General features: G+C 43.5%; 43 protein-coding genes, 6 tRNA genes and 1 rRNA gene. 12 read left to right on the plus strand and 38 right to left on the minus strand.

Annotation, left to right across the window (positions count from 1 at the left end; translation table 11 throughout):
- Positions 1–301: 301 nt before the first annotated feature.
- The 5 genes from MLE17_RS16715 to MLE17_RS16735 all read left to right on the plus strand — a co-directional run bounded on the left by MLE17_RS16715 (position 302) and on the right by MLE17_RS16735 (position 8,714).
- On the plus strand, positions 302–1,234 hold the full coding sequence (locus MLE17_RS16715) for an RluA family pseudouridine synthase (RefSeq protein WP_243349868.1): 933 nt from the start codon (positions 302–304) through the stop codon (positions 1,232–1,234).
- A 505-nt stretch (positions 1,235–1,739) separates the two neighbouring features.
- The gene (locus tag MLE17_RS16720) at positions 1,740–2,807 is read left to right on the plus strand and encodes an efflux RND transporter periplasmic adaptor subunit (protein ID WP_243349869.1); all 1,068 of its coding nucleotides are present in this window, start codon (positions 1,740–1,742) and stop codon (positions 2,805–2,807) included.
- On the plus strand, positions 2,804–5,863 hold the full coding sequence (locus MLE17_RS16725) for an efflux RND transporter permease subunit (RefSeq protein WP_243349870.1): 3,060 nt from the start codon (positions 2,804–2,806) through the stop codon (positions 5,861–5,863). Before MLE17_RS16720 ends, MLE17_RS16725 begins: the two co-directional genes overlap by 4 nt.
- A 21-nt stretch (positions 5,864–5,884) precedes the next feature.
- The gene (locus MLE17_RS16730; RefSeq protein ID WP_243349871.1) at positions 5,885–7,429 is read left to right on the plus strand and encodes a TolC family protein; all 1,545 of its coding nucleotides are present in this window, start codon (positions 5,885–5,887) and stop codon (positions 7,427–7,429) included.
- Positions 7,430–7,724: 295 nt separating this feature from the next.
- Positions 7,725–8,714 (plus strand): DUF1848 domain-containing protein, encoded by a 990-nt coding sequence (locus MLE17_RS16735; RefSeq protein ID WP_243349872.1) that lies wholly within the window; start codon positions 7,725–7,727, stop codon positions 8,712–8,714.
- A 455-nt stretch (positions 8,715–9,169) separates the two neighbouring features.
- On the opposite strand, the gene MLE17_RS16740 is transcribed toward MLE17_RS16735, so the two are convergent.
- Positions 9,170–10,498, minus strand: coding sequence for a deoxyguanosinetriphosphate triphosphohydrolase (locus MLE17_RS16740; RefSeq protein WP_243349906.1), 1,329 nt, complete (start codon positions 10,496–10,498; stop codon positions 9,170–9,172).
- Positions 10,499–10,905: 407 nt separating this feature from the next.
- On the opposite strand from MLE17_RS16740, the gene dut reads away from it, so the two are divergent.
- The 7 genes from dut to MLE17_RS16775 all read left to right on the plus strand — a co-directional run bounded on the left by dut (position 10,906) and on the right by MLE17_RS16775 (position 18,799).
- Complete coding sequence (dut, locus tag MLE17_RS16745) at positions 10,906–11,340, plus strand: dUTP diphosphatase (protein ID WP_243349873.1); 435 nt, start codon at positions 10,906–10,908, stop codon at positions 11,338–11,340.
- Positions 11,341–11,347: 7 nt separating this feature from the next.
- The gene (locus tag MLE17_RS16750; RefSeq protein WP_243349874.1) at positions 11,348–13,105 is read left to right on the plus strand and encodes a tetratricopeptide repeat protein; all 1,758 of its coding nucleotides are present in this window, start codon (positions 11,348–11,350) and stop codon (positions 13,103–13,105) included.
- A gap of 100 nt (positions 13,106–13,205) precedes the next feature.
- Positions 13,206–13,997: a DUF4292 domain-containing protein gene (locus MLE17_RS16755; RefSeq protein ID WP_243349875.1), complete on the plus strand. Its 792-nt coding sequence runs from the start codon at positions 13,206–13,208 to the stop codon at positions 13,995–13,997.
- Positions 13,994–15,493 carry a murein hydrolase activator EnvC family protein gene (locus MLE17_RS16760; RefSeq protein ID WP_243349876.1) on the plus strand — a complete coding sequence of 500 codons (1,500 nt, stop codon included), beginning with the start codon at positions 13,994–13,996 and terminating at the stop codon, positions 15,491–15,493. The genes MLE17_RS16755 and MLE17_RS16760 overlap by 4 nt, the downstream gene beginning before the upstream one ends.
- A 350-nt stretch (positions 15,494–15,843) precedes the next feature.
- Entirely contained in the window at positions 15,844–17,418 is a 1,575-nt protein-coding gene (locus MLE17_RS16765) for a peptide MFS transporter (protein ID WP_243349877.1), read from the plus strand.
- Between the two features lie 356 nt (positions 17,419–17,774).
- Positions 17,775–17,996 carry a hypothetical protein gene (locus MLE17_RS16770; protein WP_243349878.1) on the plus strand — a complete coding sequence of 74 codons (222 nt, stop codon included), beginning with the start codon at positions 17,775–17,777 and terminating at the stop codon, positions 17,994–17,996.
- A gap of 83 nt (positions 17,997–18,079) precedes the next feature.
- Entirely contained in the window at positions 18,080–18,799 is a 720-nt protein-coding gene (locus MLE17_RS16775; protein WP_243349879.1) for a hypothetical protein, read from the plus strand.
- Positions 18,800–18,978: 179 nt separating this feature from the next.
- Here the strand turns inward: MLE17_RS16775 and MLE17_RS16780 are convergent.
- From MLE17_RS16780 to rrf, 37 genes are all read right to left on the minus strand, one after another.
- Positions 18,979–19,052 (minus strand) — tRNA-Gln (locus MLE17_RS16780).
- Between the two features lie 76 nt (positions 19,053–19,128).
- Complete coding sequence (tyrS, locus tag MLE17_RS16785; protein WP_243349880.1) at positions 19,129–20,421, minus strand: tyrosine--tRNA ligase; 1,293 nt, start codon at positions 20,419–20,421, stop codon at positions 19,129–19,131.
- Complete coding sequence (locus MLE17_RS16790) at positions 20,418–21,056, minus strand: TatD family hydrolase (protein WP_243349881.1); 639 nt, start codon at positions 21,054–21,056, stop codon at positions 20,418–20,420. Before MLE17_RS16790 ends, tyrS begins: the two co-directional genes overlap by 4 nt.
- A 37-nt stretch (positions 21,057–21,093) precedes the next feature.
- The gene (gene yidD / locus MLE17_RS16795) at positions 21,094–21,318 is read right to left on the minus strand and encodes a membrane protein insertion efficiency factor YidD (RefSeq protein ID WP_243349882.1); all 225 of its coding nucleotides are present in this window, start codon (positions 21,316–21,318) and stop codon (positions 21,094–21,096) included.
- The gene (gene rnpA, locus MLE17_RS16800; protein ID WP_243349883.1) at positions 21,300–21,695 is read right to left on the minus strand and encodes a ribonuclease P protein component; all 396 of its coding nucleotides are present in this window, start codon (positions 21,693–21,695) and stop codon (positions 21,300–21,302) included. Before rnpA ends, yidD begins: the two co-directional genes overlap by 19 nt.
- Before the next feature lie 90 nt (positions 21,696–21,785).
- Positions 21,786–22,544 (minus strand): uroporphyrinogen-III synthase, encoded by a 759-nt coding sequence (locus MLE17_RS16805; RefSeq protein ID WP_243349884.1) that lies wholly within the window; start codon positions 22,542–22,544, stop codon positions 21,786–21,788.
- A 19-nt stretch (positions 22,545–22,563) separates the two neighbouring features.
- A complete protein-coding gene (locus MLE17_RS16810) occupies positions 22,564–23,505 on the minus strand; it encodes a DUF4271 domain-containing protein (RefSeq protein WP_243349885.1) in 942 nt (313 codons plus the stop codon).
- A 9-nt stretch (positions 23,506–23,514) separates the two neighbouring features.
- Positions 23,515–24,102 (minus strand): TIGR00730 family Rossman fold protein, encoded by a 588-nt coding sequence (locus tag MLE17_RS16815; RefSeq protein WP_243349907.1) that lies wholly within the window; start codon positions 24,100–24,102, stop codon positions 23,515–23,517.
- Between the two features lie 102 nt (positions 24,103–24,204).
- Positions 24,205–25,497, minus strand: coding sequence for a methionine adenosyltransferase (gene metK / locus MLE17_RS16820; protein WP_243349908.1), 1,293 nt, complete (start codon positions 25,495–25,497; stop codon positions 24,205–24,207).
- Between the two features lie 216 nt (positions 25,498–25,713).
- Positions 25,714–26,187 (minus strand): 2-amino-4-hydroxy-6-hydroxymethyldihydropteridine diphosphokinase, encoded by a 474-nt coding sequence (gene folK, locus MLE17_RS16825; protein ID WP_243349886.1) that lies wholly within the window; start codon positions 26,185–26,187, stop codon positions 25,714–25,716.
- 14 nt (positions 26,188–26,201) lie between these two features.
- Positions 26,202–27,251, minus strand: coding sequence for a tRNA preQ1(34) S-adenosylmethionine ribosyltransferase-isomerase QueA (gene queA, locus MLE17_RS16830; protein WP_243349887.1), 1,050 nt, complete (start codon positions 27,249–27,251; stop codon positions 26,202–26,204).
- The gene (truB, locus tag MLE17_RS16835; protein WP_243349888.1) at positions 27,248–27,976 is read right to left on the minus strand and encodes a tRNA pseudouridine(55) synthase TruB; all 729 of its coding nucleotides are present in this window, start codon (positions 27,974–27,976) and stop codon (positions 27,248–27,250) included. The genes queA and truB overlap by 4 nt, the downstream gene beginning before the upstream one ends.
- A 9-nt stretch (positions 27,977–27,985) precedes the next feature.
- Positions 27,986–28,780: an undecaprenyl-diphosphate phosphatase gene (locus MLE17_RS16840; RefSeq protein ID WP_243349889.1), complete on the minus strand. Its 795-nt coding sequence runs from the start codon at positions 28,778–28,780 to the stop codon at positions 27,986–27,988.
- Entirely contained in the window at positions 28,780–29,010 is a 231-nt protein-coding gene (locus MLE17_RS16845) for a DUF3098 domain-containing protein (protein WP_243349890.1), read from the minus strand. The genes MLE17_RS16840 and MLE17_RS16845 overlap by 1 nt, the downstream gene beginning before the upstream one ends.
- 39 nt (positions 29,011–29,049) lie before the next feature.
- Entirely contained in the window at positions 29,050–29,928 is an 879-nt protein-coding gene (locus MLE17_RS16850; protein WP_243349891.1) for a cell division protein FtsX, read from the minus strand.
- Positions 29,929–29,932: 4 nt separating this feature from the next.
- Positions 29,933–30,826 (minus strand): class I SAM-dependent methyltransferase, encoded by an 894-nt coding sequence (locus MLE17_RS16855; RefSeq protein WP_243349892.1) that lies wholly within the window; start codon positions 30,824–30,826, stop codon positions 29,933–29,935.
- Positions 30,827–30,968: 142 nt separating this feature from the next.
- Complete coding sequence (rpoC, locus tag MLE17_RS16860) at positions 30,969–35,243, minus strand: DNA-directed RNA polymerase subunit beta' (RefSeq protein ID WP_243349893.1); 4,275 nt, start codon at positions 35,241–35,243, stop codon at positions 30,969–30,971.
- An 89-nt stretch (positions 35,244–35,332) separates the two neighbouring features.
- Entirely contained in the window at positions 35,333–39,145 is a 3,813-nt protein-coding gene (gene rpoB / locus MLE17_RS16865) for a DNA-directed RNA polymerase subunit beta (protein WP_243349894.1), read from the minus strand.
- A gap of 102 nt (positions 39,146–39,247) precedes the next feature.
- Positions 39,248–39,619, minus strand: a complete 372-nt coding sequence (rplL, locus tag MLE17_RS16870) for a 50S ribosomal protein L7/L12 (RefSeq protein ID WP_243349895.1) — start codon at positions 39,617–39,619, stop codon at positions 39,248–39,250.
- Positions 39,620–39,666: 47 nt separating this feature from the next.
- The gene (gene rplJ, locus MLE17_RS16875) at positions 39,667–40,185 is read right to left on the minus strand and encodes a 50S ribosomal protein L10 (protein WP_243349896.1); all 519 of its coding nucleotides are present in this window, start codon (positions 40,183–40,185) and stop codon (positions 39,667–39,669) included.
- Between the two features lie 14 nt (positions 40,186–40,199).
- Positions 40,200–40,898, minus strand: coding sequence for a 50S ribosomal protein L1 (rplA, locus tag MLE17_RS16880; RefSeq protein WP_243349897.1), 699 nt, complete (start codon positions 40,896–40,898; stop codon positions 40,200–40,202).
- A 15-nt stretch (positions 40,899–40,913) separates the two neighbouring features.
- Positions 40,914–41,357: a 50S ribosomal protein L11 gene (gene rplK, locus MLE17_RS16885; RefSeq protein ID WP_243349898.1), complete on the minus strand. Its 444-nt coding sequence runs from the start codon at positions 41,355–41,357 to the stop codon at positions 40,914–40,916.
- Between the two features lie 60 nt (positions 41,358–41,417).
- Positions 41,418–41,960 carry a transcription termination/antitermination protein NusG gene (nusG, locus tag MLE17_RS16890; RefSeq protein ID WP_243349899.1) on the minus strand — a complete coding sequence of 181 codons (543 nt, stop codon included), beginning with the start codon at positions 41,958–41,960 and terminating at the stop codon, positions 41,418–41,420.
- A gap of 19 nt (positions 41,961–41,979) precedes the next feature.
- A complete protein-coding gene (secE, locus tag MLE17_RS16895; RefSeq protein ID WP_243349900.1) occupies positions 41,980–42,174 on the minus strand; it encodes a preprotein translocase subunit SecE in 195 nt (64 codons plus the stop codon).
- Positions 42,175–42,190: 16 nt separating this feature from the next.
- Positions 42,191–42,263, minus strand: a tRNA-Trp gene (locus MLE17_RS16900).
- Positions 42,264–42,311: 48 nt separating this feature from the next.
- A complete protein-coding gene (gene tuf, locus MLE17_RS16905; RefSeq protein ID WP_243349901.1) occupies positions 42,312–43,499 on the minus strand; it encodes an elongation factor Tu in 1,188 nt (395 codons plus the stop codon).
- Positions 43,500–43,545: 46 nt separating this feature from the next.
- Positions 43,546–43,617, minus strand: a tRNA-Thr gene (locus tag MLE17_RS16910).
- A 10-nt stretch (positions 43,618–43,627) separates the two neighbouring features.
- Positions 43,628–43,700, minus strand: a tRNA-Gly gene (locus MLE17_RS16915).
- 32 nt (positions 43,701–43,732) lie between these two features.
- Positions 43,733–43,815, minus strand: a tRNA-Tyr gene (locus tag MLE17_RS16920).
- A 30-nt stretch (positions 43,816–43,845) separates the two neighbouring features.
- Positions 43,846–43,919, minus strand: a tRNA-Thr gene (locus tag MLE17_RS16925).
- 90 nt (positions 43,920–44,009) lie between these two features.
- Complete coding sequence (gene hpf / locus MLE17_RS16930) at positions 44,010–44,312, minus strand: ribosome hibernation-promoting factor, HPF/YfiA family (RefSeq protein WP_243349902.1); 303 nt, start codon at positions 44,310–44,312, stop codon at positions 44,010–44,012.
- Between the two features lies 1 nt (position 44,313).
- Positions 44,314–45,216, minus strand: a complete 903-nt coding sequence (locus tag MLE17_RS16935) for a tyrosine-type recombinase/integrase (protein WP_243349909.1) — start codon at positions 45,214–45,216, stop codon at positions 44,314–44,316.
- 71 nt (positions 45,217–45,287) lie between these two features.
- The gene (gene rpsU / locus MLE17_RS16940; protein ID WP_243349903.1) at positions 45,288–45,479 is read right to left on the minus strand and encodes a 30S ribosomal protein S21; all 192 of its coding nucleotides are present in this window, start codon (positions 45,477–45,479) and stop codon (positions 45,288–45,290) included.
- A 155-nt stretch (positions 45,480–45,634) separates the two neighbouring features.
- Positions 45,635–47,272, minus strand: a complete 1,638-nt coding sequence (locus MLE17_RS16945; protein WP_262920352.1) for a fumarate hydratase — start codon at positions 47,270–47,272, stop codon at positions 45,635–45,637.
- A 42-nt stretch (positions 47,273–47,314) separates the two neighbouring features.
- Positions 47,315–48,061 (minus strand): shikimate dehydrogenase family protein, encoded by a 747-nt coding sequence (locus tag MLE17_RS16950; protein WP_243349904.1) that lies wholly within the window; start codon positions 48,059–48,061, stop codon positions 47,315–47,317.
- A gap of 105 nt (positions 48,062–48,166) precedes the next feature.
- Complete coding sequence (locus tag MLE17_RS16955; protein ID WP_243349905.1) at positions 48,167–49,117, minus strand: phosphoribosylaminoimidazolesuccinocarboxamide synthase; 951 nt, start codon at positions 49,115–49,117, stop codon at positions 48,167–48,169.
- 749 nt (positions 49,118–49,866) lie between these two features.
- Positions 49,867–49,975, minus strand: a 5S ribosomal RNA gene (rrf, locus tag MLE17_RS16960).
- Positions 49,976–50,001 lie beyond the last annotated feature (26 nt).

Genomic DNA, 50,001 nt, shown 5'->3' on the forward strand with positions numbered 1-50,001 from the left:
TCATTTACATCATATTATCACAAATACACCACATATCCTTTCAAACTGAAAGACATTATTACGAACACCAACCTCAACCAGACAAAACCAAATTACCAGATAGTATTTTACAACAATATACTATTCAATCATTCGGATTAAGCGCCGATATTGGGATGTTCTCCAACACCCAATTGAAACTCGCCACACACCGCCCGGCATTAGGATTTACAGCCATTTATCGCTACCTTTGTAAAAAATATAGATTCACAACAAACTAAATGACAAGGAACTAGTTTCCTGTATCATCGCATTTACGCCTATGAAGCAACCGCCTAAAAAAGAAAATAAAGACCTGACCTTCCAGGTTACACAACCGACTGAACTGCTCAACTTTCTGATCGAGAAAATCCATGGCAAAAGCCGCAACTCCATCAAATCGTTGCTGACCCACAAACAGATCAAGGTGGGCAACAAAGTGGTATCACAATACAACCACCCACTCAATCAGGGTGATATCGTGAAGGTGACAACTGTTCGCCACGAAGAGAAGAAGCTGATCGGATTACGTATCGTTTACGAAGACAAGTACGTGATCGTGATTGACAAGGATCCGGGCGTACTCTCCATCGCTACTGAAACTGAAAAACGCGGTACGGCGTATAGCATCCTGAGCGAATATGTGAAGGAGAAACATTCGCAGAACCGCATCTTTGTGCTTCACCGTCTTGACCGCGAAACTTCCGGTCTGATGATGTTTGCCAAAGACCAGGAGACCCAGGGCATGCTGCAACATCACTGGGACCGTTCGGTGCGTGCCCGTTCGTATGTGGCATTGGTAGAAGGACAAGTCAACCAGCCGCAGGACACCATCGTGTCGTGGCTTAAAGAGGGAAAAACCTTCGTGGTTCACTCCTCTCCGATCGACAATGGCGGACAGAAGGCCGTCACGAACTACCGCGTACTCAAAAATAACCGATACTATTCCCTGCTTGCACTTGACCTGGAGACCGGTCGTAAAAACCAGATCCGTGTACACATGCAAAGCATTGGCCACCCGGTAGTAGGTGACAAGAAATATGGCGCTACGCATAATCCAATCCGCCGCGTAGGACTTCACGCGATGGAGCTATCGTTTATCCACCCGATAACCAATCAGTTACTGGAGTTTTCAACACCAATTCCGAAAAAGTTCACAGCGGTATTTGGTGCTGAGAAAAGCGATGTGAATATTCGCCGAGTGAATAAGAAATAAAGCAACCCCACCCAGCCTCCCCAAAGGGAAGGAGACGATGCTACACTTTGAACTTTACCTCAGAGAACCACAGAGTTATGATACACGTACTCTGTGGTTCTTTGCGTTTAATCTATCTTAGGTCTCTGGTTTTTACGCGTCAAGCGGCCTGAAGCCGCTGAACGCTTGCGCTCAACACCGGGCAGCGGCTCTAAGGCGCTTGCCGGATTGGCCTATTGGAAGAGAACCACAGAATGGATATCCCCACTCTGTGAATCTCTGTGATACCCTCCTCCCCTTTCATCGTGAAACATAAATAAACACCAATCCTAAAGAGCCCTAAATACCGTTTTGGGGGTTAAACTTTCATATTTGCGGGCCGTCCTAAAAAAGCTTTGCGCAAAATAGCACAGAATCGCAAAGAGTCGTGCAGATTTATTCTGGTTGTCAACTCTTTGCGATTCTTTATGTTTTATCTTTGCCGAACGTAGCATTTACAGGTTATTACTCCAAAATATTTTCCACAATGAAGAAAGGTATAACGGCAATTATTTCTATCGCAGCCGTGGGCGGTATCATCGCCCTGGGGCTTCACAACAATAAATCGGAAGAGAAGAAGAAAGACGAAAAGAAGAAAGGCAAATCCACGAAGGTGGATGCTTACGTGGTTTCTCCGACCCGGCTAATCAACGACATCTCAGTTTCAGGTTCGCTGGTGGCGATGGAAGAGGTGGAACTCAAAAACGAAACCGCCGGTCGGGTAGTGAAACTCAATCTGCCCGAAGGTAAATTCGTGAAGGCCGGCACCCTGCTGGTAAAACTTTACGATGATGACCTGCAGGCCGGTCTCAAAAAACTGCAATCACAACTCGCCCTCCAGAAACAAATCTACAACCGCCAATCGCAACTCTTAAAAATAAGCGGTATCAGTCAGAATGACTTCGACCAGACCGTGCTGCAAATTGATGCCCTCAAAGCTGAAATCGAAGTACAAAAAGTGTTGATTCGGAAAACGGAAGTGCGGGCACCCTTCGACGGTGTAATCGGGTTACGCCAGATTAGCATCGGAGCTCAGATTACCCCCTCAACGTCATTGGCAACCATTCGCCGTGAAGATAAAATCAAGCTCGACTTTAGCGTCCCTGAAAAATACAGCAGCACCATCCATCCGGGCATGAATGTGAAGTTCAGTCTCTATAACAGCGACCATCTCTACGATGCGTCGGTCATCGCCTCTGAACGGGAAATTGACATGAACACCCGCAACATGAAGGTGCGCGCCGTGGTCAACAGCAAATCCGACGAACTGATTCCCGGTGCATTTGCCAATGTAAAACTGACCATGGGTAAAAACGACGAAGCCCTGCTCATTCCTACCCAAGCCATCATTCCCAAAGAAAGAAACAAAAGCATAATTATCGCACAGGGCGGCAAAGCCCATTTCGTTACGGTAAAAACCGGAATTCGTCAGGTTTCTTCCATCGAAATCACGGAAGGCATTCAGCCGGGCGATACGGTGATTACCAACGGTATCCTGTTCCTGAAAGAGGGTGACGATATCAAATTCGCTAATGTAAAAACCGGTGCGCTATGATGCTTTCTGACCTCGCGCTTAAGCGCCCGATTGGCTCTATCGTAATGAGCCTGATCATTATATTGCTCGGGATAGTGGGATACAACTTTCTGGGTGTACGCCAATATCCCAATATCGACCCGCCCATTATTACCGTACAGACCTCCTACACCGGGGCCAATGCTGAAATCATCGAGTCCCAAATCACCGAACCGATTGAGAAGGCTATTAACGGGATCGAAGGGGTAAAATCTGTAACCTCATCGTCCTCAGTAGGAAGCAGTACCATCACTGTGGAATTTGACCTCGGTGCGGACCTGGAAAAGGCAGCCAATGACGTTCGTGATAAAACCTCCCAGGCCATGCGAAACCTGCCGGTTGACATCGATGCACCTCCGGTAGTAACCAAGGCTGATGCCAACAGCGACCCGATCATTATGCTCGTCGCTCAAAGCAGCACTATGAATGCGGTACAACTGAGCGAATATGCGGAAAATATCTTGCAGGAAAGATTCCAAACCATTCCCGGGATTAGCTCCGTAAACATTTACGGACAACAGCGTCCGGCCATGCGTCTGTGGCTTAATCCCGGTAAACTCGCTGCATATAACCTGATTGCCGGCGACGTAAAAACGGCATTGCAGAAAGAAAATGTAGAATCGCCAGGAGGGAAAATCAGGGGAAATACAACTGAACTCACAGTCAAAACCAAAGGCAGACTTACCAGCGAAGACGACTTCAACAATCTGATTATCAAACAGACAAACAATCAGGTTATACGTTTAAGGGATGTCGGCGAAGCGATACTCGGGCCACAGGATGAGGAGTCCGGAGCAACCATTAATGGAAAAACAGGCGTGGTATTGGCTATTCTTCCTCTTCCGGGAGCCAATGCAATCCAAATTGCAGATGAGTTTTATAAACGTCTGGACCAAATCAATCACAATCTACCCAAAGGGGTAAGTTTGTATATCGGCCGTGACAAGACGAAGTTTATCCGCCAATCGGTAGACGATGTGGTCGAGACTTTGCTTATTGCGATTTCTCTGGTGGTTATCATTATCTTCCTCTTTTTCCGCAACTGGGTAATTGCGCTACGCCCCCTGATTGACATTCCTGTCTCACTGATCGGGACTTTCTTCATCATGTATATCTTCGGATTTTCCATCAATGTACTGACTCTACTCGGGATTGTCCTCGCGACCGGCCTGGTGGTGGATGACGGTATAGTAGTGACCGAAAACATCTATAAACGCATTGAACGGGGGATGGACAAATGGAAGGCTGCATTCGAAGGAACCCGTGAGATTTTCTTTGCCGTAGTTTCCACCTCGCTAACACTGGCCATTGTATTTATACCGGTTATTTTCCTAGAGGGTTTTACCGGTCGTCTATTCCGGGAATTCGGGATCGTAGTGGCTTTTGCGGTGTTGATTTCCGCCTTTGTTTCGCTTACTCTCACACCTGTACTTAACGTGAAGCTGGGTGGTTCGGCATCACATCACAACCGTTTTTATCTTTCAACGGAAAAATATTTCGTTGCACTTGAGAATGGCTACCGCCGCAGGTTGAGCTATTTCATTTCCAACAAATGGATTTCCATTATAATATTACTGGTCTGTATCGCTCTGATTGTCATTTTTGCTAAAACATTAAAATCGGAACTGGCACCTCTCGAAGACCATAGCTTTATAAGGACCGCAATTACTTCTCCTGAAGGAACACAGTTTGATGCGAATAAATTCATTACGGATAGGGTTGCCCGCATGCTTCAGGATTCTGTTCCGGAAGCAAACTATGTACTTGCCCGTTACGGAACCGGATCCAGTGCAAACAGCAGCTTTATTTTGAATTTCCTATCTGACCCCAAAGAAAGAAAACGGTCGCAGCAGGAAATATTTGACAAGATTTCAAACGTTTACAAGAAAGTACCTGATGCACGTATCATAGCCAGCCAGGAACCTACCATTGCCACTTCATTTTCAAGAGGCCTTCCGGTGCAGTTTGTGATCCAGAATCTGGATTTTGACAAATTGCATGAAGTGTTGCCGAAGTTTCTGGAAGAGGCTCAAAACAGTCCGGTATTTAGCAATGTGGATGTTGATTTGAAATTCAACAAACCGGAATTGAACCTTACCGTTGACAGGCTCAAAGCCACCAGCATGGGAGTAAACGAAAAAGATGTCACCGATGCACTTAATAACGCTTTCAGTGGTAGCCGCTACGGCTATTTCCTGCGCAACAATAAACAGTATTATGTGATCGGCCAGATTGACCGCGAGGACCGCAACCAACCGACAGACATCTCTAAACTTTATGTTCGTAATATCAACGGTGATATGGTGCAACTGGATAATCTTATCAAGATGGATGAAAACAGTACCCCTCCTACTCTTTACCATTACAACCGCTACAAATCGGCGACCATATCGGCCAACCCGGCCAAAGGGAAGACGTTGGGTGAAGGTATCGAAGAGATGCAGCGCATTGCTAATAAGTTACTGGATAGCTCATTCAATACGGCATTAAGTGGACCGTCAAGAGACTTTGCCGAAAGTAGTTCGAATATTTCATTCGCTCTGATTCTGGCCTTGTTACTGATTTACCTCATTTTGGCGGCACAGTTTGAGAGTTTCCGCGATCCGCTTATCATCATGCTTACCGTGCCGATGGCGATTGCCGGTGCAATGCTTTCCCTCTGGGTGTGCGGACAAACTTTGAATATCTTCTCCGAAATCGGAATGATTCTGCTAATCGGTATCGTGACCAAAAACGGTATCCTGATTGTGGAGTTTGCCAACCAGAAACGCAAAGCAGGTATGACCAAAAAGATAGCCGCATTTGAAGCGGCTGTTGCCCGTCTTCGTCCTATCCTTATGACCTCACTGGCTACCATTTTCGGAGCATTGCCGATTGCCTTCGCACTGGGAGCCGGAGCTCAGAGCCGCATGCCTTTGGGAACAGTCGTCGTAGGCGGATTGATGCTGTCGTTAATCCTGACCCTGTTTGTCATTCCGGTGATGTATATTTTGATGTCAGGAAAAAAGGTGGCCCATCAGGAGGTTATTAGCGAATAATAAATCTAACGAAAAGAAGCTATGAGCAAATCATATAATATTACACCCTATTCCCTGTTTGCTACCCCTAATTGGCTTCGCCGATCTATCGATTCCTCTAAAGGGGACTTTTGCAGCAGCAGAAAATATGAGTTAAGCAGCGAAAACAGGAGGTTTGATTACGGGACTATTTCTATTTTTAGCACTCTCTTTAAGTCCCCTTTAGGGGATTTAGGGGCGGTTGTTAAAAGCTTATCAAACTATTTCAGGGGAATTTATAAACCAACAAAAACATTTAAGTACGCGTTTCTTCTTATCATACTTTTCATAAACTCTACCCTCTCCGCCCAGCAACTCCTGACCATCGACGATGCCATCAGCCGGGCGTTGAAGAATAACTACAACATTCAGATTGCCCGCAACAACGAAGAGGCGGGTAGAATTAACAACACATTGGGCAACGCGGGTATGCTTCCTAATGTATCCCTCAACGGCACCGGCGGAATCCAGTTTAATGATGTGAACCAGAAGAGTGCCACTTCAGGTGAAACCCACTACCCGTCACTCACCGCCCAAAGCCTCTCCACCAATGTGGAGCTGAACTGGAAACTCTTTGACGGTGGCAAGATGTTTGTCACCCACAAGAAGCTCAACGAAATCGAAGCGATGGGTAAAATCCGCTTTCAGGAGCAAGTGCAGCAGACCGTTTACAATATCATTGCTGCCTATTACGACGTGGTGCGCCAAAAGCAACAGCTCAAGGCCATCAACGAGGCCATCAACTTCAACCGGGAGCGGGTGAAGATTGCACAAACGGCTTTCACCTCCGGCGCTTCAGCTAAGACCGATTTGCTTCAGGCAAAGATTGACCTGAATGTTTACACGGAAAATGCGGTGAACCAACAGATTGTCATTGACGCCACCAAACGGACCTTGAAAGTTTTATTGGGTGAGAATGCAGAAATCGCTTATGAGGTAGAGGAAAATATCCCGCAAAACTACCAGCCTGAACGGGATAAGCTGGCTCAACGGATTTTCGAAATCAACCCTTCCGTCCTGGGAAATCAGAAGCAGATTGAAATCTCCAGGCTGGCCCTGAAGGAAAACAAAAGCGCCGTGCTTCCACAGTTTAACCTGCGTACCGGCTATTACTTTTCCCTGACCGATAACTCAGCCGGAAGTATTCTGAAAAACCGCACCTTTGGTCCGCAAATCGGAGGTACGCTCTCTGTGCCCTTATTTACCGGAGGGGAGAACAAGCGTAAAATCAATCAGGCAAAACTGGATATCGAATCGGCTAAATACACGCTTGAAGATTCCAAAAGACAAGTCGAAGCCGATTTATTGAATGCGCTGAATGAGTTTGACCGGCAGAAAGAGTTGCTGCAAATCGAACAGGAAAATAACCTGCTGACCAAAGAGAATCTCGATATTAGTTTGGAACGCCTTCGTCTGGGACAAACCACCTCGCTCGAAGTACATCAGGCGCAGGAGAGTTACGTGCAATCGAGCACCCGCCTGACCAACTTCCAGTACAGCCTCAAAATCGCTGAAGCTAAGTTGAAACAGTTGCTGGCGGAGCTCTAGCATTAGATTGGTGGCTTTTTCAAAATTCCTACTTAATCTTTCAGAAGCACAGTTAAAGCCTTCAGAATGTCCATTGTAGTTTTCAGAATGCCGACTAAAGCCTTCAGAACGATCATTGAGCCTTTCAGAATATCTACTGAAGCCTTCAGAATATTCACTTAGTTCTTCAGAATGTCTAATCTATCTTTCAGAATGACCACTGAAACCGTTCGAATAGCAACAGATTGAGACTGTTTATGGAACTGTCTCAGCGAACATAAAGCCTCACAATCCTTTCTTTTTACACTTCAGGTAAATGCAACACGCTAAGATTAACATAACTCTACCATCTGGCGAAACAGTCCCAGCTCAGGCTCCCTTGATTATTTCCGCCAGCCGGGCGACCGACATTCCGGCCTTTTACGCCGATTGGTTGGTGAAGCGTCTGGAGCAAGGATATACGGCGTGGCGCAATCCTTTCAACAACAAGGAAAGTTACGTCTCCTTTACCCAAAGCAGGCTGATTGTGTTCTGGACAAAGAATCCCAAACCGTTGATTCCGCTGCTTGATAGGATTGAAGCTGTTATCCCCAACTTCTATTTCCAGTTTACCCTGAATGATTACGAAAACGACGGACTGGAACTGAATGTACCGCCACTCTCTGAGAGGATAGATACCTTCATTCAGTTATCCAAACGAATCGGGAAAGAGAAGGTCATCTGGCGTTTTGACCCATTGATATTGACCGATAAGATTGGTGTGAATGAGTTGCTGCGGAAGGTAGAAAACGTCGGCAACCGCATTTTCCCTTATACAGAAAGGCTGGTCTTCAGCTTTGCCGACATTGAGATTTACAGAAAGGTAAAGTCTAATCTGCAACGAAATCAGATAAACTACCGCGATTTTGACGAACCGTTGATGCGGGAATTTGCACAGGGACTGGCACAACTCAATCAGAAGTGGAATCTCCAACTGTTCACTTGTTCCGAACCCATTGCTCTCGAATCGTACGGCATCAGCCACAACAGTTGTATAGACCCGCAACTGATTGCCCGCCTGTTCAGCCATGACCGGGCACTGATGGATTTTATCGGTGTTGCTCCAACCGGAAATATTTTCCAACAGATGAATGATAATCCGGCAACCATCACGATTGACTTTGCCCGGCTAAAGGATAAGGGTCAGCGTTCTTCCTGTGGATGCATTCTGAGCAAAGACATCGGGGCGTATGATACATGCCCGCACAATTGTGTGTATTGCTATGCGAACAGCAGGTTTATCAAAATCCCACAAAACCTATTGTAAAATAACTCTCTTCTTCGTAACGCTAATCTATCTGCTTATTTCAATATCTAACAAAAAACGGATGCGCAGAAAAAAATATTCCCTGCGCATCCGTTTTATTTTTCTGCGCAGGAAAATAATTTCTTTGCGCAGGAAATTTCAAAGATTATGAATGTCTGTTATTGAGCCTTTCTCTATGAGAGACTATGTAAAAACTAACACCCGACCCCACCCGACCTCCCCAAAGTGGGGAGGTCGGGTGCAAACAAGACCATATTCTGGATAAATCAGTCAATAAATGTGCTGATTTACCTGTTTTTGCTACTGCAAAGCCCCCATTTTGGGGGTTGGGGGTCGAACAGGCAAGAAGACTTGAGATTTTTGAGTGTTTTTACACAATTTCTATGAGCTAAAGCTCAAATCGAGACTCGACCGACTCGTTCATAGAGAGTCGGTCGTTATAATAATATCCTGAATTACAACACCGGCAGACTCATACCATTAATCTTCCGGTAAAGGTCAAGCGCATACACATCCGTCATTCCGGAAATATAATCAAGTACAGCCTGAATTTTTCCATAAGCGGTTTCGGCACCCATATCGTACTGCATGGGCACGCGATTCAGGAAGAGTTTCGAGTAAGCTTCGTTGGGATTGAATACGGCGTAAAGCAGTTTGTCAAGCAACGTGGAAATAATCTGGTAACCGGCGAGCTCGATATCCAGCACATCCGAAGAGCGGTAGATACGGGCAAAAGCCAGTTCGCTGCAATCCTGATAGGCTTTGGAAGAATGGTCCGATATGTTGTCAATCAATTCTCCGACCAGCTTTCCCTGCAGAATCGTCTCCTCGTGCTCGATAAAGAAGCGGGAACATTCGTCCACCAGCAGCCCAATCACACAGGAACGCAGGTAAGCCACCTGTTCGTTAACGTCATCCACCATACTCATCGTCTTGTGAATGCTGTCGAGGCGTTTGCCGGAGAAGAATCCGGTCAGCAGATCAATGGTTTCGCGGGTAGTCAGGATTTTGAGCTTGTGCGCATCTTCAATATCCATCACCTGATAGCAGATATCATCAGCCGCCTCCACCAGATAAACCAGCGGGTGACGGCAATATTTCAGGTTTTGGCCTTCTCTTTTCAACAGCCCAAGTTGTTCGGCGATGGATTGAAAAGACTCTTTTTCACTTTGGAAAAATCCGAATTTACCTTTTTCGCCGGAAAGCGACGATGGGTACGGGTATTTGATAATCGAAGCCAATGTGGCGTAGGTCAATGCAAATCCCCCTTTGCGACGGCCGACAAACTGGTGTGCCAACAACCTGAAAGAGTTGGCATTCCCTTCGAAATGGATAAAATCCTGCCATTCGTCATCACTCACAATATCTTCAAATTTACGCCCGTTGCCTTCTGAGAAGTAAGTGCCGATGGCTTTCTCGCCCGAATGTCCGAAAGGCGGATTTCCCAGATCGTGCGCCAGACAGGCAGCGGCCACGATGGAACCACATTCGTAGAACATCTTCCGCCACTCCTCATCTTTGTATTTATCCTTCAATACCTTCCCGACATTTGCGCCCAAAGAGCGCCCCACACTGGAAACCTCCAGGCTATGGGTAAGGCGGTTGTGAACAAATACGCTTCCCGGCAGGGGAAATACCTGAGTCTTATTTTGCAGACGACGGAAAGGCGCCGAGAAAATCAGGCGGTCAAAATCTCGCTGAAACTCGGTGCGGTCGTGCTTTTTATTTTCGCTTAATGCTTCTAATCCAAAGCGTTTGGAGGAAAGCAGATTCCCCCAGTTCATTTTATCCATAGGCTGTATGGTTATAGTTTGCAGGTTTAAGAGCCTGTTTAAATTTTATTGCTCATCTTTTTTAGGACTATTTCGGAGTAGATTTTTTGCTTTTATCCAGCTGATTTAGCGGGCTAAATCAAGGGGGAAAAGTGAAAAATATGCCCGTAAGAGACTAAAAAAGGTGCAAAGAAAGGAGACTCTTCTCCTTTATGAAATTGTTTCGGTAAAATTTAAACAGGCTCTAAAGTTACGCAAAAGATATTCAGCCGTAAAACACCGGCCCGAAATTTACGACAGTGGGCTATATTGCAATATTTTATCGTATCGGTTTGTCATTTTGTGCTATCTTTGCGCAACTGGAACAGACTCCTTTTAAAAGCGGTTTCCTCTTTGTTTACTACCAATTTTAATTCATTATGCAAGTAAAAATCATCAATAAATCGAAACACGAACTCCCTGAATATGCAACCGCACATGCTGCCGGAATGGACTTGCGCGCCAATCTGGACGAACCGGTTTCACTGAAGCCTCTTGAACGTAAACTTATCCCTACCGGACTTTTCATTGAGTTGCCTATCGGCTATGAAGCACAGATTCGCCCACGCAGTGGTCTGGCATTGAAAAAAGGCATTACTGTCCTCAACTCTCCGGGCACGATTGACGCCGATTATCGCGGTGAAATCGGGGTTATCCTGATTAACCTTTCCCAGGAAGAGTTTATCATCAATGACGGGGAGCGCATCTGCCAGATGGTGGTGGCTGCTCACGAACAGGTAGAATGGATGGAAACCGAATTGCTGCAGGAGAGTGCCCGAGGCGAAGGTGGCTTTGGACATACCGGCAGAAAATAAGTTGATTATGCATAGAAAAATCTCCCGCGTCGCATTTTGGTTACTGGTCGTTACCGCGTTACCGGTGAGCGCTGCACGCAAAAATAAAAATCTGCTTCAGGCAGAACCGGCTCAGGCTTCCCTGAGCGTTGAGCAACAGCGGAAGTTCCAATACTTTTTCCTGGAAGCCGAAAAGCAGAAGTACCTGCAACATATTGATGCGGCTTTCGACCTCTTCAAGCATTGCTACGAAATAGATAGCACCAGCGCCATCGTTTGTTACGAACTGGCTGACGGTTATCTGAAGATGAATAATCCGGCTGAGGCGGTGGACCTGGTTCGGAAGGCTTCGCAACTGGCTCCTGACAACTATTGGTACCTTTTCTCGTTTGCCAACCTGGCGCAAAACCTGAACATGAACGAGGAGTCCATCAAGGCGTTTACCAAACTGGTAAATACCTACAAAGACAAGCCGGAGCTGAATTATTCCCTGTCGGAGATTTACGCACAGAATAAGCAATACCGCCAGGCCATCGAGGTGCTTGACAATCTGGAAAAGAAAGAAGGGTTGAGTGAAGAACTCAGCATCGAGAAATTCCGCTTGTATGCCACTCTGAAGGAAAATAAGAAAGCCTTTGCCGAAATCGAAAAGCTGATTGCCGGTTTCCCCAAGGACGTTCGCTACAAAATATTGCTGGGAGACATGTATCTGGAAAATAACCAGACGCAGGAAGCTTTCAAGCAGTACCAACTGGCCAAAACACAGGATCCCGATAATGGATATATTTCCGTTTCACTGGCCAACTACTACGAAAAAACAGGAAATAAAACCGAAGCAGACCGTTTGATCCGGGATGCACTGGTTAATCCCTCAACCGACATCGAAACAAAGAACCGAATCCTGACCGGATACCTTTCCACCCGTTTGGAAAAGCCGGAAGAGGCAGAAAATATCAAATCACTCTTCAATGCCCTCATCGAGGAACACCCGCAGGAGGATAGCTTCTACCAACTTTATGCCGAATATCTGCTTTCCCAGAAGAAACCGGAAGAGGCGCGTGAAAAACTTCAGTTTGCAGTTGGACTGGCTCCGACCAATGCCAACATCTGGAAGCAATTACTGAATATAAACCTGCAACTGAACGATTACAAATCAGTCGTTGAAGTCTGTACAAAAGCAATTACCTACTTCCCCGAGGCTTCAGAGTTTTATTATTACAAAGGCATCGGAAACTATCTGGCTGATAAGTTCGATGAAGCAATCGAAAACTTCAATCAGGGAATCAAGGTGACAGATCCTAAAAATGTGAACCTGCTTTCTGATTTTTACGGACAATTGGGAGACATTTACCAGCGCCTGGAGAAGAAGCAAGCTGCCTATGAAGCATACGAAACCGCACTTAAATACAATGAAAAAAATGTAGTGGTGCTCAACAACTACGCTTACTACCTTTCCCTCGACAAAAAAGAGCTGGACAAAGCCGAAAAAATGAGTGGTAAAAGCATAGAGCTGGAACCAAACAATAGCACCTACCTGGATACCTACGCCTGGATTTACTTTGTCAAGGAAAACTATACTTTGGCCAAATTCTACATCGAAAAGGCGCTCAAATCCGGTGGGGATAAAAGCGATGTAATCGTTGAACACTACGGCGACATTCTCTACAAGGGAGGTGAAAAAGATAAGGCGCTCGAACAATGGCTTATGTCGCAATCCATGGGCAACAAATCGGAAACTCTCCGCAAAAAGGTAGAGTCAGGCACTTATATTGAAGAGGGGAAATAACCTTCGGACATAGAAGAGCGGTTCCGCTTCAGACAAATTGAGAAACAGCCGGAAAAGCTTTAGCCGGCACATTTTATTTACAGACTTATTTTTCAGTAAAATGAAAGCAATAAAAATAATATCGGTTCTGCTTCTGATCGTGGCATTTACCTCCTGTAAAACAAAAAAGATGGCGGGTAAACCCGTCCTTGCTCAAGAAACGATGTCCGAACTTCTGGACAAAGATTATCCGGCGCAGACCCTGTCATCGCAGTTAAATCTGGATGCCGGAGGATTTTCCCTCAATGGAGACCTGCGCATTGTCAAAGACCAGGCCATTTACATTCAAATGAAGGCTTTTCTGGGAATAGAAGTGGCTCGTGTCAGAATTACCCCCGACAGTCTGATTGCTGTTGACCGCATCAACCGCCGTTATTTTGCCGATTCATTTTCCCGGATAAAAGACTGGAAAGAAAAGGGACTCAATTTCTACACCCTTCAGTCGTTGCTGACCAACCGCATTTTCCTGAATACCAAAGAAAAAATTAGCCACAAAAACCTGGATGATTTCACGTTGAAAGCGAATGGTAAAAATACGCAACTCATTCAGCGGGACGACCCGGAATGCTTCTTTGAAATAAACAACGACAGTCAACTGAGCCAAACGGTGTTGGGGGACAGAAGCGGCAAATTCAAATTAAACTGGGTTTATTCCTCGTTTGACGCCGTAAATGACTACAGCTTCCCGCATGAAATGGGAATCACGATATCGACTCCCAAGCGAAAAATAAACAGCACCATGCAATTCTCCCGTGTTGAATTTGGCAAAAAACTTAACGTTGATCTGAATATCCCGTCACGATACAACCGCGTGGATATTGATGATATTCTTAAATTGTTTACCAACTTATGAAGTATATTCTCTCAGTACTGATCGCCCTGCTTTCATTCTCCTTCGCCTATTCGCAAAACAGCCCGAAAGTCAAAGAGCTGCAGAACCAGCGGAAGGCGTTGATACAACAAATTGCAGGAATCAACAAGCAGTTGAAAACAATAGCCAAAACCTCTGCCCAATCGGAACAGAAACTGCACTTGATCGAATCACAGATTGCTTCCAGAAAGAAACTGATTGATTTGCTGACGACTGAGGTGGCTGAACTTGACAATCAGATAAAGACTCTTCAGGGCGAAATCGCTGCACTTGAAAAGGAATTGAACCTTAAAAAGGGCGAATACAGTAAATCTGTGCAGTTGATGTACATGAAGCGTTCTTCCAATGAGAAGATAATGTTCGTACTTTCAGCAAACTCCTTTTCACAGGCTTATCGTCGTGCCCGATACCTGAAAGAGTACGCCTTATGGAGCCGTCTCAAAGGTGAAGAGATTAAAACTAAACAAACCGAGCTCAACCAGAAGAAGATAGAACTTCAGAATAATAAAAGTGAAAAAGGAACCGTGCTGGCCATGAGACAGCAGGAAACCCAGAATCTGCAACAGGAAGAGAGCAAACAGCAAGTGGTGGTCAGTGACCTGCAAAAGGAGCAGAAAAAACTGCAAACGACCCTTGCAAAGCAGAAAAAGGCTGCTGCTGCCCTGGACCGTCAAATTCAGAGCATCATCCAGGAAGAGATTCGCAAAGCTCAGGAGGAAGCCCGTCGTGCTGCCCGTGCCGAAGCAGAAAGGAAGAAACGTCTGGCAGCTGAAGAAGCCTTGCGTAAAGCGAAAGCAGAAGAAGAGGCCCGTCGAAAAGCTTTTGCAGCTGAATCGGCCCGTATCGCAGCCGCAGAAAAATTGGCAGAAGACCGTAAAGCCCGCGAAGCCCTGAAGGCTGAGAAAAAAGCGCTGGAGAAAAAGCGGGTCGAAGAGGAAAAGAAACAGAAGAAAGAGCTGGAAGCTGCCAAAGCTGCCGCCGCAGCGCAACCTGCTTCACAGGAACGTACAGCCGAAACTGCAGGAGGTTACGCGATGACTAAAGAAGAAAAAGCGCTTTCCAGCAATTTCGCGCAAAACCGGGGTTCATTGCCCGTTCCGGTTACCGGACGTTACACGGTTGTCGGTCATTTCGGTCAGCAGCAACATGAGAATCTTGTGCATGTAGTGACCAACAATAACGGTGTGGATATTCGTTCCGAAGCTGGCGCTGACGCCCGTTGTGTATTCAAAGGAGTGGTGACCAAGGTCTTTGTGGTTCCTGGATACAATAGTTCGGTGATTGTTCGTCACGGTAATTATCTGACGGTCTATTCCAACCTGAGCCGTGTATATGTAAAAGCCGGAGATCAGGTGGGAACCAAACAGGCCATCGGTAAAATATACTTTGATGCCGAAGAAGGAAATCAGGCCATCCTTCATTTCCAGGTATGGAAAGAGATGACCAAACAAAACCCTGAAGGCTGGGTGAACTTCTGATTCGCTCCCAAACTAATAAAAACACCCCGTAGTTCGATCCTAAACTTCGGGGTGTTTTCATTTATCGTCTAATCTTACTGTACATCTCTTCACTCCGTTTTCTTGTCTTTTTATCCTGAATCCCCTTGATTTCTATACAAATATCCAAAAACGAAGACTGTTTTCGCAATTTGTTTTACAAACAACCCGCTAATCCGGCTTTTATGCTAAATTTGCGTAAGGAAAAAACCATCCGCCCGTCAGGCTTTAACCTCACAGCAGGACAGGACTTTCACACAAAAAATATCATTTGCGAAGCTTATTTATAAGCACGCTAAACATCAAGGGAATTAACTACTAAAAGACATTATATGGCATCATTAATCAGGCATCCGAAAGGACTTTATCTTCTGTTTTTTACAGAAATGTGGGAACGCTTCAGTTATTACGGCATGCGTGCCCTTTTTATCCTGTACATCACCCAGGCTTTGATGTTTGACAAGCAGTATGCCTCCCAGATCTATGGAAGTTATACCGGATTGGTTTATCTGACGCCACTGTTGGGCGGATATATCGCCGACCGCTACTGGGGAAACCGGCGCTCGATTTTTTGGGGCGGGGTGATGATGGCTATCGGACAGTTCCTGATGTTTGTCAGCGCAATCTATTTCAAAGAGGTTGCCTTTGCCAAGATGATGATGTTCCTGGGACTGGGCTCCCTCATCCTGGGCAATGGATTCTTCAAACCCAATATCTCTACCATGGTGGGAGATCTCTACGAACCACATGATCGCCGGAAAGATTCGGCCTTTACCATCTTTTATATGGGAATCAACCTGGGAGCCGCTATCGCGCCTTTGTGGTGTGGCTTTGTGGGAAATACAGGAAACCCGCAGGACTTCAAATGGGGTTTCTTCTCTGCCGGTATGGGAATGCTGATCAGTATTACCATTTTCCAGCTCCTGAAAAACAGATTCCTGTGCACTCCTGAAGGCGAACACATCGGCCTGAAACCGGAGAAGGCCAAAGCCGAACCTATAGAAGAAGGCGCTCCAGCCAAAGGACTTGTTGACAAAGGATTACTCACCCAGATATTCCTGTCGATTGCCGGTATGTTTATCATCATATTCCTGCTATCGGTCAACTGGAGTTCGTTTGGTAATCCGACAGTGAAACTCTTCGATGATGCGGACTGGATCGGTTCCATCATTTACGGAATCAGTATCGTGATGCCCCTCTTTATCATTGCTGACTCCTCATTGACAAAGATCGAGCGCTCACGTATTCTGGTCATTTACATCATCGCCTTCTTCGTGATCTTCTTCTGGGCCGCGTTTGAGCAGGCTGGCGCTTCGCTGACCTTCTTTGCCGATGAGCAGACCAACCGGAATATCTTCGGATGGGAAATGCCTGCAGCCTATTTCCAGTCCTTCAACGCTGTTTTTGTGGTCACTTTGGCCCCCCTGTTTGCCATGTTATGGACATTCCTCAACCGGCGCAACATGGAGCCCAGCTCTCCGACCAAACAAGCGGTTGGCCTTTTCCTGCTCTCGATGGGTTACCTTGTTATTGCGTTGGGAGTACGCGGGGTGGACAATCATACCAAGGTAAGCATGATGTGGCTCACCAGCCTCTACCTGATTCACACGATGGGTGAGCTTTGCCTCTCTCCTATCGGGCTTTCGATGGTGAACAAGTTGGCTCCTGCCCGCTTTGCATCGCTGCTGATGGGGGTATGGTTTATGAGTAATGCTACAGCCAACAAGTTTGCCGGAGTATTGAGCGGACTCTATCCCGAGGATGGCAAGATCAAGCACATCCTGGGCTTCCAGATTACCAATCTTTTTGACTTCTTCATGGTGTTTGTCGTCATGTCAGGTATTGCTTCTGTAATCCTATTTGCCTTGATAAAGGTATTAAAACGATTATCACACGGGGTGAAGTAAGCCATTTCTTTATCTATAAAACAGAAACTGAAGAGACGCCGTAAATGGCGTCTCTTTTTTTGTATGTCATAGTAAGACTTCTCATGCTCTCTCCAATTTCCTTATCTATTTGGCTACTTCGTTCGCTTGACATCACATTGTCAAATTATTTCGCATTTTAACTTTTTCCGGAGTTTGTTTGTATTGATATTTTTATAATTTTGGAGGATGAAACAATTTTGCAGAAGAACGTAGCGCTGATTATCACCACACCCTGAACCATCAATGAACAATTGCAGCTTGCCGGTGTAATTAACCTGTTTTCTAAAGCAGCGCATTTCCACAAGATCAAGAATAACCCTTTATTTTAAATGACTATGAATTCAAATGTATTATTTAAAAGCCGCATCATCAATGAGTTTTCCGGCTGGGTAGCCAATACCTGGTTTGTCTTTGAAAATGGCCAGGTATGGAAGAAGATGGATTACGATATCTATTACACCAATAAGAGCTTCCCTATCGGCTCTGTAATTGACGACGATGGATACACATATCTGGAAGTTGATGGACACAGAACGTTGGTACGGAGAATCAAATAAACCTTTGCTCCTATTTTCATACAGCAACATTATCCCGCACATTTAATGCGGGATATTTTTTTCTTATAAAAACCAATTACACCATGGAAATCTACATTAACCGGATCGTTACCTCATTGCTGCTTATAACGCTGGCAACATTCATCCTCTTTGGCTTCCCTTCCACCTACATGTTATTTGACTATATACACTGTAAGATGACGCTTCCTGACTATGAGTTGGGGAAAATGATTTTGTCCAACATTTACCTGAACTACACCTTTATTTATGGTATAATCTCCGGACTCTGGCTATTTCAAAATGCAGAGAAATACGGAGAAGATAAATGGATCTGGCTGCTTTTAGGCCTGACCTTTAATTATTATGCCCTGGCACTGTTTATCTGCATCCTGATTTGCGGGAAAAAGTTCCAACGGAATGAGCTATTCCATTCAATGGAATTATTATTTATTCTTTTCGCCTTAGCCTTTTTACTTCATATCTTCTTTGTTCCCAAATTAGGTTATCAATACGCCTCAACAGTGATGAGAACCGATATTTTATTTACCGGCACCTATATGAAGATCTATTCCTTTATACCGACGGGAATTAAAGTTATCGTTAATCTGCTGTTGGTTATCAATGTGTATCAATGGATAGAAAAGAAAGATCCGGCAAACCGCGTCCTATGGATGATTGCAACATTGATATTTGGCATAATTCCTGTCATTTTACTGGTGCTTTTGCAGATATTGACTGGAGATGAGGAGATCAATAAAGAAGCAGAAAGAATAGCGATTCCCAAAGAAGAGAATATAAGCTAAAAGCGCAATCGTTGAAAATGAATATCCACATTCTCTATTGAAGAAAGATTTAATCCGTAGGGATTGAGGCCGTATAAATCATAATAGCCGGGAAGTTTTTTCCGGCTATTATTTTTGGCGGCTTAATAAAAGAGGATAACAAAAAAGTCTGACTATCTTGCGATAATCAGACTCTTAAGTGGTTGTCCCACAAGGATTCGAACCCAGACTAACAGAACCAAAATCTGCTGTGCTACCATTACACAATGGGACAATCATTTGCTTTGTTTCTCAAAAGCGATGCAAAGATACGGCTTATTTTTTAATTTGCAAACCTATCCGCAGAAAAATCACTTTGCAAGCAGCAAAAAGTAGTTTTTCTTGCCTTTTTGCACCAAAATATACTTGTCGTTAAGCAGTGCACTCTCATCAATGACCTGATCGAAGGCTGCAAGCTTCTCTTTATTTACCGAAACGCCACCGCCCTGGGCAGTCTTGCGCATTTCACCTTTTGACGGGAAAACAGCACATTTCTCACCGAGCAAATCCACCGCTTTGATTCCGGCTGCCAGCTCCGCACGGTCAAACTCAAACTGAGGAACACCATCGAATACCTGCAGGAAAGTCTCTTCGTCCAGACGTTTCAAAGCCTCTGACGTTGAATTTCCGAATAAGATACCGGATGCCTCCACCGCTGCATTGTAATCCTCTTCAGAGTGAACCATTATGGTCACCTCTTTAGCCAGGCGCTTCTGCAATGGACGGAGGTGTGGAGCCTCTGTCTGCTCTGCTACCAATACTTCAATTTCCTCTTTGGAAATGGCAGTAAAGATCTTGATGTATTTCTCCGCATCGGCATCACTTACGTTCAACCAGAACTGGTAGAATTTATATGGGCTGGTGTAGCGACGATCCAACCAAACGTTACCTGATTCTGTCTTACCAAATTTGCCACCATCGGCTTTGGTGATCAGCGGACAGGTCAATGCGAAAGCCTCACCACCCGATTTGCGACGAATCAGCTCGGTTCCGGTTGTGATATTTCCCCATTGGTCAGAACCACCCATCTGTAGTTTACATCCGTATTCGTTGTAAAGGTGCAGGAAGTCATATCCCTGTACCAACTGGTAAGTAAATTCTGTGAATGACAATCCGGTGCTTGATTCTGATCCCAGGCGTTTTTTTACCGAATCTTTGGCCATCATGTAGTTCACGGTGATGTGCTTTCCGATGTCACGGATAAACGCAAGGAAAGAGAATTCCTTCATCCAGTCGTAGTTATTGACCAGAATCGCAGCATTAGGCGCATCTGACGTAAAGTCAAGAAATTTCGCCAACTGATTTTTGATGCTATTCTGGTTGTGGCGAAGGATATCTTCGGTCAACAGGTTACGCTCCTGCGATTTGCCTGACGGGTCACCGATCATACCGGTTGCACCTCCCACGAGAGCAATCGGACGGTGTCCGGCACGCTGAAAATGCTTCAGCATCATCACCCCTACCAGGTGACCGATATGTAGTGAATCAGCCGTCGGGTCAATACCCACGTAAGCTGAAGTCATCTCTTTTTGTAGTTGTTCTTCCGTTCCGGGCATCATGTCATGAATCATGCCCCTCCATTTTAATTCTTCTACGAAGTTCATATAGCTAATTTCAAATATTTTATCGCGTTATTTCGGATGTTTCCGGCTAATTCTTCAACGGAAATATTTAGTTCAGAGGCAACTAAACGGTAAACCTCATCTATTGAACAATCACTGTCATCCGTCTCCGTGAAAACAGCCCACAAAGGTACATTTTTTATTGTTTCGATGTTGTGTTTCGGTCCAAACGAAAGGCAAAAACCTTGTTGGATAAGCTGTTTGGCCTGTATCGGGTTCCCTCTGAATCCGTGGATAACCCAGGGCTGTTTCGGCAGATATTCTTTCTTCAGGGAAATAAGCTCGTCAAATGCTTTTACACAATGGATAATCAGCGGCTTTTCGTATTGCTCCGATAGCTCAATCATTTGGCGAAAAGTCCTGGTTTGCAAATCAAAAGATGTCTCGCAGAGTTTATCCAATCCGCATTCGCCAATGGCGATGAAGTTTTTATCTGAATGATTTTGGAAAATAAAATCGACTGCCTGATCCAGCTTTTCAGGTGATAACATCCAGGGGTGAAGACTCACAGAATAAAACGATGATGGCAAATCTTTTCCTGAGGGACAATCCAGGACAGCAACTTCAGCCGGATGCTCTCCGTTTTGATGGGTATGTAAGTTGAAAAATGTATGCACAGGGATATGTGATGATTGGCAGTTATCGAATCTTCAATCAGGGAACCGGGTCGTAACCGCTTCCTCCCCAGGGGTGGCAACGCAGGATGCGTTTAATCGCTAAGTAAAGCCCTTTAAAGGGGCCGTGTTTTTTCAATGCTTCGATAGCGTATTCGGAACAGGTTGGAGTAAACCGGCAACTGGGCGGTTTCAGCGGAGAGATGCAATACCGGTAAAAGTAAACCGGAATCAGCAGTAGCCAGGTTAAGAGTTTTCGGAGCATAGCTTTTCGTTGAGTTGAAGCATGATCTCTTCCATTTTCTGATTGAGTGAATCGAAGCTTTTAAACCCTCCGCTCAGATAGATAAAAGCAATTGAAATATTACCAACACTTTCCGGAATCTGCAATAGATGCTTATTCAGACGATAAGCCTCCTTGACACGACGTTTGATATAGTTGCGCTTTACCGCTCGCTTAAACTTCTTCTTGGAAACGCTGACCATCATAGCCGCCTGAGCCTCCTGTTCCTCTGTTGAGGTGACATAAACCACCCTGATGGGATACACGACAAAGGACGTTCCTTTGGTGAAAAGCTTGTCGATAACCAGTTTGCGGGAAATGCGTTCCGCTTTTGAGAGGGTGAAGTCTGATGTGCTCATATAAAAAATCCCTGAAAGTCCGTTTTGGCGTTGAAAAACAGGATTGTTTTCACAAACAAACTTTCAGGGAAATATTTGGATTGAAATAAATTATTTCTTGCTCTTTTTGGTGTATTCTTTCAGGTAAAGCTCTAGAGCCGCCGCCATAGAAGGAGCTTCTGGACGAGGAGCTTCGAAGTCCACACGAAGACCGGCATCTTTTGCCGCTTTAGTAGTATTTACACCGAAAGTACCGACTTTGATATCTCCCTGTTGGAATTCAGGGAAGTTTTTATGCAATGCAGCAATACCATTCGGGCTGAAGAACATCAGCATATCGTAGTCAAATGCTTCATCCGGACCGAAATCGTTACTAACCGTACGGAACATTACCGCTTTGGCGTAAGAGATATTCACTTTATCCAATGCCTGAGTCGCCTCATCGATGTGCGTTTCATTTACCGGAACGATGAATTTCTCCTGAGAATGTTTTTGGATAAATGGAAGTAAATCATCCACCTTGCCCGACTTACCAAAGAAGATTTTGCGTTTGCGGTAAACAATATATTTCTGAAGGTAAAGAGCAATAGCCTCTGTGGTACAGAAGTATTTGAATGTTTCAGGAATAGTAACCCGAAGCTCTTTACACATTTCAAAGAAGTGGTCAATTGCCGTTTTGGCAGTAAAAACTGCGGCAGTATATTCTGGCAACGAAATCTTTTGTTGTCTGAATTCTTTAGAAGAGATTCCCTCTACCTTAAAAAATTGACGGAACACCAATTCTACCCCGTATTTTTCGGCAATATCGTAATAGGGCGATTTTTCTGTCGCCGGTTTGGGTTGCGATATAAGTATCTTCTTGATATTCAAGGCTTAAATTGTTTTGTGGTTAATAGATAGTATACACTGCCAGAAGTGCTTGATACAACGCAACTAAAGGCAGTATTTCAAGGGCGCAAAGGTACAAAAATATGTAAAATAAACCACCTTTATTCCTGAAAAAAATATTAACCCCTTTCAGGAAAGTCATAATTCGAACAAATCCCCCGGGAACGACTAACAACGCGATTAATACCACCGGTTTTAACGGATAAAGAACAATAAGTAATGCCATAGGAAACAGCCAGGTTCCCCAAAGGCTCATTATTGTGAAATACTCCGAAATAAAGACCCGGGAAACGCTTTTTGTGGTAAAAATATTTCCCAGAAAGGTAAATAACAGACTTCTGAATAGATGATATATCAAGATTACCCCCAAAAACAAACCTAGCCTGGATAGGTAATTAGGGGTAATGTCTTCGCCAAAAACATATTTCCGAATCAGATCAAATGCAATAAGCCCCTCCAACAGGATTGTCTGGATAAACAGGCAGGTTTTGAATCGAAGCCCGGAAAGAGTCTTTTCCATAAAAAAGTCCGGATTCCCTTTTTTGCTGAAAAGGCTTTTCAGAATACGGCTGAAATAGTCCGATGGGAGGCTATAAGCACAAGTGGTTAGCAATAGGGAAAAAACAAGAATGGCACTGAATCCGGGAGAGGTCGCACTGTTAATCGAACGAAGGTTTCCCGGAAGCCCGAGAGTATGAGATTTCAGATACATCACTGTATCCCCGGGATTCAATACCCGCTTCTCTTTCAATAGAGAATCCGTGTTGAGTGTAAATCCGGGCAAAGTCACCGTATCCTTCTTAACTACAACGGATTTGACATTAATCGAATAGGGCACAGAGTCCTGCACCGGCTGAACCACGGCGGTATCCTGCTTGACAGGTTCCGGATGAAGGACAACCAGATTCTGCGGCTGATAATGTTGTTGTTGATTTTGAGCCATACTTTTCGATTAAAGTGCTGCGATAGATCTAGGATTGTTTATCCACGTCTCGGCAGCTCTGATGGCTTCAACAACCTCTTCGGGAGTATTAACAATAGTCCAGATTGACGAATGCTTTTCGTGCATAAAGTTTTCTTCAACCGCACGGTCAAGCATCGCGATCAGGTGATCGTAATAGCCATCTGTATTTAAAATGACAATCGGTTTTGAAAAAAGGCCGAGTTGCTTCCAGGTGATGATTTCGAGCAGCTCTTCCAGCGTGCCGCATCCTCCGGGAAGGGCAATGGCCGCATCGACATTTTCAACCATCATCTGTTTGCGGATGTGCATGGATTCGACAATGTACAACTCAGTGAGTCCGGTGTGATTCCACCCTTCATCGTACATAAACTGAGGAATAATTCCCAAAACTTCTCCTCCGTGAGAGAGAACAGCATCCGCCAATTTCCCCATAAGCCCCTGATTACCGGCTCCGTAAACGCATTTCACCTGATGACGGGCAAGTTCTTTCCCCAGTCGTTGCGCAGCATCAAAGAATTTCGGATCAACCTTTGAGCTGGAGGCACAATAAACGCAAACGGATTTGAGACTCATAATTAAATGATTTACGGCGCAAAATTAGTCATTTCTAACGGAAATGAAAAATGCCGCTGGTCCGGCTTTCCGGTAGCGGCATTTTAGGATTTATCTTTTTTAGATTCAGATTCCGAATGATTTACGGATTTCTTCTACATGATCCAACTTTTCCCAGGTAAACAGTTCTACTTCTTTGATGATTGGTTTATCCAGATATCTTGAAGTAAACACTTTGGTTACGATTTCAGGAGTACGTCCCATGTGTCCGTAAGCCGCTGTTTCCTGATACATCGGGTTACGCAGTTTAAGGCGTTCCTCGATCGCTTTCGGGCGCATGTCGAAGATGTCAGCAACCTTTTGGGCGATTTCAGCATCGGTCATTTTTACTTTTGCAGTTCCATAAGTATCCACAAAAATACTTACTGGTTTAGCCACACCGATAGCGTAAGAAACCTGCACCAGCATTTCTTCTGCTACACCAGCCGCTACCATGTTTTTAGCAATGTGACGTGATGCATAAGCAGCCGAACGGTCTACTTTTGAAGGGTCTTTTCCAGAAAATGCACCACCACCGTGAGCGCCTTTACCACCGTAAGTATCCACGATGATTTTGCGGCCTGTCAATCCGGTATCGCCGTGAGGTCCTCCGATTACGAATTTACCAGTTGGGTTTACGTGAAGGATCAGTTTATCGTCAAACAAAGCCTGAACACGTTCCGGCAATTGGTCAATTACACGTGGTAACAACAGGTTTTTCACATCTTCTTTAATCATGCCCAACATTTGAGTATCAGCATCAATTTGTGCCTGAACTGATTTATCCACCGGAGTGATAAAATCATCGTGTTGAGTAGAGATTACGATAGTGTGGACACGTACAGGCTTGTTGTCCTGTGAATATTCAATAGTCACCTGAGATTTTGAATCAGGACGCAGGTAGGTCATCACCTCGCCTTCACGACGGATATTTGCAAGCTCCTGAAGCAACAGGTGTGATAGGTCAAGTGACAATGGCATGTAGTTGTCCGTCTCGGTACTTGCGTAACCGAACATCATTCCTTGGTCACCGGCACCCTGGTTCATCGGATCTTCTCGTTCTACACCACGATTGATATCTTGTGATTGCTCGTGAATAGCCGAGAATACACCACATGAGTCTCCATCGAATTTGTAATCGCTTTTGGTATAACCGATACGGTTGATCACGTTACGTGCCACTTCGGGAAGATCGATATAAGCTTGAGATTTAACTTCACCGGCAAGGATTACTTGCCCTGTTGTCACAAGGGTTTCGCAAGCTACTTTAGATGTAGCATCCTGAGCCAGAAACTCGTCAAGAATAGCGTCTGAAATTTGGTCGGCTACTTTATCAGGATGTCCTTCAGAAACCGACTCGGAAGTAAATAGATAATTCATCTTCTTTTGAAATTGATTTTCCATTAAACAAAGTTTGGTCGGAGAAGATGAAAGCGGATAGTATTTTTACGAAGAAAAAGCGCGAAGTACCGCGATTTTAGCATTTTTTCAAGTGGTTGCAAGCAGCCAAATTTATCCACCTTTCAATTCTCGGCTGCAAAGATAGATATTTTCCTGAAGAAAAAGCAGCGCTTCTTGTTTTTCAACAGAAGCGACTTATTTTGAAGAGTTTTTTAACTCAGAGAGCATTTGCTCAGTTGTCTTCTGAAAGATCGGGTGTAAAAAAAGAGGTGCGATTTCATTAAGTGGAGCCAGCACGAATTCACGCAAATGGAGCAGTGGGTGTGGAATGATCAGCCGGGGAGTTTCGACAATTAGCTGGTCATAATATAAAATATCAATATCAATCATCCGGTCGGAATAACTTCCGTTTGATTTCTTAGTCCGGCCCAGTTCGATTTCGATAAATTGGGTTTCCTGAAGCAAAGATTCTGGTGAGAGTTTAGTTTCACAAGCTAAAACTAGATTGAGAAAGTCATTCTCACTCTCAAATCCCCAAGGGGCCGTTTGGTAAAAAGCGGATACGGAAGATAAACTTCCGATCCGCTTTTCTATCATTGCAACAGCTTCGTTGAGGTTTGCTTCCCGATTGCCAAGATTAGTTCCTAAACTTAAATATACAGAAGCCACTTTTATTCTTAAAATCAGATAATCAGCATTGCATCACCGTAAGCGCCGAAACGATACTGCTCTTTCACGGCAATCTCATACGCATCCATAATCAGGTCATGTCCACCAAATGCACAAGTCATCATCAACAGGGTTGACAAAGGCATATGGAAATTGGTTACCATAGAGGTTGCCACGGTAAATTCATATGGAGGGAAAATAAACTTGTTAGTCCATCCGTCGTAAGGTTTCAGGTGACCATCGGTGCTTACTGCCGTTTCGATAGCACGCATCACAGAAGTACCCACAGCACAAACTTTACGCTGCTCGTCTTTTGCCTTGTTTACGATACGCACCAATTCTTCATTGACCAGCATTTGCTCTGAATCCATTTTATGTTTGGTCAAATCTTCCACATCAATATCACGGAAGTTTCCCAAACCAGAGTGCACAGTAGCAAACGCAATGTCGATTCCTTTAATTTCCATGCGTTTCAGCAATTCACGGCTGAAGTGAAGTCCTGCAGCCGGAGCAACTACTGCCCCTTCGTGTTTTGCAAAAATAGTCTGGTAGCGCATTGGGTCATCTTTCTGCACTTCGCGGTCGATATATTTAGGAAGTGGAGTTTCCCCCAAATCATAAAGCGCTTTTTTGAATTCATCGTGCGGACCATCGTATAAGAAACGAAGCGTTCTACCACGAGAAGTTGTATTATCAATAACTTCAGCCACCATTGAGTCATCTTCGCCAAAGTAAAGTTTGTTTCCAATACGGATTTTACGGGCCGGATCAACCAATACATCCCATAAACGCAGTTCCGAATTTAATTCACGAAGCAGAAACACCTCGATTTTAGCCCCTGTTTTTTCCTTGTTTCCATACAAACGGGCAGGAAAAACCATGGTGTTATTGAAAATAAAAACATCCTTGTCATCGAAATGATCCAAAATACTTTTGAATGTTTCGTGCTCGATTTTACCGGTTTGACGGTCAATGATCATCAGACGTGACTCATCACGGTTCTTGGCCGGAGTCACAGCGATTAGCTCATCAGGAAGTTTGAATTTAAATTGTGATAACTTCATAGTTGTATCTCACTTAGTTGTTTATTATCCTTTTCTCTATTTTCTTCAGCCGGAAGTATCTGATCAATCTGATCCACTTCCAGGCATTTATCCAAAGTTATCTCGCCTATACGGGTACGTTGCAGGGAGATCAGGTGCGCTCCGCTGTTCAGCGCAAGACCGATATCGCGGGCCAGCGCACGAATGTAAGTCCCTTTGCTGCAAACTACCCTGATTTTGATGTTGGGTAAAGCGTAATTCAAAAGCTCAATCTCATCAATCACAAGCACTTTGGCCTTTAACTCAATCTCTTCACCTTTACGGGCATATTCATAAGCGCGAACTCCATCAATTTTATTAGCAGAATAAGCAGGAGGCACCTGTTCTATTCTTCCGATAAAACCTTTGAGAGCTTCTTCAACTGCTTCCTTGGAAATGTGCTCAAACGGGAAGCGGGCATCAACCTCTGTTTCAAGGTCAAATGAGGGAGTTGTAGCACCGAGTTCCAGTCCGGCAATGTATTCTTTGGTTTGATACTGAAAACTCTCGATCAGTTTTGTCGCTTTTCCTGTGCAGATAATCATCACTCCGGTTGCCAATGGATCGAGGGTGCCGGCATGACCGACTTTGAGTTTCTTAACGTGTAATGCTCTGCAAATCCTGGAACGAATCCGCTTTACCAAATCAAACGAAGTCCATTCCAACGGTTTATTGAAATAAATTACTTCTCCTTTCTGAAAATCCATTCTATTTATCTATATACTTAATTCATGACCGAGCATCAGCAAGATAAGAATGCTTGCCCCCACCACAATGCGGTAGTATCCAAATGCTTTGAAACCGTATTTTGAAACAAATTCTATAAAGAATTTAATCGCCAACACGGCTATAATGAATGCGACAACATTACCTACAAGAAGAACATCCCAGTGCATTTTTAGATTTGCAAACTCTTTAGGGTCTTTAACCAGCTTTAATAACTTGTATGCCGAAGCAGCAAACATGGTTGGTACGGCGAGAAAGAATGAAAACTCAGCGGCATTCTTACGATCCAGTTTCTGTGACATACCGCCAACTATAGTTGCCATAGAACGGGAAACACCGGGTATCATGGCTATACATTGAAAAAATCCGATAACAACTGCTTTCTTAGGAGTAATTTCCTGGTCTTTAGCCGGCTTGTTAAGCCATTTATCGACAAATAACATCAGGATACCACCTAATATGAGCATTATCGCCACGACCTCTACGCTTTCCAGTAATTCATCAATCTTCTTGCTGAATAAGAATCCAATAACCGCCGCCGGAATAAATGCAATCAAAAGCGTTTTGTAAAACTCCAGGCTTTGCAGGAAACGTTTCCAGTATAGAACGATCACTGAAAGTATTGCCCCAAACTGAATGATAACGGTAAACGCTTTGATAAACTCTGAACTGGGAACATTCAGGATCTTCTGGGCAATAATCATGTGACCGGTAGATGAAACCGGTAGGTACTCGGTCAGACCTTCGACAATCGCAATAATGATCGTCTGTAAAATACTGATCATTATTCCTTATCTTTCGCTTTATATAAAATACCAACAATTACCAACAAAAAGCCGATAAAGCAGATTCCGGGAGCAATAACGATTCTTGTTTTGCTGAAAATATCCGGATTGAAGGTTGATTCTGTTGAACCACTTCCACCCATAAGGAAAAATCCGAGGATAATCAGAGCTATAGAAACCCCGATTAGAATGAAGTTTGTTTTACCGAATGCGAAATTTTTATTTTCCATATCTTTTCTAATTATAAATGTCAATGTATGCCTGATTTATCAGATAGCGTAGAGGTTTTCTGATTTCATTCTGAGATAACGGTTCACTGAGAAAAATGCACAAATAACAGAGAGTAGCAAGCCTAAAACCAATACCGCACCAAATGAAATCAGCAGAGAATCAGCACTCACCAAGGTGCTTAGTCCTTCTATCTCATTTGACATGTAATAGAGCAAACCGCTTAACATGCCAATCGCCAACACCGAAGCCAATAGACCGTTAAGCATATTACTTAAGATAAATGGTTTACGAATAAAACCATGAGTGGCTCCTACCAGTTTCATTGTATTCAGCAAGAATCGCTTTGAGTAAATGGTCAAGCGAATCGTATTATTGAGTAACGCAATTGAAATCAGCATCAATACTGCCGCAACAGATAGAAGAACCAATCCGATACGCTTCATATTATCATTAACCATTTGAACCAAATCCTTCCTGTAAATAATATCATGAACATAGGGTTGATTGCGAAGCACTTTTTCAATGCGCGCAATGCTGTCGTTATTGGCATATTCTGATTTGAGCTTGATCTCGACAGAAGCCATCAATGGTACTGAGCCCAGAAAATCCTGAGGATTCTCGCCCAATTCTTCAGTAAGCTCTTTCAATGCTTTTTCTTTAGAGTAAAGCTCGCTTGATCTGACGTAAGGCGCTGTATCAAAACGCTTTTGAATACGGGTAAGTTCATTGTCAGTAATGTTATCTTTTATAATAACAGAAAAACCGATATTTTCCTTTACATAACTGGAAAGCTCTTTGGTAATCAAAGACATAATCACCAAAATCCCCAACAAAAACAACACCAGAGAACTACTGATAATCGCCGTAATCCGTGCTCCGTAAAAGGATGATGTGGTTAAATATTTCTTTTTCGCCATACGACTATTTTTTGAGAATGTAAATAAGGGAACTATTGAGCGAAACATCTTTCATTGATGCAAAAAGCCCTTTAATACCAACCCACAACCCACTAACAAAAGCAAGCTTGTTCTTTTTGTACTTTTCACTAATCATCGAAATGTAAAAGCCGTCGAGAGGCATACCTTTTTTGTCTAGCAAAGTCAGGCCATTATTTTGGGCAAAAGTAAAAAGGGTACGGGGCGTAAAGTGCCATAAATGTCGGGGAACGTCATAAGCGGCCCAATATTCCTTATAGTGCAATGCATCATAGGACCCCGAGTTAGGAAGAGCCAGGATTAACCGACCATTCGGTTTAAGTATCCGTTTAAACTCTCCGATGATTCCCTGCAGGTCTTCGATATGCTCCAGCACGTGCCAAAGCGTAATAATGTCACAACTTTCTGATTGAACCGATTGTAACGCAGATGGGGCAAGAATTTCAAGTCCGAACTCTTTTTGGGCAAAAGCTCTGGCAGACGGACTCTTTTCAATACCCGTGATTTCCCATCCTTTACTTTTGATAGCATTCAGGAAGAAACCGGTACCAGTCCCGTAATCAAGAATCTTTCCGGGTTTTACTTCCGATATTGACTCAATCATTTTGCATTTACGGTTAAGCATAAAGCTCCGTGCATAATGATAGAGGAAATTCACAATCCCTTTTTTGGTATTGGTATGGGAAATATAATCCGGTGTTTCGTAATAGCTGCCGATAAAGGCCTCAGAAGGAAAGTCCTGGGTGAAAACAAATCCACATTTAGAGCATTTCTGAAGTTTAAAAACTTCTTGTGTCGCGTAATGGTCTGTACAGGTAAGAAAATCAGAAAAAGAGGAGTTATCACAAATGGGACAAGACTTAACGCTACTAATATTCATACCTTATTGACAATTAAACATGGAATACCCAAATTGGCTGCAAAAAAACGAATTATTCAGCAGAAAAACAGCCGAAAGACAATATTTAACAAAAAAGAGGATGCCAAATGGACATCCTCTTTTAAGATATGATTTTGAATAATTATTCGAAATCCAATACAGATTTGCGGGCAGCGAAGACTTTTTCAAATTCTTCTTTTGAACCGACAATCAATTTGTCAAATTCACGCTGACCTGTACCGGCAGGGATCAGGTGTCCGCAAATAACGTTTTCTTTCAAACCTTCCAGACGGTCAATTTTACCGTTGATCGCAGCTTCGTTAAGTACTTTCGTTGTTTCCTGGAAGGAAGCAGCCGACATGAAGCTTTGAGTTTGCAGAGCTGCACGTGTGATACCCTGAAGGATCTGGTTAGAAGTAGCAGGAACTGCTTCACGCACTTCAATCGGTTTCAAATCACGACGCTTCAGCATACTGTTCTCGTCACGAAGTTTACGTGGAGTAACGATCTGACCTGGTTTCAATGTCTGTGAATCGCCAGAATCGACAACCACTTTTTTGCCCCAGATACGGTCGTTTTCTTCCATGATATCGTGTTTATCAACGATTTGTTGCTCAAGGAAGCGGGTATCACCCGGATCGACGATTTCTACTTTGCGCATCATCTGACGAACGATAACCTCAAAGTGTTTGTCATTGATTTTTACCCCTTGCAGACGGTATACGTCCTGAACTTCGTTTACGATATACTCCTGAACGGCGGTTGGACCTTTAATTGCAAGGATATCCGATGGAGTGGTAGCTCCGTCTGACAGTGGAGTTCCGGCACGAACGTAGTCGTTTTCCTGAACCAGAATCTGTTTTGAAAGGGGCACCATGTATTTCTTAAGTTCACCGGTTTTAGAAGTAACGGAGATCTCACGGTTACCGCGTTTGATCTTACCGAAGTTAACTTCACCGTCTATTTCCGAAACAACAGCAGGGTTAGATGGGTTACGTGCTTCGAAAAGCTCGGTAACACGTGGAAGACCACCGGTGATGTCACCCGCTTTACCAACGGCACGAGGAATTTTCACAAATACTTCACCCGACTTGATAACGTCGTTTTCATCTTTCATCAAGTGAGCCCCCACCGGAAGGTTGTAAGTACGGATGATTTCACCGTTTTCATCAAGGATGTTTGCCGCAGGAACTTTTGTTTTCTCCTTAGACTCGATGATGATTTTCTCACGCAGACCGGTTTGTTCGTCAGATTCTACTTTGTAAGTAACATTTTCGATTACGTTTTCAAGCTCAATGCGACCTGAAACCTCTGAAACGATTACGGCGTTGAATGGGTCCCATTCACAGATTACATCGCCTTTCTTAACGTTGTCTCCATTGTTGAAATACAATTTCGAACCGTAAGGGATATTTTGTGTAGTAAGGATAATCTTCGTGTTCGGGTCGATGATACGCATTTCAGCAAGACGACCTACAACAACCTGGATTTCTTTACCGTTTTCATCAGCTGCATCTACAGTACGGAGCTCCTCAATTTCGAGAATACCGTCGTAACGTGACGTTGCACTTGAAACGGCAGCGATGTTCGATGCGATACCCCCTACGTGGAACGTACGAAGTGTAAGCTGAGTACCCGGCTCACCGATTGACTGAGCAGCGATAACCCCAACGGCTTCCCCCTTCTGAACCATTTTGTTTGTAGCAAGGTTACGACCGTAACATTTCGCACAAACACCTTTACGTGATTCACAGGTCAATACCGAACGGATTTCAACGCGTTCGATCGGAGAATCCTGAATTTTCTTAGCTGCATCTTCGGTAATTTCCTCACCTGACTCAACGATGATTTCACCAGTAAGCGGGTGTTGGATATCGTGTACAGATACACGACCGAGGATTCTTTCGTATAGAGAAGCGATAACCTCTTCGTTGTTTTTCAACTCCATACAAGTCAAACCACGAAGTGTACCACAGTCTTCTTCATGAATAATAACGTCTTGGGAAACGTCAACCAGACGACGGGTCAGGTATCCTGCATCCGCAGTTTTCAACGCGGTATCCGCAAGACCTTTACGAGCACCGTGGGTTGAGATAAAGTACTCAAGTACCGACAGCCCCTCTTTAAAGTTTGACAAGATCGGGTTCTCGATAATCTGACCACCTTCTGCACCTGATTTCTGCGGTTTAGCCATAAGACCACGCATACCGGACAGCTGGCGAATCTGTTCTTTAGAACCACGGGCACCTGAGTCAAGCATCATGTACACAGAGTTAAATCCCTGGTTGTCTGATGCAAGCTGTTTCATCAGAATGTTAGACAACTTCGAGTTAACGTGTGTCCAGGTATCAATAATCTGGTTGTAACGCTCGTTGTTGGTGATGAATCCCATGTTATAGTTGTCCATAATCTGCTGAACTTCATCATAACCTTCCTGTACGAGTTTATCTTTTTCCTCAGGAATAATAACGTCTGCCAAGTTGAACGAAAGTCCGCCACGGAACGCCATTTTGTAACCTAAGTCTTTGATATCATCAAGGAATTGAGCCGTACGGGCAACTCCACAGATTTTGATCACGTTACCGATGATATCACGAAGAGACTTCTTAGAAAGGATTTCGTTGATGAATCCTACTTCTTTCGGAGTAAACTCGTTTACCATGACACGGCCAACTGATGTTTCGCGCATCATTTTCACAACGTTTCCATTCTCATCCAAGTCGTCAACAATCACCTGAATAGGAGCCTGAAGAGTAACTTTACCCTCGTTGTATGCGATGATCGCTTCTTCTGGTCCGTAGAATTTCAAACCAGATCCTTTTGCGCCAGGACGTAGTTTTGAAATATAATAAAGACCCAAAACCATGTCCTGAGAAGGTACGGTAATAGGAGCACCGTTCGCAGGGTTAAGGATGTTGTGTGAAGCAAGCATCAACATTTGAGCTTCCAGAACAGCTTCATTGCTCAATGGCAAGTGAACCGCCATCTGGTCACCGTCAAAGTCCGCGTTGAACGCCGTACATGAAAGCGGGTGAAGCTGGATAGCTTTTCCTTCAATCATTTTAGGCTGGAACGCCTGGATACCAAGTCGGTGAAGGGTCGGGGCACGGTTAAGGAGGACAGGGTGTCCTTTCATCACGTGTTCCAAAATATCCCAAACAACAGGATCTTTTCGGTCAACTATTTTTTTCGCTGATTTTACGGTTTTTACGATTCCGCGTTCAATCAGTTTACGAATTACGAATGGTTTGAACAGCTCGGCAGCCATAGTTTTTGGCAAACCGCACTCATGCATTTTCAACTCAGGACCAACAACGATTACCGAACGTGCAGAGTAGTCAACACGTTTACCCAACAAGTTTTGACGGAAACGACCTTGTTTTCCTTTCAAACTGTCTGAAAGAGATTTCAAAGGACGGTTTGCATCCGTTTTAACAGCACTAGATTTACGTGAGTTATCAAGCAATGAGTCAACCGCTTCCTGAAGCATACGTTTTTCGTTACGCAGGATTACTTCCGGAGCTTTGATCTCGATCAGACGTTTCAGACGGTTGTTACGAATGATAACACGACGATAAAGGTCATTCAAGTCAGAAGTTGCGAAACGTCCACCATCGAGAGGCACAAGAGGACGAAGTTCTGGTGGTATTACAGGGATAATTCTCATCACCATCCACTCAGGACGGTTACGGCCTTTAGACGCACGGAACGATTCAACAACCTGAAGACGTTTCAACGCTTCAGCTTTACGTTGCTGAGAACCGTCAGTGCTTGCGCGGTGACGTAGATCGTATGATAAAGTATCCAAATCCAGACGAGTCAGCATTTCATAAAGTGCATCTGCACCCATTTTTGCAATGAACTTGTTAGGATCAGTGTCATCAAGGAGTTGATTTTCTCTTGGAAGAGTATCGAGAATATCGAGGTATTCTTCTTCTGAAAGCAATTGCTGATTTTCGATGCCGTCTTCAGCCTTGATACCAGCCTGAATAACAACGTAACGCTCATAGTAAACAATGGCATCCAGTTTTTTAGTCGGAATACCCAGCAGGTAACCGATTTTATTTGGTAATGAACGAAAGTACCAGATGTGTGCTACAGGCACAACCAACTGGATGTGTCCCATACGTTCGCGACGAACTTTTTTCTCTGTAACTTCCACACCGCAACGGTCACAAACGATGCCTTTGTAACGGATACGTTTGTATTTACCACAGTGGCATTCGTAATCTTTAACCGGACCAAAGATACGCTCGCAAAACAAACCGTCACGTTCTGGTTTGTATGTACGGTAGTTAATGGTTTCCGGTTTCAGCACTTCGCCGCTTGAACCTTCCAGAATCTCTTCCGGAGAAGCCAGACCGATCGAAATCTTGCTGAAATTACTCTTTACTTTATTCTCTTTTCTAAATGCCATATTTTATGTATATAAAGAGTTGTTGAAATCTGTATAGAGAGCCGGATCCTTTATTCAAATAAAGGAGCCGGCTGATTTGTAATTAAGAATTAATCAAGAGAAACGCTAAGTCCAAGACCTTTCAGCTCGTGGAGCAATACGTTAAGTGATTCAGGAATTCCCGGTGTTGGGAGTTGATCACCTTTAACGATAGCTTCGTAAGCTTTCGAGCGACCGATAACGTCGTCTGATTTGATGGTAAGGATTTCCTGCAGGATGTGAGCAGCACCGAAAGCTTCGAGTGCCCAAACCTCCATCTCTCCGAAACGCTGGCCCCCGAATTGAGCCTTACCTCCAAGAGGCTGTTGCGTAATAAGAGAGTATGGTCCGATAGAACGGGCGTGCATTTTATCTTCAACCATGTGACCCAGTTTCAGCATGTAAATGATACCTACTGTTGCTGGCTGGTCGAAACGCTCACCAGTACCACCATCGTGCAGGTAAGTTTTACCATAACGAGGAACACCTGCTTTGTCTGTCCAGTCATTCAGGTCTTCCAGGTGAGCACCATCGAAAATAGGAGTTGCAAATTTCTCTCCCAGTTTCTGACCTGCCCATCCAAGAACAGTTTCAAAGATCTGACCAAGGTTCATACGTGAAGGTACACCCAGAGGGTTCAACACGATATCAACAGGCGTACCATCTTCGAGGAATGGCATATCCTCCTGACGTACGATTTTCGAAACGATACCTTTATTACCGTGACGACCTGCCATTTTATCACCTACACAGATCTTACGTTTTTTAGCAATGTAAACTTTCGCCAACTGAATAATACCTGATGGAAGTTCATCTCCAATGGTGATGTCAAACTTCTTACGTTTCAATTCCGCATCAATCTCTTTGAACTTGCGTACGTAGTTCATGACAACAGTCTTGATCTGGTCGTTGGTTGTGTTGTCTGTGGTCCATTTACTTACCTGGATGCTGAAATAGTCAAGATCAAACAGGTTTTTGTGAGTAAACTTGGACCCTTTGGTAATAACCTCTGCCCCTAAGTAATCTTTCACGCCCTGAGAAGTCTTGTTATTGGTCAAAACTAAAAGTTTTTCAACCAAAACCTCTTTCAGTTCGTTCAGTTTTTCTTCGTATTCTTCATCGAGCTTTGGAAGAAGAGCTTTGTCACTTAAGCGTGATTTGCGTTTCTTCACAGCACGTGAGAATAGGTTTGTACCGATAACAACACCATTAAGAGATGGAGTTGCTTTCAATGAAGCATCTTTTACATCACCGGCTTTGTCACCGAAGATTGCACGAAGAAGTTTTTCTTCCGGAGAAGGATCTGATTCTCCTTTTGGAGTAATCTTACCGATCATGATGTCGCCTGGCTTGATCATTGCACCAACACGCACGATACCTCTTTCATCCAGGTCTTTAGTAGCCTCTTCACTTACGTTAGGAATGTCTGAAGTAAGCTCTTCCATACCGCGTTTTGTTTCGCGTACTTCAAGAGAATACTCATCAACGTGAACGGAAGTAAAGACATCTTCACGAACAATACGTTCGTTCAACACGATCGCATCCTCGAAGTTGTAACCTTTCCAAGGCATGAACGCCACTTTCAGGTTCTTACCGATAGCCAATTCACCATTTTGGGTTGAATAACCTTCTGTCAGAATCTGACCGGTAGTCACACGCTGACCAGCTTTACAAATCGGACGAAGGTCAATAGTGGTACTTTGGTTGGTTTTTCTGAACTTCGGAATGTTATATTCTTTTACAGAAGTTTCAAAGCTGAGGAATTCCTCTTCTTCGCTTCTGTCATATTTAATACGGATACAGGTAGCATCTACAAACTCGATCACCCCCGGACGTTCAGCCATAAGCTGAGTTCTTGAGTCTTGAATGATCTGACCTTCGATGCCGGTTCCGACAATCGGAGCCTCAGCACGAAGAAGAGGTACTGCCTGGCGCATCATGTTCGATCCCATCAATGCACGGTTCGCGTCATCGTGCTCAAGGAACGGAATCAAAGATGCCGCAATCGAAGCAATCTGAGTTGGAGAAACGTCCATCAGTTGAACTTCACTTGGCTCAACAACCGGGAAGTCTCCTTCCTGACGAGCTTTTACGCGGTTATTGATAAATTTTCCGTTATCATCCAACGGAGCATTACCTTGCGCGATAATTTGACCTTCTTCCTCTTCGGCAGTCAGGTAAACGATACCTTCTTCAGAAACATCAACTTTACCTTCAGTTACAGTACGGTACGGAGTTTCGATAAAGCCCAACTCGTTAATCTTCGCATAAACACAAAGAGACGAAATCAAACCGATGTTCGGCCCCTCCGGAGTTTCAATCGGACAAAGACGACCATAGTGAGTAAAGTGAACGTCTCGAACCTCGAAACCTGCACGTTCACGTGAAAGACCACCAGGTCCGAGAGCAGACATACGACGTTTGTGAGTCATCTCTGCCAATGGGTTGGTTTGGTCCATGAACTGGGAAAGTGCATTGGTACCAAAGAATGAATTGATTACCGAAGAAATAGTTTTTGCGTTAATCAAATCAATCGGAGTAAACACCTCGTTATCGCGAACATTCATGCGTTCACGAATAGTACGAGCCATACGTGCAAGACCTACACCAAATTGGTTATAAAGTTGCTCACCTACGGTACGTACACGACGGTTACTCAAGTGGTCAATATCATCCACGTCTGTTTTTGAGTTGATCAGCTGGATGAGGTGACGAATGATTGCTATAATATCTTCACGGGTCAATACTTTAGTATCAACGTCGATATCAAGAGTCAATTTTTTATTGATACGGTAACGACCAACTTCTCCTAGGTCATATCTCTTTTCAGAGAAGAACAGACCATTGATTACCTCACGAGCACTTGCATCATCAGCAGGCTCAGCATTACGAAGTTGTCGGTAAATATAGAGGACAGCCTCTTTTTCAGAGTTACTAGGGTCTTTCTGTAATGTATTGTAGATAATAGCATAATCAGAAGAGTTCAATTCTTCTTTGTGAAGAAGAATGTTTTCTACACCTGATTCAACGATTTCATCGATGTGATCTTCTTCGAGTACAGTTTCACGGTCGATGATTACCTCGTTACGCTCTATAGAAACAACCTCTCCGGTATCTTCGTCAACAAAGTCTTCTACCCAGGTTTTCAAAACACGGGCAGCAAGTTTACGACCAACTGCTTTTTTGAGGTTAGCTTTGGTTGTTTTTACATCTTCTGCCAGACCGAAAATTTCAAGAATATCCTTGTCGTTTTCAAATCCGATAGCTCTTAACAATGTCGTAACAGGCAATTTCTTTTTACGGTCGATATATGCATACATGACATTGTTGATGTCAGTTGCAAACTCAATCCATGAACCTTTAAAAGGAATAATACGGGCTGAGTAAAGCTTGGTACCGTTAGCGTGTACGCTTTGACCAAAGAATACGCCGGGTGAACGGTGTAACTGAGATACAATTACGCGCTCTGCTCCATTGATAACAAACGTACCTTTTTCGGTCATGTAAGGAATAGGACCCAGATACACATCCTGAATCACGGTGTCAAAATCTTCGTGGTCGGGATCTGTACAGTACAACTTCAGCTTAGCCTTCAAAGGTACGCTGTAAGTCAATCCTCTTTCTATACATTCATCGATGGTATAACGGGGAGGATCAATAAAATAGTCGAGGAACTCGAGTACGAAATTGTTTCGGGTATCTGCAATCGGGAAGTTTTCTGCAAATACTTTATATAGCCCCTCGTTTTTGTGTTTGTCCAAGGGAGTATCCAACTGAAGAAAGTCTTGAAATGACTTCAATTGAACTTCCAAAAAATCCGGATAAGGAAGCGGATTTTTAATAGAAGCGAAATTTACCCTTTGTTTGCTATTTGTTGAAGACATTGTAAGTAGATTAATTGAACCGAATAAAAAAATATAAGCGCAAAAAGGTTAAGAACCCCCAATAAGGGGATTCTTAACCATCATTCCTTTTATAAGGATAAATTATGCGAGTTCAACTTCAGCTCCGCCTTCTTCAAGTTGTTTTTTCAGTGCATCAGCTTCATCTTTAGCTACACCTTCTTTCAATTTGCTAGGAGCTCCGTCAACTAAGTCTTTAGCTTCTTTCAATCCAAGACCAGTCAGTTCTTTAACCAGTTTAACTACTGCCAATTTGTTAGCACCAGCTGATTTCAAGATAACATCGAAAGATGATTTTTCTTCAGCAGCAGGACCAGCAGCAGGACCAGCAGCAACAGCAACAGCTGCAGCAGCAGGTTCGATTCCGTATTCTGATTTCAGGATTTCAGCAAGTTCGTTAACTTCTTTTACAGTCAAGTTTACTAGTTGTTCAGCAAAAGCTTTCAAATCTGCCATTTTAGTATAATTTTAATGTTTGTTACTAATTAGTTTTTGTTTAAATTTTATCTTTCAGCGAGGGTTTTCAGGACGCCATGAATTGTATTTCCACCTGATTGAAGAGCCGAAATAACGTTCTTCGCTGGTGATTGAAGCAATCCAATAACATCTCCGATAAGCTCGTTTTTGCTTTTGATATTAATAAGAGCATCCAATTGGTTAGCCCCTACATAGAAGCTTTCTTCAACATATGCAGCTTTAAGCTCAGGAATATCATTAGCGCCTTTTTTGAAATCTTTGATCAGTTTTGCAGGAGCATTTCCTACGTTAGAAAACATGATCGCAGTAGATCCTTTCAAAGAACCGAAGAGAGGAGAATAGTCTCCTTCAAGGCTTTCGAGCGCTTTTTTAAGCAAAGTGTTTTTTACAACAAGCAGTTTAATATCGTTTCTGTAACACTCTCTTCTCAACTGGCTAGTTTTATCAGCATTCAATGATGCTGTATTAGTCAGGTAGAAGCATCCGTATTCTTTGATAGTTCCTGCTATCTGTTCTACAGTTGTAACTTTATCTTCCTTTCTCATAAGTCCTCAATTTTTTAATGTTCATCTACTGATTTAGGGTCGATTTTAATACCCGGGCTCATTGTACTTGAAAGAAAGATACTCTTGATATAGGTTCCTTTTGCAGCACTTGGTTTAAGCTTAACCAATGTATTGATAAATTCTTTGGCGTTATCCTGGATTTTATCAGCGCTGAAAGATACTTTACCGATTGAAGTGTGAACGATACCGGTTTTATCAACTTTAAAGTCAATTTTACCTTGTTTTACTTCAGATACGGCTTTACCAATTTCGTTAGTTACAGTACCGCTTTTGGGGTTAGGCATCAAACCGCGAGGACCTAATACGCGTCCAAGGGCACCGATTTTACCCATAATAGCAGGTTGTGTAATGATAACGTCGATATCAGTCCAACCACCTTTGATTTTTTCAATATATTCGTCAAGTCCAACATAGTCAGCACCTGCTTCTTTTGCAGCTGCTTCCTGGTCAGGAGTACACAATGCAAGAACCCTGATTTGCTTACCTGTTCCGTGAGGTAGTGAAACTACACCACGAACCATTTGATTAGCTTTACGTGGGTCAACACCTAGACGTACATCTACGTCTACAGAAGCGTCAAATTTGGTAGTAGTAATTTCTTTAACCAGTTCAGATGCTTCTTTTAAAGTATAAGTCTTCCCTGCTTCAATTTTGCTTAAAGCTAATTTCTGATTTTTTGTCAGTTTACTCATTTCAATTGAAGTTTATTAGTTATTTGACGGGAATTCCCCTTTAACAGTGATACCCATACTGCGAGCTGTACCAGCAACCATTCTCATGGCTGAGTCCAGTGTAAAGCAGTTCAAATCAGCCATTTTATCTTCTGCGATTTGTTTTACCTGATCCCAGTTTACTTCAGCAACTTTTTTACGGTTAGGCTCAGCAGAACCGCTTTTTAGCTTAGTAGCTTCAAGTAATTGAATGGCAACTGGGGGAGTTTTTACAACAAAATCGAAAGACTTGTCTGAATAGTAGGTAATTACAACAGGCAAAACTTTACCAGCTTTGTCTTGGGTTCTGGCATTAAATTGCTTGCAGAACTCCATGATGTTGATCCCTTTCGAACCAAGTGCAGGTCCTACGGGAGGTGATGGGTTTGCTGCGCCTCCTTTAATTTGTAATTTAATTTGTCCAGCAACTTCTTTTGCCATTTTGATTCAGTTTTTGTTGTTCACAATCAAGATTAGTCGAAATTCGCGTAACCAAATCGACTACTCTTTATCGACTTGCAGATAACCTAATTCGAGCAGTGTATCACGCCCGAAGATCTTGACCGATACTTTGAGTTTCTTCTTTTCGGCATTTACCTCTTTTATCTCTCCGAAGAACCCGCTGAATGGGCCATGGTTAACCTTGACAGTTTCACCAACCATAAACGAAAGCTTGAGATCTGATTCAATCTCTTGCAGTTCATCTACTGCTCCTAAAATACGATTTACTTCTGATTGTCTGAGAGGAACCGGTTTTTCGTTACCGCCTAAAAAGCCGATAACATTTGGAATATTACGCAATCTATGCGCTATTTCACCTAGCAGAATAGCCTCAATCAATACATATCCGGGAAAAAGACTTCTTTCAGAAGTTACTTTTTTTCCATTACGTACGTGAACGGTTTTTTCTGTTGGGATAAGCACTTGGAAAACAAAGTCTTTCATGTTTGTATTCTTGATTTCTGCATCAAGATACTCTTTTACTTTGCCCTCTTTACCACTAATGGCACGCAGTACGTACCATTCTTTTCTAACTTCAGCCATGTATAAAAAACCTCCTGAATTAGAAAACTTTTGAGTAGAAGAATTGCATAACCTTCTCGAAACTAAAGTCGATGCCAAAAACCAGCAGTGCTATTAATAGGGAAGCAAACATAACAACAACAGCACTATTGCTAAGTTCTGATTTGGTGGGCCAAGAAGTCTTATATACAAGTTCGCTATAAGATTCTTTTATTTTTTCAATGATTGTCTTCATTTCGTCAACGACTTAGCACGGGTCGAGAGACTCGAACTCCCGACACTCGGTTTTGGAGACCGATGCTCTACCAACTGAGCTAGACCCGTAAGTTGCCGGTCTCTATGAGACCGGCTGGATTTATTTCGAGTATATAATTACTCTGTGATTTCTGTGATCTGACCTGCACCTACAGTACGTCCACCTTCACGGATTGCGAAACGCAAACCAAGGTCACAAGCTACTGGGTAAATCAACTCTACGTTGATAGTCAAGTTATCACCTGGCATAACCATTTCAGTTCCTTCTGGCAAAGTAATCTCACCAGTTACGTCCAATGTACGGATGTAGAACTGAGGGCGGTATTTGTTGTGGAATGGAGTGTGACGACCACCTTCTTCTTTCTTAAGGATATAAACCTCAGCTTTGAATTTAGTGTGAGGTTTAACCTGTCCTGGGTGACAGATAACCATACCACGTTTGATTTGATCTTTGTCGATACCACGAAGCAGCAAACCAACGTTATCACCAGCTTCACCTCTGTCAAGGATTTTGCGGAACATTTCCACACCGGTTACAACTGATTTCTTAGCTTCTGCACCAAGACCGATGATTTGAACCTCTTCACCTGTTTTGATGATACCGGTTTCGATACGTCCAGTTGCTACAGTACCACGACCAGTGATCGAGAATACATCTTCAACAGGCATCAAGAAAGGCTTATCGATTTCACGTGGAGGAAGTGGAATCCATGTATCAACAGCATCCATCAACTCCATAATTTTATCTTCCCACTGCTGAACGCCATTCAAACCGCCAAGAGCAGAACCACGAATAACAGGAGTATTGTCACCATCAAACTGGTAGAAAGAAAGCAATTCTCTCATTTCCATTTCAACAAGTTCCAACATTTCTTCGTCTTCAACCATGTCACATTTGTTCATGAATACAACAAGACGAGGAACGTTTACCTGACGAGCCAAAAGGATGTGCTCGCGGGTTTGAGGCATAGGACCATCAGTAGCAGCAACTACGATGATTGCACCGTCCATCTGAGCAGCACCGGTAACCATGTTTTTAACGTAGTCTGCGTGACCTGGACAGTCCACGTGTGCATAGTGACGGTTTTCAGTCTGATATTCTACGTGTGCAGTGTTGATGGTGATACCACGTTCTTTTTCTTCAGGAGCATTGTCAATCTGGTCGAATGATTTCAGTTCAGACAGACCTTTTTTAGCCAATACTGTGGTAATAGCAGCGGTCAAAGTAGTTTTACCGTGGTCAACGTGACCAATGGTACCAATGTTAACGTGCGGTTTGTCACGTTTAAATACCTCTTTTGCCATGATTGTTCTATTATAAAAAGATTAATGATTAGCTTCTTTTACAAAGAGCCGTTGCCGGGACTTGAACCCGGGACCTCTTCCTTACCAAGGAAGTGCTCTACCGCTGAGCTACAACGGCGGGAAAATAGAGCGGGAGACGGGACTCAAACCCGCGACCCTCAGCTTGGAAGGCTAATGCTCTATCGACTGAGCTACTCCCGCAATATACCTACCGGAAGACGATAAGCTATTTGTGGGCGGTGATGGATTCGAACCACCGAAGGTGAAAACCAGCAGATTTACAGTCTGCCCCATTTGGCCACTCTGGTAACCGCCCTGAGAATACTATTAAGTAAATGAACTTTTGAGCCTCCAGAGGGATTCGAACCCACGACCCCGAGATTACAAATCACGTGCTCTGGCCAACTGAGCTATAGAGGCAAACTTACACCCGCTTGCCCTGTTAGTGGGGCGAAGCGGGTGCAAAATTAGGCATAAATTTTAAACTGCAAAAATATTTCCCGATTATTTTTACTTTTCTCTGATTTTTTCCTTCAGTTTGAGCAACTGCTTTGCCAACGCATCACAGCATACATCCACAGCCTCCTCGAAAGAATCAGCTACTTTTACAGAACAAAGCGGCTCAGACTGAGGAACTTTAATAAGAATGTTAGCTTCTTTATTATTGAATGTTTCCGGTTTTACTACTTTCAGTGTGATTTCCGCTGAAATTACGCCATCGTGGTATTGATCTAACTTAGAAACTTTTTTTTCGATGAATGAAATCAAATTTACTGACGCATCGAAATGTACGGATTGAATTCTGGTTTCCATATTAACCTCCTTTTTTAGAATCTGCAGCTCTGGGATGAGCTGCATTGTAAGACTTTTTTAATTCTTCAAATGTAGTATGCGTATATACTTCTGTCGCTGCCAATGAACTATGCCCCAAAAGCTCTTTTACGGAGTTAAGCTCAGCTCCGTGATTAAGCATGGAAGTCGCGAAGGTGTGGCGTAGAATGTGTGGGCTTCTTTTAGATAAGGTCGTGGTTTCTGATAGTTTGTTTTTCACTATGCGGTAAAGGAGCATGGGGTAAAGTTTCGCCCCGTCTTCTTTTACAAATACGTGTCCGTCTCCGATGCCAATTCTAACATCCCGCTCTTCGAGATATTTTATAAGCAGATCGTGTGTTTCATCTCCAAATGGAATAATCCGTTGCTTGTTTCTTTTTCCGGTTACCTTGATAGCCTGGGTAGAAAAATCAATATCGGAATCCATTAAATCCAGGATTTCAGCACGGCGTACTCCTGTAATATAAAACAGATGGATGATTAATTTGTTTCGGACAGCCTCAAAACCGCTTCCAAATTCGGAATGATCAAGGAGGACATCCATATCTGCCTCTTTGACAAATATAGGAATCTTTTTTGAATTCTTGGGGCCGGAAATGCCGTTTGTTGGATTTTTTTTTGTTACCCCCTGACGGATAAGGAATTTAAAGTACGATTTAATTGCACTTAATTTTCTTTTTACAGTCGAAGGCGTGTTTTTTTGCTCCATTAAGTCAACTATCCAGAGCCGGATAAGATCACTATCAATAGTCAGAATGGAGAATTCACCGCATTGCCGGGTGATAAAAGAGGAGAATTGTTCAAGGTCTTTGCGATACGACAAAACAGTATGGGAGGAGTAGTTCCTCTCATACTGTAAATATTCTAGGAATTTTTCTGTCGTTATCACTCTCGTTGTAATAGGATTTACAACGAAGTTAAGCGAAAAGTATTACTTTATCAAGTAATGGGCGAGAATTAATCTTCGTTCAGGTGTAATTGCTGAACGTAAACTGCGCGAAGTTTTTTCTGTCTTCCAACTACAGACGGTTTCGCAAACGCCTGACGTCTTCTTAGTTCTTTTACAACTCCGGTTTTTTCAAATTTACGTTTGAATTTTTTCAGCGCTTTCTCAATGTTTTCGCCTTCTTTTACAGGTACTACGATCATAATTATTTTGTGTTTTAATATTTTACAAAGTAAAGTGGCGCAAAATTAGGTATTGTTTTTCGAATACCCAACTTTTGCGCCAATTTAATTGCCCCATTTCTCGTAATTTAAGAATTGAATCAGGCCCGATTTAAAATCGTAACTGCCTCACTTTCTTATTTTACGCAAGTAGGAGCCGGTTTTATTTGCTCAAAGAAATCGTTTCCTTTATCGTCTACAAGAATGAAAGCAGGAAAGTTCTCTACCTCTATTTTCCAGATTGCTTCCATACCCAATTCTGGATATTCCAGACACTCGACTTTCTTGATATTATTTTGTGCCAGAATAGCGGCCGGACCTCCAATACTTCCCAGGTAGAAACCGCCGTATTTGTTACAAGCATCTGTTACTTGTTTGCTACGATTACCTTTCGCAATCATAATCATGCTGCCTCCCAATGACTGGAACAGATCAACATAAGAGTCCATTCGGCCTGCGGTAGTTGGTCCGAATGAACCAGAAGGCATTCCGGCAGGAGTTTTAGCAGGACCAGCATAATAAATCGGGTGATTTTTAAGGTACTCCGGAATACCCAGACCGGCATCGATTCTCTCTTTGATTTTTGCATGAGCAATGTCTCGACCAACAATAATGGTCCCATTAAGAGACAAGCGTGTCGATACCGGATACTTAGAAAGTTCTTTCAAAATATCGCTCATAGGTTGGTTCAGGTTAATCTTAATAGCATTGCCTTCTCCGGCCTGGCGCAATTCTTCAGGAATGAAGCGACCGGGATTATCTTCCATTTTCTCAATCCAGATACCGTCTTTGTTGATCTTAGCTTTGATGTTACGGTCAGCTGAACAAGATACGCCCATACCCACCGGACAAGAAGCACCGTGGCGAGGCATACGGATCACGCGAACGTCGTGTGCAAAATATTTTCCTCCGAATTGAGCCCCTAATCCCAGTTCCTGAGCGGCTTTCAATACGGTTTTCTCCAGTTCGATATCACGGAAAGCCTGCCCGAATTCGTTTCCTTCGGATGGTAAGTGATCGTAATACTTGGCAGAAGCCAGTTTTACAGCTTTGAGATTTGCTTCAGCAGATGTACCACCGATTACGAAAGCGATGTGGTAAGGAGGACAAGCCGCAGTACCCAGCGATTTCATTTTTTCTACCATGAATTTTACCAAAGTCTCCGGATTCAACAAAGCTTTGGTTTCCTGGTAGAGGTAAGTTTTATTTGCAGAACCGCCTCCTTTTGCCATCAACAGGAATTTGTATTCCATACCCTGAGTTGCATAAAGGTCGATTTGTGCAGGCAGGTTACAGCCGGTATTCACCTCTTTGTACATGTCCAGAGGTGCATTTTGAGAATAACGAAGGTTTTCTTCGGTATAAGTTTTATAAACTCCAAGCGAAAGAGCCTCTTCGTCATTACCGGTAGTGAAAACCTGCTGGCCTTTTTTACCCATGATGATCGCTGTACCGGTATCCTGACAGAAAGGTAATACACCTTTTGCTGCAACTTCCGCGTTACGAAGCATGGTCAAAGCCACATATTTATCGTTTTCGCTCGCTTCAGGGTCGCTAAGAATCGAAGCTACCTGAGCCTGATGTTCGGGACGAAGAAGGAAGGAAACGTCACGCATGGCAGCATTTGCCAGTTTGGTGAGACCTTCAGCTTCAACTTTAAGAATTTCTATTCCTTCGAATTCAGATACCGAAACGTAGTCTTTGGTCAAAAGATAATATTCGGTAGTTTCTTTTCCCATTGGGAATGGTTCCTGATAATGAAATGGTTTAGCCATAATATTTTTTGTTTGAAAAAAATGATGTATCAACTATTCGAATTAGAGCTTTTGTTGCCATATATCCCAGGCTGCAAATGCCTGAAGCAGCAACATTTCCAGCCCGTTAACGACCGTTGCGCCTTTTTCCTCTCCCAGTTTCATAAACTTGGTCTCGTTAGGATTGTAAAGCAGGTCATAAAGCAGGTGTTGTTCGGTGATGTATTGGTAAGGGATATCCGGACAAGCGTCAATCTTCGGATACATTCCCACTGGAGTTGTATTTACAATCACTGTGTGCTCCTTCATCACCTCTTCAGTCAGTTCGTTGTAGAAAAGCTGACCTTTGATGGCAGTGCGGGAAACGAATGTATATTCAATTCCCAGTTTTTCCAATGCATATTTTACCGCTTTAGAAGCACCGCCGGTACCAAGGATTAGCGCTTTTTTATGATGAGGTTTCAAAAATGCGCTTATGGACTGTGAAAATCCAATCACATCAGAGTTGTAACCTTTGAGTTTCAGTTTCTTTTTATCACGGACGAACTTGATGACGTTAACAGCTCCAATATTTTTAGCTGTATCGTCGAGCTCATCGAGATATTGGATTACTTGCTCCTTGTAAGGAATGGTAACATTTAACCCATTTAGTTCCGGATTTGCCAGAAGTACTTTCTGGAGATCCTCTATCGTGGGTATTTCAAAATTTTCGTAAGTAGCCTCAATCCCTTCCGACTGGAACTTTTCATTGAAAAAGCCCTGAGAGAAAGAATGTGAAAGCGGATAACCTATTAAACCGTATTTTTGCATATAAATGTCGTGTGTTGTACTTTACCTGTCTGCCAAAAAGGATTTGCTATAAGCAAGAAAAGTCTGATAATCAGTAACTGAATATCAGACTTTTCGGGAAAACGTTTATCTGTTTGCCAAATAAGCCGTAACGTTCTTTTCAATGCGGGCCGCAACCTCAGAGATATCAGCCTTTTCAAACTTCTCGCCAGAAATATTCTCGAACAACTCAATATAGCGTTCACTGATACTATCTACGATTTCGTCGGTCATTTCAGGAACTTGTTGTCCATCTTTACCCTGGAATCCGTTTGCCATCAACCATTCGCGTACAAACTCTTTCGAAAGCTGTTTCTGAGCTTCTCCTTTTTCGAAGAGCTCCTGGTAAGAGTCTACGTAAAAGTAACGAGAGGAATCTGGTGTGTGGATTTCGTCAATCAGGTAGATTTTACCATCACGTTTGCCAAATTCATACTTGGTATCCACAAGAATCAACCCACGTTGAGCAGCCATTTCGCTACCTCTGTTGAAGAGCGCCATGGTGTATTTTTCCAGCATTTCATAATCTTCAGGAGAAACAAGTCCTTGTGTAAGGATTTCTTCTTTTGAGATATCTTCATCATGGAAACCCTGATCAGCCTTGGTCGTCGGAGTGATAATTGGCTCCGGGAAACGTTCGTTTTCGCGCATTCCATCGGGGATTTTCACACCACAGATTTCGCGAACGCCATTCTTATAGGCTCTCCAGGCACTTCCGCAAAGGTATCCGCGGACAATCATTTCCACAGGGAAAGATTTGCACTGAACACCAACAGTAACCATCGGATCCGGAGTTGCCAGTTTCCAGTTAGGAACGATATCAGTAGTTGCATCGAGGAATTTAGCTGCGATTTGATTCAACATCTGCCCTTTATAAGGAATACCTTTAGGCAGCACAACGTCAAAAGCAGAGATACGATCGGAAACGATCATGACCAATAACTCATCGTTGATGTTATACACATCGCGCACTTTTCCGTGATAGACACTTTTCTGTCCGGGAAAGTTGAAGTCTGTTTTTACTAAAGCGTTCTTCATTCTTATGTTGTAAAGTATAATATTTCAGGATACAAAAATAGTGAATTTGCCCAAGAGTATCAGCCTAATAGTACGATTTTGAATGTAGAAAGTCTTAATTTGGGAAAAGACGTCATTCATTGATGGCAGGCACTCAAAAAAATGTCTGATTTGAAAATATCATAAATTCAAATAAATAATCAGGGCGAGCCCCTGCGGGTCGGGCTATCCGCTGCGAGTTCCCGTCCTGAAATACAGTCCGGGAAGCTCTCCGCTTCTATCCCTCTCGCCTGGGTGCGGATTGCAGTCCTCTTGATAACAAATCCCCTCCGCATCCGTTCTATAGTCATGCCATTTTGTGCCACAACAAACACAACTCCAGTTTAGCACGATAAGAGATGGCAAATTTTGGGGTATATCCGAATGGATAGCTGAATTAACTTCCACATGTTTCGTCGCCATCCATAGCAGGCTTACGGTAGAAAATAGACGGCTTTTCTCAGGGATAATTGGCCTACCGCACAAGGTCGAAGCCTTTTAGCAGAGGATAGTTGACAAGTCGAAGCAGATAGATGTCTCTCCGAAGAAGATAGACGCCTGTTTGCATCAGATAGTTGCCTTTCCGAATATCATAGAAACTATCCCGAACCACATAGAAGCCTTACGGAAGAAGATAGTTACTACCCCGAAGGGGTTAGTTGCCTTTTCGGAAAGAATCAACCCCTTAGAAAACGACAAAACCCTCACCAGTTTCCTGATGAGGGTTTCTTAAAAGGCGGCTACCTACTCTCCCACTTGCGCAGTACCATCGGCGTGATCGGGCTTAACTTCTCTGTTCGGAATGGGAAGAGGTGGAACCCCGATGCTATAACCACCTAAATTTCTTTATTTATCATTATAACATA

The sequence above is a fragment of the Parabacteroides sp. FAFU027 genome (genome assembly GCF_022808675.1).
Taxonomy (GTDB): domain Bacteria; phylum Bacteroidota; class Bacteroidia; order Bacteroidales; family UBA7332; genus CAXXIC01.

Coding starts and splice junctions, on each gene's coding strand:
- MLE17_RS16715 (WP_243349868.1), top strand. CDS start 302: ATGAAGCAACCGCCTAAAAAAGAAAATAAAGACCTGACCTTCCAGGTT.
- MLE17_RS16720 (WP_243349869.1), top strand. CDS start 1,740: ATGAAGAAAGGTATAACGGCAATTATTTCTATCGCAGCCGTGGGCGGT.
- MLE17_RS16725 (WP_243349870.1), top strand. CDS start 2,804: ATGATGCTTTCTGACCTCGCGCTTAAGCGCCCGATTGGCTCTATCGTA.
- MLE17_RS16730 (WP_243349871.1), top strand. CDS start 5,885: ATGAGCAAATCATATAATATTACACCCTATTCCCTGTTTGCTACCCCT.
- MLE17_RS16735 (WP_243349872.1), top strand. CDS start 7,725: ATGCAACACGCTAAGATTAACATAACTCTACCATCTGGCGAAACAGTC.
- MLE17_RS16740 (WP_243349906.1), bottom strand. CDS start 10,498: ATGAACTGGGGGAATCTGCTTTCCTCCAAACGCTTTGGATTAGAAGCA.
- dut (WP_243349873.1), top strand. CDS start 10,906: ATGCAAGTAAAAATCATCAATAAATCGAAACACGAACTCCCTGAATAT.
- MLE17_RS16750 (WP_243349874.1), top strand. CDS start 11,348: ATGCATAGAAAAATCTCCCGCGTCGCATTTTGGTTACTGGTCGTTACC.
- MLE17_RS16755 (WP_243349875.1), top strand. CDS start 13,206: ATGAAAGCAATAAAAATAATATCGGTTCTGCTTCTGATCGTGGCATTT.
- MLE17_RS16760 (WP_243349876.1), top strand. CDS start 13,994: ATGAAGTATATTCTCTCAGTACTGATCGCCCTGCTTTCATTCTCCTTC.
- MLE17_RS16765 (WP_243349877.1), top strand. CDS start 15,844: ATGGCATCATTAATCAGGCATCCGAAAGGACTTTATCTTCTGTTTTTT.
- MLE17_RS16770 (WP_243349878.1), top strand. CDS start 17,775: ATGAATTCAAATGTATTATTTAAAAGCCGCATCATCAATGAGTTTTCC.
- MLE17_RS16775 (WP_243349879.1), top strand. CDS start 18,080: ATGGAAATCTACATTAACCGGATCGTTACCTCATTGCTGCTTATAACG.
- tyrS (WP_243349880.1), bottom strand. CDS start 20,421: ATGAACTTCGTAGAAGAATTAAAATGGAGGGGCATGATTCATGACATG.
- yidD (WP_243349882.1), bottom strand. CDS start 21,318: ATGCTCCGAAAACTCTTAACCTGGCTACTGCTGATTCCGGTTTACTTT.
- rnpA (WP_243349883.1), bottom strand. CDS start 21,695: ATGAGCACATCAGACTTCACCCTCTCAAAAGCGGAACGCATTTCCCGC.
- MLE17_RS16810 (WP_243349885.1), bottom strand. CDS start 23,505: ATGGCTCAAAATCAACAACAACATTATCAGCCGCAGAATCTGGTTGTC.
- metK (WP_243349908.1), bottom strand. CDS start 25,497: ATGAATTATCTATTTACTTCCGAGTCGGTTTCTGAAGGACATCCTGAT.
- queA (WP_243349887.1), bottom strand. CDS start 27,251: ATGAAGTTATCACAATTTAAATTCAAACTTCCTGATGAGCTAATCGCT.
- truB (WP_243349888.1), bottom strand. CDS start 27,976: ATGGATTTTCAGAAAGGAGAAGTAATTTATTTCAATAAACCGTTGGAA.
- MLE17_RS16840 (WP_243349889.1), bottom strand. CDS start 28,780: ATGATCAGTATTTTACAGACGATCATTATTGCGATTGTCGAAGGTCTG.
- MLE17_RS16845 (WP_243349890.1), bottom strand. CDS start 29,010: ATGGAAAATAAAAATTTCGCATTCGGTAAAACAAACTTCATTCTAATC.
- MLE17_RS16850 (WP_243349891.1), bottom strand. CDS start 29,928: ATGGCGAAAAAGAAATATTTAACCACATCATCCTTTTACGGAGCACGG.
- MLE17_RS16855 (WP_243349892.1), bottom strand. CDS start 30,826: ATGAATATTAGTAGCGTTAAGTCTTGTCCCATTTGTGATAACTCCTCT.
- rpoC (WP_243349893.1), bottom strand. CDS start 35,243: ATGGCATTTAGAAAAGAGAATAAAGTAAAGAGTAATTTCAGCAAGATT.
- rpoB (WP_243349894.1), bottom strand. CDS start 39,145: ATGTCTTCAACAAATAGCAAACAAAGGGTAAATTTCGCTTCTATTAAA.
- rplL (WP_243349895.1), bottom strand. CDS start 39,619: ATGGCAGATTTGAAAGCTTTTGCTGAACAACTAGTAAACTTGACTGTA.
- rplJ (WP_243349896.1), bottom strand. CDS start 40,185: ATGAGAAAGGAAGATAAAGTTACAACTGTAGAACAGATAGCAGGAACT.
- rplA (WP_243349897.1), bottom strand. CDS start 40,898: ATGAGTAAACTGACAAAAAATCAGAAATTAGCTTTAAGCAAAATTGAA.
- rplK (WP_243349898.1), bottom strand. CDS start 41,357: ATGGCAAAAGAAGTTGCTGGACAAATTAAATTACAAATTAAAGGAGGC.
- nusG (WP_243349899.1), bottom strand. CDS start 41,960: ATGGCTGAAGTTAGAAAAGAATGGTACGTACTGCGTGCCATTAGTGGT.
- secE (WP_243349900.1), bottom strand. CDS start 42,174: ATGAAGACAATCATTGAAAAAATAAAAGAATCTTATAGCGAACTTGTA.
- tuf (WP_243349901.1), bottom strand. CDS start 43,499: ATGGCAAAAGAGGTATTTAAACGTGACAAACCGCACGTTAACATTGGT.
- hpf (WP_243349902.1), bottom strand. CDS start 44,312: ATGGAAACCAGAATTCAATCCGTACATTTCGATGCGTCAGTAAATTTG.
- rpsU (WP_243349903.1), bottom strand. CDS start 45,479: ATGATCGTAGTACCTGTAAAAGAAGGCGAAAACATTGAGAAAGCGCTG.
- MLE17_RS16945 (WP_262920352.1), bottom strand. CDS start 47,272: ATGGCTAAACCATTTCATTATCAGGAACCATTCCCAATGGGAAAAGAA.
- MLE17_RS16950 (WP_243349904.1), bottom strand. CDS start 48,061: ATGCAAAAATACGGTTTAATAGGTTATCCGCTTTCACATTCTTTCTCT.
- MLE17_RS16955 (WP_243349905.1), bottom strand. CDS start 49,117: ATGAAGAACGCTTTAGTAAAAACAGACTTCAACTTTCCCGGACAGAAA.